The sequence below is a fragment of the Nitrosomonas sp. JL21 genome (genome assembly GCF_009833095.1).
Classification (GTDB): Bacteria; Pseudomonadota; Gammaproteobacteria; order Burkholderiales; family Nitrosomonadaceae; genus Nitrosomonas.
In genome coordinates this window covers 1-57,671 of sequence record NZ_QRCB01000021.1, presented here as the reverse complement: position 1 = coordinate 57,671, position 57,671 = coordinate 1, and the positions used below count along the sequence as shown (strand labels likewise).

Sequence of the window (57,671 nt, the reverse complement as noted above, 5' to 3'; positions counted from 1 at the left end):
CCATGCCATTAATCATTTACTGATGATAGATTATCAAGTAAGTTTAGACTTAAGCATATGACTCATCATTATGAGTTTGAAGAGTTCTTACAACGCACAACTCTATAGGCCATTGACTGATCAATCGCTAATAATTGGTCATCGACCGACGTTCAAAAGTTCAAAGGAAATCCATGGATTACGAAACAGAACAGATTATTCATGCAATACAAAGCCTCAAGCAAGATAGCAATTTTTTAAAGGACTATTTATTCCCGATTCTCAGCGCATTCTTTGCATCTATCCTGGGCGCTGCAGCGGCCTATTTTTCTCTCAAATACCATCAGTATGTTGAAACAGAAAAAGAGAAACTGAATATCACCAATAAATGGCTGCTTCTTGCTGAAGAAGCACGATCCAATCTGATTGCCATCAAACAGAATTATCATGGAACGTTGAATCACCATCCCATACAGAGAATGCTTGCCATACCCACCATTCTTTTCATCTCCGTACCCATTGCCGAAGATTATTCCCGACTTTCCTTCTTGATTCCCAAAGCGCCTTCGAATACCGGTCCAAAGTGGAGCCAGATCTCGCGGATCAGAGCCATGATTCACAACTATAATTATTTATTGAAGCTCTGGCGCAAACGGAATGAAATCGAACAGTCCATTAAAATAGCCATTCTTGATCAATTTCCCGCTGTAACCTATGACGCCCTCGACCCGAATCAAGTGATGGGATATGCCGATAAATCCAGTCTGCTGCTATTGATTGATCTTACTGAACATGTCATCCGACTTACCGATGATTTATTATTCGAATTCAATGATTTTTTATCAAACTTTCCAGACTATGCGAAAACCCTGATCAACTTGAAGCAGCTTGAGCAGTATGGATCCGTGCTCAGCTATTCACATAACGGCAACAAAAAATTGATTGCGATCCATGAAAAATCGCCAGAAGCTGACTACCAGCCTGTTACTGAATTATTCGGAATGACCCTGGAACAGCTCAAACAGCGCCATACCACCGGCTATGAAAATAAGGGTTAATTGTCTGATACTCACCTCATGAACGATCTTCAGGAATAATCTTTGATCATTACCCCGCTATCGGAACACCTCAGCTTTCTGCTCGATCTCTGAAATAGGCTGTTTTCTGCCGCCATTTCGAGACTTGATCCAACTCCATTCAATGATAATGTACGAATAGGCCATTTGATTCAGCATTTGATGAAACTCTGAAAAACGACCGCGCTCGCACGCGGTCAAGTTGCGTTGAAATCAGGCTCAAAATGCTCATTTACACTTTGTAGATCAGGCATATTGAGACCGATAGGTGATACCCGACAGTTCTCGCTAACCTTTTCAGAGCTTCCGTAAAGCAATCATGCACTGCTTTGACTCCTGATGATTCCTTTATCGAAGACAGTGCATTGGGTCAAATGACGAAATTCTGCAGCTGATTCGTTATTTCACTACTTCATCCTATCGTTCATATCATTGGAGACCTTGCATGAAACAACACATGAAATTTTTGCTGGCATCGGCCTGTACTCTCGTTCTACTGGGTAAAGCGAACTTCGCCGCGGCTGACCTTGCAGGGGATACCGAGCGGCTGCTCAACTGGGCAGAAACCACCTTTCCTCAGTATTTTCCCAGTCACCAAGGCACTCAGAGCATTGAACCATGGTTATTCCGCTTTTACCCAGAATCGCAAATCTACGCTGGTGTAAATAAGTCCGATAACAACGTGTATGTGCTTGGCGGCGCTTTTGGCGGCAGCCCGACACAGATTGATTCGCTCGCCAACTTAATGGCGCAGGTGAACAATTCCGGAGGCGGCAGTATTACCGGATGCGATACGTCTACCGTACCTGCCGGTATTTCGTACAGTCAAAGCGGCAATGTCGTCACAGTCACGACGAACGGTCATTGCGTACCGGCACCGGATCTGAGCAACAGCAACCTCTGTAAACCACCGAAACAAACGGCCCCAAGCGGCATTTCGCTGCTGGGAACGAACACGGTATCCAGTTCTCAAATAACAGGCATCAGCGTTACGGGATTTCCGATCGATATCAAACAGATCGTCGATGCAACCGCCAACGTCAAGCACTGCACTAAAAATGCCCCCGTTGAAACTGCGAATATCATCGTAAACTCCGATCTTTGTTTCGATGTCACGACCGCCATCACCAGCGTGATTCCACCCGGCACTCCTGGTATCGTCACGAACCCACCCGTGCTGTACAGCACCAAAGGTACCTTTACCGCTCAAACTGTTGCCGACTGCTTTACTACAGATGCAAGCACGGTAACTGATGCCTTCACGGGAGAATCCTGGTTTAGAAATAAAAATGGCAGTTTTGAAAAACTGTGAAATAACGCCTTTCATGCCGTTCCAACAGTGGCCTTATTCCAGCCAGTAAAAATCCTATTGGTTGGAATACCGTGTTTTCTTTCAAGGTGAAATCATTAGTTCGCCATCATAGTGCGGTATGCCATTATCATCCAGCTTGGCCTTATGAATTTTCCAAGAAATCTGCATATCGGGAGTCACTATTAATTCCAAAGCCCAACCCAATCGTGCATTACTTTCTTTCTCAAAACCATTAAATATAAAATTGCCCAGACTATAAAAAATCGGTTTACCTTTGTACCATTCAATGTTCTGAGTTACATGCGGATGTCCGCCCACGACAGCGCTTGCCCCGGCATCTATCATCAATCGCGCTAGTTTCATTTGACGAGAAGACGCCGATTGTTTCCATTCGATACCCCAATGCGGATAAACAATGACCATATCCGCCTTGAATTCAGTTTTGGCTCGCTGAATGTCATAGATCACATAATCATCATCGCTCCACGCCACGCCGGCGCGGTCATCCAATGCTTCAAAGCTTCTGGGGAGAAACTCGTTAAATCCCAGGAACGCAACTTTCTTTCCTTTGATATCAATGATATAGGGCTGGTGAGCGAATCTAATATCCCGTCCTCCGCCAAAATACGCTACGCCACTCTGCTCCAGTAAATCCAACATGTCAGTAAAAGCCAGCGGCCCATAATCACCGCTATGATTATTAGCCAGCGATACTGCACTGAAATATTTTTTTAATATCGGGATCACTCGAGGATGCGCCCTGAAAGTAAAAGGTTTCTTCTCCGGCACTCCTTGTTCGCTAATGACACACTCCAAATTCCCGACGGTGATATCCGCCTGTTCAAATAATTCATCAAATGCTGCAAAAGGATTCTTACCTTCTCGAATCATTTCTCCCGGCAATTCATCCAGCATCATATCCCCGACAAAAAGCATGCGAATCGTTTGGTCTTGTGAATAAATCGGATTGCTGATAATCATCAGCAAGATAATTGCAGATATTGCTTTGAGCCTCATCAACGGCAAATCGACCGGCATTGAAATAATAATTCCCTTTCCAGGTCCGCGGAATATATTTTATTAAGACCGAACCCATGCTCATATCGCTTACAATCGGTCTCTTCCACACGATACTCTGCAGCATGAATCAAAACATACCTTGCTTTAGCATCATGATAAACAAAGGTTTTTAATTTGTTACTGCCACGTAAGTACTGGGCGTAAAATCTAAAATTTCCCCCTAAATCAGCTCTGCTTTTTTCATACGGATCAAAACTGGCAATAGGAATCACCGAGGTTATTTCGCTGGCATACTCTAGCTCGCAGATCAGATTGATCGCATGAACAATCGTAGGTAACAGGCTGACCAATACAATTAAGATAATTTTGCTCATAAAATTTACTTTGATAAGCGTTATCTCGGCACGGCCACTAAAAACAATCATGGGCTCCACTTATCTCGAGTCTCAAAACTACTCCTTTAGGTAGGTATCAACTATTCAATCAGATCCGCAAGCTCACTTTTCTTTAACTTGATTTGATACAACAATCTATCATAGAAGTGAATACGCATAATCGCACGAACAATTAGATAAATACTCAACCCGACTAGCGCGAGATTCAGTATGCCAAGCGGAATCAAAAAATGCAAAACGTTGACCACATCATATAGACGCGACGTCGCCACCAGTACACTCATCACTGAAAGCGGCAACGCTAAAATGGCAATGCCGGTTCGCAATACCGACAGATAGGTTCGTTTTTCAGCCAGAATAAGCTGAATTTCATCCATCACCACAGTGGAATCAGCCTTATCAATGTCTTCGATCATTACTCAGACCCTTCGATGACAAGCACCGCTTTGCTGAAAATTTTGGCAAGCCATTATCTCAACTCACGAAAAAATTGCGCATCATGCCCATATCCTCGTGTTCCAGATTGTGGCAATGGTAGAGAAACAAGCCTGTGTAATCATTGAAAGGTTTTATGATCTCGACTTCTTCTCCCGGCATTACCAGGACAGTGTCTTTCCAGCCGCTGTCGATGAAACCTTCTTTGACGCTGTCATACCCCTCGTCGCGATTATTCTGCCGGCGTGACACAATCTGAAATTGCTGGCCATGCAAATGAATGGGGTGAGGTTGCGACATCATCATACCCATGCCGCCCATCCCACCGCGCATCCCCCGACCCATGCCCCGATTCTCATGAAAAATCCTGATCCGTTGAATAGTATTAACTGGAATTTTCTCAGCCGCCTGGTAATTCAGCATATCGAATGTTCTGCCGTTCAGTTGGAATGCCATATGTCGCATGCCGATCGCGATCGGAACGATTTTGTCAGGATTGGAAGCATCCTTGCGGGTCAATCTCCGCATCGGAACCAGTTCTGTCGGCAGTTTCGGCGAATCGCCCACTTGCTCGGCGATATGAAAATGGGCAATGGTGAGCGTGTCATCCTGACCCATTCCACCCATTCCGCCGCGCATCCCTCTCATGCCTCGATGCATAGATCCTTGATAGGGCAGGCTCTGCAATATGAGGTCGGAGCCTATCTTTCGGCCGCTGAAATCGACCCATAGTTCAACACGTTCAGCCGGTGCGAGCATGATATACGGCAATGTCTCGGGTCTGTGCAATAATCCGCCATCGGTCCCAATCGCGGTCATCGGGGTGCCATCATTCCAACCCAACTTGTAAATTCTCGCATTCGAACCATTCAGAACACGCACCCGGTAAGCTCTGGATTTGACGGGGATGGTGCTGTTTTCCTGACCATTTACCAGCAGAGTATCGCCCAGAAAACCCGTCATGCGCTGATGCATGCCGAGCACATAACGCAATTGATTGCCATTGGTGAAACTACGATCCTGAATGATCAGAGGAATCTCATATTCCCCACTCGGCAATTCGAGTTTCTGTTCATGCTCGTCGGATATCGTAATAAGGCCTGTCAAGCCCTGATAAACCTGGGTTGCAGTCAATTCATGCGTGTGCGCATGATACCAATTGGTTCCCGCCGGGTTCTTCACCTCAAATTCATAGACATATTGTTCACCCTTGCGAATCGCATACATCGGGTGCCCATCCATGATTTGCGGCACATGCATGCCATGCCAGTGCGTTACACAGGGTTCCGGCAATTCGTTATAGAAAAATATCCGCACTTTCTGTCCCTGCTGGAAATTCAGAATGGGACCCAGATAGCCTGGAATTACAGTCAGTGCTTCTTGCGGCCCTTTCAACAGCTTGCCATGGTATTTGAATACATGCGTATGAGGGCCAGGCCGGATCGACACATCAGCGGCTTGAGCGGTCAGTGCAATTTCAACATCGGCTTTGAATGCCGGATTGGGAATCTGCCGAACCTCGCGGGTATCCGCCCAGATGAAGCCAGGTAATGAAGCAGCGAGCGTGCCAGCCGCTGCATAGTGTAGAAACTGCCGCCTTGAATAATCGAAATGAGTCATGTTGCCCTTTGAGCTAAAACGAATTCTCTCAGAGACTGAGATGAAAGTGTTTTGGATGCCGCTATTGTGCCGAAACACGTGGCCGACAACGCATCGCTTATGATTCAGTGTACCAGCTCAAACTGAATAAGCAATGGGAGGATGATCAATCACAAAAGTTCTGTACAGATTTGCGCCACATCAAAACGCAAGTACATGTTAGAACGAGAATCCGGGTTTTAACTGCAAGTCGACTCGCGGCCAATCAGATTGCTAATCATCTGGCGATGCCAAGTCGATCAACGGCAGTTCCAATCCTTCAATTTCCGGCAGTGCACGGCCTGCGATTCCCTGCAGATCGCCATACATACCCACGGTAGACTCGATCACACCCTGGATTTGCATTTCCCGCTTGGCCCAGAGCCGCGTCATGGTTTTGCGCTCCTTATCGAGATCGGCCTGCATATCGGAAAATTTTTCGACGATCGCTTCAATGCGGTGCTTGAACTTAGGCCCCGTCAGATACTGATAAATCAACTCCATCTTGGTTTCCTGGCCTTCTTTGACCATGCGCGTACTGGCGATATCAATCAGCGACTGCCGCAAGGCAATGGCCAACGGCAAAGCCAAGCGTGATTCCGTCACCCATACGCCATCCAAATGACCGAATGTTTCAATGGTTTTGGGCAAGGCGTTCGATACCAGAATGGCGATATCCGCTTTGGCAGCGCGCTGGTCGCCTCGCAATTTCGCGAGCCACCCATCGCTCCAGTGCTTGGTTCGTTTGGATTCCCATAAAATGGCGCCACACTGCCCCATCGCCCCCATGACTCTGTGCAGCACATCGCCCCCGAGCTCGCCCTTCGCAACAGGCTCGATGCCATCCAACGGAAATTTGTTACGCAGCATGAGTTCCAGTTCAAGTTCAAGAACTTCGCCCTGAAGCTGTTGCGATCCCTGCTCGGCTTTGCGCCGTAGTTCCTCGATCTGACGCTGCATCGAAGCGATCTGTTCTTCTTTCTCGCTCACTTTGAGCTTCAAGCCCTCTTCGGCCTCTTGCCTGGCTTTTTGCCGCACCATTGCAATGGATTCCTGCACCCGCTTTTCGATGGTCAAATCCAGCTCGCGCCTGGCATCATCCAATTCCCGTTGTTTACGCAGCAATTCCGCCTGAGTTTTCTGCGCCGCTTCGAGTTTCTCGGTGCGCTGCTGCAACACAACATGCAGCTCGGCCAGTTCCTTTGATTTTTGTTCCAGGTCGGATGCCGCAGCCTGACGCGCCTTCTTTGCCTCATCGGCGCTGATCGCAATGCGTTCGACTTTCAATCGCTCGGCGACTTGTTCCTCGAGCGTTCTCTGAGCGTCTTCGAGAGCTTTTTGCTGTGCTTTGAGGGTTGCTTCGCGCTGGGAAACATCCTGATCCTTTTGCGCTAAGCGGGCTTCATATTCCTGACGCGTTGCTTTGATCAGAGGCGCAGCCAGCGACTCTGTCAATTTGATTTCTGTCGCACAGTTCGGGCAGGTAATGGTAGGTTCGATCATGACAGGCTCTTGATGGACAATGACATTGATGATTAATAAACCATGAGCAATGAATGCGCTAATCCGATTACCGCGCAGACACTCATTACCGTGACTATGCCCACGCGATATCGGAATAACGCAACAAACGCAGCAACACCAATCAGCGCAGAAAACCACTCAAATGGCCCATCGAAGCCATCTGGCCAAAGCACATGATAAGCAAAAAATACTGCCAGATTAACAATAACACCCACTACTGCAGCGGTAATACCGGTCAATGGCGCCGTATATTTGATGTCATGCCGGGTTGCTTCAACCGCTGGCGCGCCCAACAGAATGAATAAAAAAGAAGGCAAGAAAGTAAACCAAGTCGCGACTAGCGCTCCGGCGATTCCTGCCAGAACCAGCAGCTCCGGCCCGAATACTGCTTTAGTCCATCCACCGACGAACCCGACAAAAGCAACGATCATGATCAGCGGCCCGGGAGTAGTCTCTCCTAAAGCCAATCCATCGATCATCTGCACCGCATCCAGCCACGCATAATGTTCGACGCCCCCTTGATAGACATACGGCAACACCGCGTAAGCGCCGCCGAACGTCATCAATGCGGCTTTAGTGAAAAACCAGCCCATTTGAGTCAACGTTCCGTCCCAACCATACTGCATGGCCAGCAACGACATCACACTTCCCCACATCGATAGCCCGAACACTGCAAATATGATGCATCGACTCCACTGAAAACGGGCATGATCGGGAGCCGGCGTATCATCATCGATCAATGCCGGGCCATAGGTATGATGGGAGTGTATGGAATGCCCGCCCGTTTTGAATTTTTCAGGTAGATACTGCGACCCCACATAACCCACTAGACCCGCAATTAAAACGATGTATGGAAAAGGAATATCAAACACAAACATCGCGACAAATGCCGCAACCGAGATAGCCCGCAACAGATTATTTTTCAATGCCCTGGAACCGATGCGGTAGGCCGCGAATGCGACAATCGCCGTCACTGCCGGCTTGATGCCGTACAAAATACCCGCGACTGCTGGAACTTCGCTGTACACCAGATAAATCCAGGTCAGGGCAATCAGAATAAAAAAAGAAGGCAATACAAACAGCGCGCCCGCTACGATGCCGCCCCAGGTGCCATGCATCAACCAGCCGATATATGTCGCCAATTGCTGCGCCTCCGGCCCCGGCAGCACCATGGTGTAGTTCAGTGCATGCAAGAACCGCTGCTCGGAAATCCAGCGGCGTCTTTCTACTAATTCCTGATGCATCAGGCTGATCTGGCCAGCCGGCCCGCCAAAGCTGATAAAACCGAGCTTGAGCCAATACAGGAAGGCTTCGAAAAACGATACGGGTTCAGGCCGCTTTAACGCGTGCGAGGCTACTGACATGATAGGATCCCTTAGTGTTTCAACCAGTCAATCATATCATTGCCGCAGTTATCAATTCGAGCCGCGTTTGACCATCATCCATTGCTGATGGCCTGCAGCGGCTTTCTGCAACGCCACCTGCCGGTCATCCTTGGAAAGCTTGCTTAATTGAATGACATTCTCAAAAAACCGCACCATGTCATGTCCGTTATGTTCGAGTATGGCCTGGAATGCGGGTACCCATTGGGTATAGATCGACACAGTCGCAAGCCGCGCATTATTCAATGGCTGAGCAAACCACTGATCATAGGCGCCAAAATCTGCTCGCTGTGTTCTCAGATGCAAGAATTCAGCACGCATTTCTTCAAAAATGCGCGCTTTCTGAGCGCGCTTTTCGGCATCGCTGACATTGGAGTGGAATACTGCGCGCAAACGCTCGCGATGCTTGAACACCAGCTCTATGAACAGAGCTTCCCTTTCTTGCCGTGAAGTTAATAATACTTGCTGCGAAGGAGTGCCGCCCTGTTCAAACCAACGTCTAACTCCCTCATGTTCAACCGCTGTCGCAAAGGATTCATTGAACACGCTGTCATCCGGAACGTACACCACTTGATGAGCCAGTTCGTGAAATATCAGTCGGGCAAGATTCATTTCGGAATAACCGATGAAGGTATTCAATACCGGATCGCTAAACCAGCCCAGAGTAGAATATGCACGAATTCCACCGACATGCACGTCGTATCCTTCATTCCTGAGTTCTTCGGCATACTGCTCGGCCTGGGCCTGAGAAAAAAATCCGCGATAGTTGACGCAACCAACCTGGACAAAACACCATTCTTTCAATTTGAGCGATAGTTCCGGCGAAGCAAACACATTCCATACGACATACGGACGCTCCAAGTCAGCGTAGCTGGTATAACTCAAGTTATCGGGCAATTTAAGCTCACGGCTGGCAAATTCGCGCAATTGCATCACCTTGGTCAATGACTGCTTCAACTGAGGATCAACATCGGGATTTGCAATCAGACGCTGAATGGGTTGGGAACGATGCACGACATCAAAATGCCCGCCAATCGCCTGTGCGTAATAGGGCAGATTGGTGCATGCAGCCAGTACCCAGAGCTGGCTGATCAACAGGAACAGTTTAACGATATCCGGCATTCGCACAGTTTTTCCCGATATTAATGAAATGAGTCCGTCAGAAAGCTCTTGAAAAAACCACCGCGCCTGGCTTTACCCGATTGCTCGGCAATCGTTCAGTTTAAAGCGCTTGGTTATGAGTCTATTTATCCTGATTAATTCCATCGTAATTTCTTCATTATAGTTGAACGACTCTCCATTTTTTCGGTGGCAGGCCGATAACAATATCCGTACTTAAACATAAAGATTTTTTGATGATGAGTAATGGGCGTTTTTTCACAAGCCGTGGCTGTCGTGTTTCCCCACACCAATCACCGAGATCCCTGTGGCTTTGCGGCCGCTTGTTTTTCATCGGTAATGATATGCTTCCTGGGCGCTGCAAATATGAAAATTAAATCCGAAGAATGGTTGATTCTGGGTGTTACGCCAGAAGGCCGAACATTCCGCCCCAGCGATTGGGTGGAACGGTTGTGTGGAATACTGGCTCATTATGACCGGACCGGTCGCTGGGTATATTCGGAATACGCTCAACCGGTGATTCATGAAGGCCAGATGGGCATACGCTTACAAGGTGCGTTACAGAATATCGATCCGATCGCTTATCAATTCTTGATGGATTTCGCACTCAATAACCGGCTCAAAATGTCTTCGACGCGAAAAATCATCTATCTGGATGAAATCATCACAGAACATCCGAATATGCCCTTATCCAAAAAATCCAATCAGCGCTATTGATTGATTACTCCAAGTCGTCTAATAACATTCCTGCCACGATCGCTCGCCAGTTTTTATAACGTTTTCAAATACTCCAGCAGATCCCAGCGCTCTTCCTCGGTAAGGGCTGGCAAATAGGTACCATCCAATTGCGGGGAACGCCCCGAAGCATATTCATGACCCGCATTGCCATTTCCCCAAATGCCGGTGCGAAACAAAAAGCCATCGTAATCCTCGGTTCTGAAGCCGACTTTTTTGGGATCAAATTCGCGCGAACCGACCCGGAATTCATCTGGCCGGTATTCGCCTTCGATCGGATCATCTACTCTTTTCTTCGGTAACAACAGGTCATATAACGTAGGCACTGAACCATTATGCAAATAGGGAGCCGTTGCCCAGATCCCATTCAACGGACGCGCCTTGTACGCCTGGATCGAAGCAAAAGGCTCAACCGTTGAGTCAGGGGTATATAGCCCATGCTTGAGCGAAGGTTGCACCTCGTTATCAAAGAAGGTGTGCGCGAAATCAAATGAACGCTCTGCCCAGCGGCGCAGAAACCATTTGTCGCGATCTGGGGTCGTCACAACATTACGGGTAGCCAAAGTCAGCAGGGCCACTGCGGGAGCCTGCTGCTGCAATAATAAATTGCCGACTTGAGTCGCAACGTATTGATTCTGCAAAATACCGCTATGCCCCCAGAACCCTAGACTATTTTCCGCCATTTTAGAATCTGTACCGACCGATGAAACCGAAATCATTTTAGCGACGACTCTGCGATCAGCAGCAGTGCGATTGATCTGCACATGACACGAAGCGCAATATTTCGCGAATATTCGTGTGCCATTCATCAATCTGGTCTTATCTATTTTGGGCAGAATATGTTCCGGCCAAACTGGAGAAGTTAACTGACGCAGGTGTTTTTCCACTCTGCGTAAATTCCGGATATCGATCGACGATTGAAAATCGATGTGCCTGGAACCAAAACCCTGCCCCCCCAGCACGGAGGACAGTGAGATCCCTTGTTTCTCTTGCCAGTCCAACGTCCCGAACACACCGATGACTTGCCCTGCATTGCGCGCCATCGGCCCCAATCCACCGTTGGCAACTCGGCCATTCCATTGAATATAATCATGATAAGGCACATCCCACAGAAAGGGATAACTGACCGGCGCATCTGCTGGATTGAATATTTGATTGCGTAGTCTGATGATCTGCTTGTCGGTAAGATAAACCTGAATCCGCTCCAGAAGATGATCGCGATCCGTGGCATTCAGAATCGGCTCGACGTTCATCATCACGTCAACCAGCTCAGCCGAAGACAACACGTCAATCAACAGCTCACGCATCTGTTTCGCGCTCATGATGTGCTCGAGCACACGATTATAAATACGCCCGAAGGCATCGAGCCGCCCATAGCCATAATGTGTCAGCGGACGTTTGGCATCGCGTGGAAAATTAATAATCGTATAGGCCCGGATCCTTTGCGCATATTTCTTGAGATCTGCCACGACCTCGTTCGCGGTAGCATATTCTCTCCGCTTCAGGACATTGCTAATGAAGCGATTGCGTTTTTCTTCAGTCTCAAGGGTTCGAAACAAAGCCTCAGCCAAATCGATCATGAAATTTTCCATATCCGAATTTGCAGGCCCACCGTCAATGCGAATGCCGGTATGTTCATAGTTGATTTGCGTGGTATGGCAAGCAGCGCAGGTAAACCCCATGAATGCCCTGCCCTGGTATTCATCCTTTACCATCCCGACGGCCAGTCCATCCGGATTAGACTCAGTCGGGCGCTGCGGCAGATAACCATAGCGGTCGATGTTGCGATCATCTCGGAATAAATCCGCCGAATCCGCTTGCTCCAACACTAAGAAAAAACTATACGGAAGCAGGTTGGAACCCTGCGTAGTATTGTAAAACCACAAACTGTCGGAGGCAGACCAACCTTGCTCCAGATAAGCAATACGGGAAAATTGAGTGCCAAACTTATCGACGCTGCTTGGCAACGCGCCTCGATCCGGGTCGTCATCCCGAAATTCGTGCAGGCGCGAAACGATACCGTTAACTGTTCCAATACCGATCAACCCGATGAAACACAACACGCACCATCTGATCAGTCGTATCGAGCACCACTTCATGCTTGACCTCAAGGCGTTTGCTGCCACCAATCTGCAATAATTTTACCCACTGCAGGATTAACCAGATAACCATATGACCGGTGACAATTAAGCCCCGCCTCATTCCGGTAAAAATTATAGATTCCCTCGCAATGGTCAACGATGGTGTCAATGATTCCCAACGTTAACATGGGCGCAAAATCGTCTGCAAAGATTCTGTCCAAGGCCGTCAGATCGCCAACGGAAGAAATGTTTGCCCAGTGCCTGATATTGGTAGGATACCGCAGCATTCCCGTATGCGAATACCCCATCAACTGGCGTTGCACATAATTCATTCCCAACGGACTGCCCATTGTCAGAAACAAATCCACTTTTCCTGGCAACTGTTCCAGATGAGATAACTCCCACAAGGTATCGTAAGCTATGACGGAACCTAGGCTATGACCGATCAGCAGAATTTTGTCCTGGTTTTCGAGCATTGGGCGCAACTCACGTTTCAGCAAGCTACGAATTTCGTAGGCAATATTATTCCTGTTCTCAAAATAGCGTAATGTCTCTTTGGCTGTCGATTGAATGGGTTTTGCTGCCAATCTAAGCAACCAAGGAAAATGATCAACGATCGTATACAGAAGACGATCGATTTGGCGATGCCATGCCTTCGCTTCACGAATATCTTGCTCGGTTGGGCCATGCTGATTGATTAACGCATCAATCCAGGCAAGTTCGCTGCTGATATCCTTATGCTCGGAATAATAAAGGTAGTTCCACGCAATCAATTTAAATTGTTTTGCATGCTGACTTAACTGGCTGACGATATGTGGTTCAGCTCGTCGGACACCTTCCAGCAAAACACGCCACAGCAGCTTTTCATGTTGCTCGACGTGTGGCTTAGGATTTTTTCCGGGAATAAAAACAATCTGTCGCTGGCTCATTCATTTTCCGAGCAAGCTCATAATCGGACAGATTTCCAATAACTCGATTTCCAGTAAGCATTATCCAAACTGGATATAGTGACGCCCTTCTTTTGAGAAGCATGCAGAAATCTATTCTTTTCTAAATAAATCCCTACATGATTCGAAATTTTTCCCGTTCGGAAAAAAATCAGATCTCCCACTCTCAGTTCATCTTTTTTGACTTCATTGCCCAGTCGTGCTTGCATCTCAGACGTTCGAGGCAGACTCAACCCGAGCTTCGATTTGAAGGTTATATGCACAAAACCGGAGCAATCAATTCCGGCCCGAGTCAGCCCACCGGACTGATAACGCACACCCTGCCAGTCATTATATTGAGAGTAAAGCGCTTGCTTGATTTGAGCGGAATTAACGGGCTTGTTGGTATTAAGACTTGCCTTGTATGCGGAATTTTTTTCCTGCAAAGACCCACAGCTCACCAGGAAAGTGATACTAATTAAAAGAATGAATTGAGAAAAATAGCCTTTCATAGATCAGGTATTCGCCTCGCATAATCTGGGAACGAAGATGCGGCAAGTTAAGGAAGTGCTGAAAACCACTGCGCTCGTCCATGCTGTGCTGAATTCCGAGTTCCCCCTAAACTCGATTACTGCGCATTCCCATACTTGATAACTTTGTTAGGACGCTTCTGGCAATATCTTTGAGGGGCACCACTTCATCAACCCCCCCTGCGGCAATGGCTTCCTTGGGCATGCCAAAAACAACACAACTCAGTTCATCCTGCGCAAAATTATAGGCGCCTGCCTTATGCATCTCCAGCATTCCTGCCGCGCCATCCTTGCCCATTCCGGTAAGAATGACGCCAATCGCATTTTTACCGGCACAGTTTGCAGCTGATCGGAATAGTACATCAACCGATGGCCTGTGTCGACTTACGAGCTCACCCTGGTTTAATTCGGTCATGTAGTTGGCCCCACTCCGCTTCAACAGCAAATGGGAATGACCGGGAGCGATAAATGCATGACCGGGCAAAACTCTTTCGCCTCCTTGTGCCTCCATCACAGAAATTCTGCAGAGACTGTTTAAACGATTGGCGAATGATTTAGTAAATCCTTCGGGCATATGCTGAGTAATCAAAATTCCTGGCGAATCTGGAGGCATATGAATTAGAAATTCTTTGATCGCTTCAGTACCTCCGGTTGAGGCTCCTACGATGATCAACTTTTCGGTCGAAGCAATACGATTCGATACTGCGGGTAATATGGCATCCGCCGATGCACTTTTTGTGATTTGCAGTGAAGGTGTTAACCGTTTAATTCGTGCAGACTTGGCAATGCGGATTTTGTTCGTAATTTCCTGGCTATATTCTTTTAATCCTGCGGCAATGTCTATTTTCGGTTTTGACACAAAGTCAACTGCACCCAGCTCAAGCGCTTTCAACGTTACTTCAGAACCTTTATCCGTCAGTGTCGACACCATAATGACCGGCATGGGCCGCAGACGCATCAATTTTTCCAAAAAATCAATACCATCCATTTTCGGCATTTCAATATCCAATGTCAGCACATCGGGATTCATTTCTCGAATCATCTCGCGTGCTGCCAGCGGATCCGCGGCAGTACCGATCACCTGCATATCAGACTGGCTATTGATAATTTCGGTTAATAGCTTACGAATCAAAGCTGAATCGTCGACGACGACAACGGTAGTTTTATTCATTGCAAATACTCGATTAGATTGTCAATCAATCGCATTAGGAAAACAGCTCTACTTCTCCTCCGGCGTCAACTTTATACAGACGCTGCCTGTAATCCCGTTCACGCTGGGAAATGGTCGTATTGTGTTGGTTGCGCAATTTTTTCACCATGACTTTGCTGCTTTTAGGGAAAAAATAGACTTTGCGAGGAAAAATATCGACTAAATCCTGAGCCACTACGCGTATTCTTTCGGTTTGCAAAAATTTCAGCACGAAATCGGCATTTCGCTGCCCGACATTGGCCACAGTCAATCCATCCAGTACATTACCGCCGCCAAATACTTTGGCTTCCAAATTGCTTCGGCGAGCACCCAATTTCAATAGCTGGTTAATTAATATTTCCATCGCATACGTGCCATACCGCGCCGACGCATTCAGGGGGCTCCCTGCTTCCCCCCCATCAGGAAGCATGAAATGGTTCATACCGCCAATTCCGCTGTAACAATCGCGGATACATGCTGCAACGCATGAACCCAACACGGTTACCAACAACAAATCTTTATCGGTCACAAAATATTCACCGGGTAATAGCTTAACAGCATGACAGTCGAAACTCTTATCAAAGTAAAAATTGCTAGCCACTTGCTCATCTTTAATCTCAACCATGCTATTACCTCTGTTTATTGACTAACTCATACACGGTTTTTTCTCGCAACTTGAATAAATCACTTGCATGTTGAAAGCTTTCAGAATGACCTGCGAATAACAATCCATCCGGCGCCAATAAGGGTACAAATTTTTTTAAGATTTTGTATTGAGTAGGTTTATCAAAATATATCATGACATTGCGGCAGAATATGGCATCGAATGGTCCACGGATCGGCCAACTTTCATCCAGTAAATTCAATTGCCGGAATGTAATCATATTTCTCAGCTCTGGGCGCACTCTGGCAGAACCCGATTGCGCCCCCTTACCCTTCAAAAAAAACTGCCGAAGTTTTTCCTTGGGAATTTTTTCCAATTTATCCAGTGGATAAATCCCAAGCTGGGCTTTAGCAAGAACACTGGTATCCAAATCTGTGGCTAAAATATGAACAGGCGGCGTGAATGACTTAAATACTTCTACCATCGCCATGGCCATTGAGTAAGGTTCTTCTCCGGTAGAAGAAGCGCTGCACCAGAGTTGGATTTTGTTCTGATTTTTGCGTTTCTCGATATGCTTTTCGAGGATTGGAAAATGATGCTGCTCCCGAAAGAACGCTGTGAGATTAGTTGTCAATGCATTGGTAAAGGCTTCCCATTCTGCGGGATTTCCCTTTTCCAGGAAATTCAAATAGTCCTGAAAGTTATTAAACCCATTGGCACGTAAGCGTCGAGCAAGACGACTGTACACCATATTTTGCTTACTGGAAGAAAGCGAAATGCCGGCACGCTTGTAGATCAAATTTTTAATACGTTCAAAATCTGCTTGAGTAAAAGCATATTCACGTGTTTTATGTTCGGAAATTCTTTCCAAGTTTGAAATTAATTCCATAATCGCTATCTCGATAGGGTCACAGCATTCATTTATAAATCAGCTATATCATTTCTTGCTGCGAGGCCAGTACTAATGCCGCAGTATCAAGAATGAGCGCTACTTTGCCATCACCCATGATGGTGGCTCCAGAAACTCCTTGCACTCTTCGATAATTACTTTCCAAGCTCTTGATTACAACCTGATGCTGTCCTACCAAGTCATCTACGAACAAGGCAGCTTTGTGACCTTCCGCTTCTAAAATAACCAGAATTCCCTCATGAACTGAAGTGACATTAGGACGCAAATTGAAAATTTCGTGTAAGGCAATGACGGGTAAATATTCGCCGCGAACTTGAACCACGCGGCCATGGCCACTGACCGTTTTGATATCGGCGGCACGCGGCTGCAGTGATTCAACGATATAATTGAGTGGAACAATAAACATCTGATCACCGACCGCTATTGACAAACCATCCAGTATCGCCAATGTTAAGGGCAAACGAATCGAGATGCGCGTGCCTTCGCCAAACACAGATTCGATTTCGATGCGGCCACCCATACCCAGAATATTACGCTTGACGACATCCATGCCTACGCCCCGACCGGACACATCTGTAACCTTCTCAGCAGTTGAGAAACCGGCTTCAAATATCAATAACCAGACTTCTTGATCGGTCATGCCATCATGCACCGGCAATCCGCGTTCTCGAGCTTTCGCAAGAATTTTTCCTCTGTTTAAGCCTGCGCCATCGTCATTGACTTCAATAACAATGCTGCCTCCTTGGTGAAAAGCACGAAGTGTAATAGTGCCGTGCGCTGGTTTACCTGCCGCAAGGCGCTTTTCAGGCACCTCAATGCCGTGATCCAGACTGTTTCGAACCAAATGCGTCAAAGGGTCAGCAATCTTTTCAATCAAGCCTTTATCTAACTCGGTATTCTCCCCCACAGTCTTCAGTTCAACGCGCTTATTGAGCTTGGAGGCAAGATCACGGACAACACGCGGATAACGACTGAATACGAAACTGATCGGCATCATGCGAATCGACATCACTGACTCTTGCAGATCACGCGTATTTCTCTCCAATTGACTCATACCGCTGTGCAATTTCTCGAATAGCACAGGATCGAATTGAGAAGCTGTTTGCGCCAACATTGCTTGAGTGATGACTAATTCACCCACCAGATTGATCATTTGATCGACCTTTTCAATACTTACTCGTATCGATGAAGTTTCGCTGGCCGACACTGCGGCATTATTTTTATTGGAAGATTTGTTCGAAACTGCTGACATGTCTTTAGGAACAGGCGTGATCTCCGGTTGCTGCAAGGATGAATGCTCACTCAATTCGGGATCTTCCGAATCAATCGGGGCAGCCGGTGCTCCTGGGAAGAAACCATAATCGGCAGTTGAAGATGTATTATCTCGACTTGTCGATGGTTCCGCCTGGGCTACAGCCTCACTTGAATTATTTTTCACGCCATCATCCGCTGCGGGAACAATGGTTGACTGATCAATCTCGATTTTTAAATTTTCTGGATTGACCACAAATGCCAGTGTCTCCCAGACATCCTCTTCGCTGTTATTTGTCGTAAGCTTTAGTTTACATAGCTCATTTCCAGTTTCTTCTGAATGATCTGCTAGTGCACCGAGATTCCTTAAATTAAGGAATAAATTCTCCAGAGCTGCATCACTCATACCGCTTTTGGAGAACTCAATGTCATAGGTTTGACCTGCTATTTTTTGGGCTGATTGAGACTGATCCTTGGTAACTGCTGGTATTGGCTCTGAGGGCACCACCTTGGGCTGAGCGGTATCAGCTTGAATATTTTTAACTGACCCTTGCGACTCGTCGCTGAGTCGTTTCAATTCCTCACAGATCGCAACTGCAGCTGCAGGATCGGCTTGTCCTTCTCCGCGATGAGCCGCTAGTTGTTCGCGAATGACATCACCAGCTCTTAAAAAGGCATCGACCATCTCGCTGCGTACCTCGAGCTCCCCTTTTCTTAATTTATCCAGTAATGTTTCTAGCATATGGGTTGCCTCCGTCATATCCGTAAAGCCAAGCGTACCCGCTCCACCTTTGATTGAATGCGCAGCGCGAAAAATAGCGTTCAAATCTTCCAAATCCGGCGAATTCACATCGAGCCTTAACAGACACGCTTCCATATCTGCCAGCAACTCCGAGGATTCTTCAAAAAATATTTCATAAAATTGTTCGAGATCAGTACTCATAAGTCACCTTATTTCATAGTGAGCTGTTAGCCTAGCATTTGAAGTAAACAAACAAATGTAGAAAAAGAGGTAAAATCATTACTCAATCTGAATGCATCAAAAGGTAATGTTCGTGGCGATATTTCTTTTCCGCGGCATATCAATTGATTACTTTAGCAATCACTTCCAGCAAGCGTTTTGGATCAAACGGCTTGACGAGCCAACCGGTAGCACCTGCCGCCCTTCCTTTCGCCTTCATTTCGTCGCCCGATTCGGTCGTCAGCATCAAAATCGGAATGGTTTTATAGTGATTCAACTCGCGCAACAGCTCTAGTAGTTTCAATCCATCCATGCGCGGCATATTGATATCCGTCAGTACGAGATTCACTCGATGATGATTCGCCTTTTCCAAGGCATCTTGACCATCCACTGCTTCAATGACCTCATAACCGGCCCCTTTCAGGGTAAAAGCAACCATTTGCCGAATTGATGTTGAGTCATCGACCGTCAGTATTGTTTTCGCCATTTGCCTTACTCCTCTCACTTACATTGTTAATTTGCTGCTTACACCTGCATCATTTCAATTGAACCCAATCAGAAAAGCTCGATATCTCCCATCTGCATGCCTTGCTGCACCACGGGTTTCTTTTTAGCTCTTGTATTGGCCGCCTTTACTGCGCTTGAGATTCCCTCATGTTTTTCTTGCACAGAAGAGCGCCCATTTTTCCAGTCTGCTTGCCGATCAATGTGCTGCAATTCGATGTTCAAGTTTTCAACTTGCTTGACCGTATGAGCCAGTAATTGTGTGACGAGATCGCCGAATTGTAGTGAAGTCACTGTCATTTCCAATTCTTGTTCAATTTTGTCCGCAATGACCATCTGTTTCTCCAACAACTCAATGATCGGGACACTCTTTTCAGGAACGGCCATTTTTTCAATCGCGAGCACCATGTCATGATGAGTTTTGGTCAACTTACTGATATATCTAAAATTAATTACCAGATTATTCACTGCATCGCTGACTAATCGATCAACCTGGGAGAGGTCTTCTTTGATATTCATGAAATACTCTTCTGCATCAACGTTACAGAGCATTTCATACAAACTGTTGGTAGTCAGCTCATCTGCATTGGGTTTAGCACTTCCATGATCTTCTGATTTTCGATCAGTCACTTTCCTCTCCTTGTCAGTCGGCTTGAAAGTTTTTAATACCGCTGATTGACTCAGCCAATGCATATTCTGTGGAATATTCATCATGGATTTCACATTGGGAAAATTTCGCGCGACTTAATCGATGCAGGGATATTAAGCAGCTGATTTTTGAAGAATCTGTTTCCATGACTCTCGATTCCCATTTGATTTAAAAATCATATTTACTCAACGAGTTAACGTCAGAACATAGAATAACTTTAGTTCTGATGAGCCATAAAATGATTAATTCTTGGGAAAGAAGAAACGCTCAATTTATCAGTGCTGTTAGCTATCTGGTCGAGCACAAACGGACGAATTTCGGTCGTTTATCGAGCGTTACGGCAAAAGAGAATTGATTCAATATCTTGCTTTTTAGGTATTCTCAGAACGATACTCAACTTGTGGCATCGCCAATTCGATTAGCCCAGCCGACTGCTTGTATTTCGATATCCGATAGCTCGGCCAGGTTCAGAAAGCCCAGTTCGTGCAAGAGAGACTGGATCAAAGTGATATCGCCTTTTTCATTGGCTTCAACAAGCTTGAGTTCCTGACCTAAGCGGCCATCGCGAGTTAACAACGCCTGGCTCATATCCTCGGGAATACCCAACTTGTCGATGATTTGCTGCATGTCGATTCCAAGCAACACATCAAGTAAGGAGAGAATACCAACCATAAAGGCTCTTTCATGATGATTCTTATCATGAGGACGTTCAGAGGTGGCGATTAATTCCATCAGCTTCCCTCGTGTCGCCGCCGTTTGCATCAACGCATTCGACATACTATCGTCGGATTGATTGGCGCTATACAGCAACAGTTGTATCCACCGTTGCAATTGTTTGCGGCCTAAAATCATGATTGCATGTTTAATCGAATTAATTTTCTGAGGCACACCGCTGGCAACTGAATTGACCATGCGCATCAAGTTATAGCTCAACCCGGGTTGATGCTTGAATTCTTTTTCGATTTCTTCAATGTCGGTCTCGCCCATTACTAAAGTCAATAGCTTCAATAACGACAATTTTCCTGGATCGGCGCGTTTTACCGTCATAACTTCAGGTTTGGCGAAGTAATAACCCTGAAACATCTGGAATCCCAATTGCATGCAGAGCATTTCTTGCTCACGATTTTCTACTTTCAACGCCAATAAGAGAACAGGCCAACGATTCAATTCATGCACAAGCTTTATCAATTGCTCCTTTTCCAACGCCAGAATGTCAACTTTCGCGACGCTCACGATGGGAAGCAACTGCTCGACTTTGCCATTCATTGCCACAATATTATCCAGAGCAAATTGATAGCCCTTTTGTTTCAATTCATTACAACGTTGAAGGAATTCTGTGCTGATTGTGGATGACTCTCTGATTTCCAGAACAACATGCTTGCTCGGCAGCAAGCTAATGATGTCGCTCATGACCAGATCCGGATCTGCGTTGATAAAACCACGCTGCCGCCCTAATACATTTTGGATGCCTAATTGACCATAGGCATTGACGATGACATTTGCCGATGCGGAAAAATCATTGGTGACGTTTACCGATTCTTCAGTCTCTTCTTGTCTGAAAAGTAATTCAAAAGCAACCAGATTATGATTACGATCTAGAATTGGTTGCCGACCAAGAAAAAAACCTCCCATGACTTCCTCCGCTATAACTTACTCTGTGATGCAAAATGTCCTTATTCATCGACTCAATGAATAATTTCTTAATCAGAATCTGAAAAAATTCAGAACCAGCAAAATTTTCACAACCCTACAATTCACACTTACATACTTACACACTTACGAAAAGGATTGAGAACCAGCAGCTTGAAATAGTTTTACAGGATCGCCTGCTGGCAGCCTATCGTCTTAGAGTTACAGTAATGCAGGAATTGCGCGGTTCTTGCCAGTCCGTTTCGCTTGGTAAAGCGCCTGATCAGCACGACTGATGACTGAATTCTGGTGCTCGCCAAATGAACGCAGCGCCACACCCGCGCTGAATGTTATTGAGCTTAATTGATTATCGATTTGCAGCAAGCTGCTCTTAGTCAGATTATTCTGCAAACGATGGATAATCGTCAACGCTTCTTCTATTTCAACATCAGGCAGTAGAATCACAAATTCCTCACCACCAAAGCGCGCCACGATATCCGTGGGCCGCAAGGTTTCTTTAGCCACGGTCACCAGATTGATCAGCACACTATCACCATAGGGATGACCCAAGTTATCATTGATTTGCTTGAAATTATCCAAATCGACCAACACAACGCCCAGCGATTGCGCATTTCTATCTGCGCGCGCTGCTTCACGTTTGAATACCTCATCCAGGCCGCGGCGATTGAATGCACCGGTCATTTGATCGGTATGCACGAGTCCGCGCAACTGTTCAATTTCGCCTTTCAAGGCTTCGATTTTCAATTCCGCGCGCTTCACCTGTTCCTGAGCGGCAAACACTTCATCGTTGAACCTTAAGCCTCGGGTTTCAGAAAGTACAATATCAAGAATCCTAATCATTTCATCGGCGCTATTGGTTTTGCGGATTTGCTCAGCATAACGCTCGACCTGCTTATAATAGTCATCTGAATCAACCATATTTTTCTGTTCACTTGTAATAGAATCCGATGATTTAACTAATCTCAGCATTCCTTTGCGCCTCGATGTAATAGCCTCTTGCATAATGCCGTCCTCCTCTTGATACATCACAGTGCCCGATTTCAAACAGTTATACCGGTGTGGGGATGATTCGTTGGATTGCGAAGGAGAACCCATACCCGGTATTTACTGCCATGGAAGCAAAGTTAACAGAGCAAAACAGAATTGAATCGAATGAATAAAACGGGAAATCGGTGCTATTTAGCGGAAAACACGGCACATGCCCGACTTAAAAAGATATAGACAGGCTATTCAGATGTAAGTATCTGATTTTTGCCTCCTTTTTTTGCACGATACAATGCTTCGTCAGCCCGTTTAAAAATACTCTCTGGGGATTCGCCCGGTTGAAATTGCGCAACACCTGCACTGAACGTAATCAATAAGCGTTTATTCTCGTGTAAGAAAAATTTCTTGGTCAGATTGCGGCGTATTCGTGACAATATCTGAACAGCTTCCTCTATTGTCGTTTTTGGCAATAAAATGACAAACTCTTCACCGCCATAGCGTGACACGATATCTTCCGGGCGCGTCGTTTCCTTGACTGCGTCCACCAGATAGACCAATGCATCATCGCCTACCGTATGTCCGTAGGCATCATTGAGCTGTTTAAAATTATCAATATCCAGCAACGCATAACACAACGGAATCCTGTGACGCACAGAGCGAGCCGTTTCGCGACCAAATGCCTGATCCAGTCCTCGCCGGTTCAGTACGCCGGTGAGATGATCCTCGTGTACTTTTTCACCAATCTGCTGCAATTCAATTTCTAGCCGATTAATCTTATCCTGCGCCAGATTGACTTCTACCCGAGCCGCCAATAAATCATTCCGATAGTTGAGCGCATTTTTTTGCATTTGCTTGGTTTCCGTCATAATTTCCCCAAGCAGTTGATTAAGCTCGTTGATATCCTCGGTCTTGCTGATCTTTTCGGCATAGGACTCAAGTTTTTCCTGATATCCTCCGGCAGTATCGGATAATTCTTCGATATTTGTGATAATGAAGGTAACCATCTGCTTGAGCGTTCTTTTAGCCTCACTTAAGTTCAGGCCAATTAAATCCTGGCGCGCAGCAATTTCTTTCAAATTCTGTTCAGCTTGCTCAATCACGGACAAATCGAGCGGACGGGAAATCATTTGTCGTAGTTTACCGAACTGTCCTCCAATCCATTGATCCTCTGATAACAGCCCGCCCGTGCTGTCCATCAGCATATTCAAAAGTTTCAGCAACCCTTCTTGCAATTGAGTGTTAGATGTTGGCGGAATCTCTGGCGTTTTTGTATCGTTGCGCGATTTCTTTGCAGAGGCATCCTTTACTGGCTGATCTTCGCGGGATTTCTCTGAAACAGGAGGCGGCGACGCCGCCGAGCTTCCCCAGGAATCGACAAGGGCTCTGAGTTTGAGGTGTAATTGTATGGAGTCCTTGGAAAATTTCGTAAGCACCCGATTAATCCCTTCGCGTTTCTGCGCTATCGTCAACGCACTGTGCTTACTCTCGAGTTGCTTTAACAGAATTTTCAGCGTCTCTCCCCAATTTATTGCATCCTCGGGGTCCTTTTCATGAGACTTTGAGGGATCCATCACCACGGAGGCAATCGAATCCATATTCGGGCTGGATACCCCGGATATTTCATCATAAATCTTATGATAGTTGTCCGGTGTAGGAGGAATCTTGAGTAAGGCCAGTCGCCGCAATGTTTCCCGTGCAAAAACGGTTGGATTGGAGTTACTAATCTGGTTCATAGAAATTAATCAACGAGCTTATTCTTGATGGCATAACGAATTAATTCCGAATTATTTGTCAGCTTGAGTTTTTCGAGTAAACGCGCCCGATAGACACTGACTGTCTTAGGACTCAGAAACATCTCTGCAGATATTTCAGACAATGTTTTACCGGCTGCGATAAAACATAGGGTCTGATATTCGCGATCAGATAACGTGCTATGAAGCGGTTTATCGGCGTCAATATTAATGGTATTGGCGAGTTCCTGCGCAACTGCCGGGCTCACGTATTTATCACCCGCCGATACTTGGCGTATGGCGACAACAAGCTGCGCTGGCGCACTCTGCTTATTAAGATAACCGGCGGCTCCTGCTTTTAAGGCACGAATTGCAAACTCATGTTCATTATGCATACTGAGCATCAGCACTGCGAGGTGAGGCCGATCTTTTTTTATTTGTTTCAATATCTCAATGCCGTTTCTATCGGGCAGGGAAATATCCAGCAACATGACGTCGAAGCTCTGTTGACGCGCAATCTTGACTGCTTGAAATCCAGTTTCGGCTTCACCCGTCACTTTGATATCATCCGTTTCGCTCAGTATCTGTTTCAAGCCCTGGCGCACAATTGCGTGATCATCTGCAATCATTACACTGATCATGCCCATCTCCAGCTATTCAAAACCCCGGAATTTTCTTTTTTTCAACCCATACTCAAACTCTGGCGGTTTGTTAAACTGACTTTCTACCTCAACCAACTGTTCGCTGTGTTGCTCAAGATTGCCGGTCGGTATGAGAATCGTCACTTTGGTGCCTTTCTCGAAGTCGCCAGAAATGTGAAAACTGCCTTTCAGTTGCTGGCACCGTTCACGCATACCGCGGATACCGAAGGAATTCCGTTTTTCCACATCATTCTCAGTAATCCCGCACCCATTATCAGTCACCTCAAGGAGAATCAGATTTTCCAATTCCACCAGCTTGACTTGAACCCGCGAAGCCTGAGCATGCTTTGAAATATTCGTAAGGGTTTCTTGAAAAACGCGGAAAATGGCAATCGCCAGATCCGAATCCAAGGAAACTTCTTCATTTCCACACGCTACCTTACAAGCGATACCGGTGCGGTCGCTAAACTCCTTGGCTTGCCACTGAATAGCAGCGACAATGCCGCAATCCAAAATTCCTGGCCGTAAATCCAAGGAAATACGCCGAGTACTGTCGATCACACGGTCAACCAAGCCTTCAATGGATTTCGCTTTTTGTTGATAGAACTCCGGTTTTCTGGTCGCATCCATCAGCGGAAACAATTCACATTTTATCGCCGTTAATGTTCCGCCAATATCGTCATGAATCTCGCGAGCGATACGGGCGCGCTCCTGCTCCTTAATTTTTTGCAAATAAGACGATAATTCAGCCAATTGCTCACGGGATTGTGCAATTTCCCGTTCAGCCAGCTTATTGCGCGTGATATTGATCATGATGCCATCCCAAATGGTTACATTCTCGGATACTCTCCGGGGTGTCGCCCGCAAGCTGATCCATTTGATATCGCTATCCCCTTTTACCTGAATACAGCCTTCCCAGTTCCAGGTTGACAGTTGTTCAGCAGAGATGGTCATCAATTGATGATACGATTTTCTATCGTCTGGCAGAATTAATTCCGGAAATAGAGTCGGGTGATTCATCAATTTTTGGGGTGATAATCCCAATAACGTCTCGCTGGCATCACTGACATACGGAAAACTGGTTTGATTGTTTGCCAATAGCAGGAATTGAAAGACTACCCCAGGCAGATTGGAAGTTATTGCTTGAAAAAGTGTTTCGCTTTTTTGCAGGGCGAGCTGCGTACTGATGAATTGCTGGTAATTTTCTACTTCATGCAAACTACGCAGTATCGCAGGCACTAACCGGGCAAGATTTCCTTTCATCATGAAATCGTAAGCGCCTAATGCCATGATATGCGCAGCTGCTTCTTCACCGATATGACTCGATATCACAATCAAAGGAATATCCAGATCCTGATCCCTGATTACCTGCAGTACATCCTGCGCACTGAGTTGCGGCAAATCGTAGTCGGACAAAACCACATCCCAGTTATGCGCCACTAACGCATCCTGTAAGGCACTTTCCGTTGTAATCCGCAGATTGTCGACTTGGAACCCACCACGCACCAGCACTTGCAATATCCGATCCGCATCCTCTGCAGAACGCTCGATCATCAATATTCTCAGTTTCTCTTCATTGACCATCTCAGCCCCTTCCAGGTTGAAGCCGATATACAACCGAATTAAACCGAATTGATTCTGCCTAGTTTAAATAACAGATTAATTACCTGAATTAAAAAATTATTTTACAAGACAATCTCATGAAAATGAAACAAATTATTGCATCAACCGATAATTCAAAATTACCTATCTCATTAAAAGCGTGAAATATTAAACCCTAAACTTTTAAAAATGAAATCCGATAACTGGAACAACGGCGGTTACTAACCTTCTCGGATTGCAAGGAAAACCAACGGAACCGGCAATTATGCCAAAACATAAGTAGTATTATAAAGGAGAACCCAAATGCCACAAATTATTAATTCAAATATTGCCTCACTGTCAACACAACGTAATCTGAATAGCTCACAAAGTTCTTTGAACACGTCTTTGGAACGTCTGTCTTCCGGTTTGAGAATCAACAGCGCCAAAGATGATGCTGCCGGTTTGGCCATTTCTGAACGCATGACGTCACAAATTCGTGGTCTGAACCAAGCAATACGCAATGCCAACGACGGCATTTCGCTGTCGCAAACAGCAGAAAGCGCATTGGCTGAAGTTGGTAACAATTTACAGCGCATGCGGGAACTGGCAGTTCAGGCTTCCAACGGCAGCAACACGCAAGAAGATCGCGACGCATTGAATTCTGAATTCACACAGTTGCAAGCAGAAATTCAGCGCGTATCCGAGCAAACCAAGTTTAACGGCACCAATTTATTAGACGGTTCGTTTACTGGCGTAGCCTTCCAAATTGGCGCGAATTCTGGAGAAACCATTACTATTTCCAGCATCGCCAACGCGTCAACTGCAGCGTTAGGGGGCACAATGACTCGCGAAACGGGTAATGTCAACGCTACAGCCATAACAGGCTTTGCTACTGCCATCGCAGCAGGAGATATCACCATTAACGGTACAGATATCGGAGCCATAGCTGGCGCAGCGAATGCACAAGAACGTGCTGGCCAGCTGACTGAAGCCATCAATCGAGTATCGAATACCACAGGCGTCAGCGCCTCTTATGATACGGTAACGGGTGATCTGACACTGACTAGCGATGCTGCAATCACTATTGCCGGTGCGCTTGATGATGCTACAGTGGGCGGTTTTGATAATTCCTTTGCGTCCACCACCACAACCACCACCGGTATTGGTTCTTTGAATGTATCCGGCTTCACTAATGCCCAAATGGCTATTGACCAACTGGACAATGCGTTGAAAGAGATCAATACCAACCGAGCAGATTTAGGTGCGATTCAAAACCGCTTCAGTTCTGTCGTAGCTAATTTACAAACGACCAGTGAAAACCTGTCTGCATCGCGCAGCCGTATTCGCGATACCGACTTCGCTTCTGAGACTGCCAATCTGACTCGTGGACAGATCCTGCAGCAAGCTGGCGTTGCGATGCTCGCTCAGGCCAATGCATTACCTAATAATGTGTTGTCCCTGCTGAGATAAGCGGTTTCAAGGTAAGTCGTTTAAACGTAACAATATCACCAGTTAGTGGTCAATCACGGCAAGGCGGAGCAACACAATAATGCAGCAAACCGCCTTGCCTCTTGATCCACCCCAAGGAGATAGGAGATTAAAATGAATATCAACGCAGTAGCAGCCCAAGGCCCCGTTCAATCGGCGGCTCCTGTAGCTCGGTCTGGCAGTATCGAGACTGTTGCCGCTCCCACGGCTCCGGTTAAACCCGATCGAAGCAAACCTGAACAAGTAAAAGATGCCGCTCAACAAATCGAGCAGTTTACGCAGAACATTGCGCAAAACTTGAAGTTCTCGGTCGATGAAGATACCGGTAAAACGGTAGTCAAGATTGTCGACTCACAAACACAAGAGATAATTCGCCAAATTCCTTCTGAAGAGGCGATTTCGATTGCCCGTACACTGGATAAAGTACAGGGATTATTGCTCAACGGTAAAGCCTGACAAGCAATATTCAATAGACCGAATCAATATAGGATGTGAACCATGGTTTCTTCAGCGGGAATTGGCTCAGGACTGGACATCGACGGAATTATCAGTCAGTTAATGGCAATCGAAAAGCGCCCCCTGACTCAGCTCAATAACAAGAAAGCCGAACAACAGGCACAGCTTTCCGCTTTTGGCAGCCTGAAAAGCTCGTTATCGTCGTTTCAGGATAGCGTCCAGGAACTGGCAAAACCCTCGGTATTCAATGGCTTCAAAGCAACCTTGGTTGATACGGAGATGGCGACAGTAAGCACCTCATCAAGCGCTGCGGCAGGCGCACATGACATCGAAGTGCAATCCATCGCACAATCACAAAAAATAAAATCGGAAGCATTTGCCAGTACAGACACCATCATCGGCAACGGTACATTGACGATCGCCTTCGGGACCTATAATGGTGACGGTACATTTACTGCCAACGCGGAAAAAGCTGCAAAAACGATCACTATCGATCCAGCCAAATCCACTCTGGCTGATATACGCGATACCATCAATGACGCGAATGCCGGAATAACGGCAAGCATCGTCAACGATGGCAGCGGTAACCGACTGGTAATCGCCTCAAAAGATAGCGGACTCGCCAATGCATTAAAGATTACAGTAGACGACGCAGACGGCAATCATACCGATAATGCCGGATTATCAAAGCTCGCTTTTGATGCCTCCACAGGCGGCGTCACCAATATGACCGAGACGGTAGCAGCTAAGAATGCCGTCATGGTGATCGATGGCATTACCGTTCAGAAATCATCCAATACCATCGATGATGCCTTGGAGGGTGTAACGCTCAACCTGCTCAAGGCTGAACCCGGCACGACCTCAACTTTGACGGTCGAGAAAGACAACAGCAGTGTCGAAGCGGCTGTAAAGGCTTTTGTAACCGCCTACAACGGCCTGGAAAAAACCATTACTAACCTTTCTCGCTACGATTCTACAACCGATCAAGCCTCGATTCTGACTGGGGATTCCACCGTGCGCATGGTGCAATTTCGGGTAAGAGCAATGCTGAGCGACAATCAATTAACTGCAGGAGGAATCAACTCTCTGTCAGAGCTGGGTATCAGCTTTCAAAAAGATGGCACACTGGCGCTTGACAGCACGAAGTTGAGTGCAGTCCTGGCCGATCCGGAAAAAAGTGTTTCAGAATTTTTTGGGGATATCCCCGGAGACACCACCTCGACACCTGGATTCATCAGCCGGCTGGATCAATTGATTGAGGGCATGACGAGAAGCGATGGTTTAATTGAAAGTCGAATAGATGGTATCGACAGCGTTATCAAAACGATCGACAAGCGGACCGAGTCGTTAGAGTATCGCCTTGAAGAAATAGAGAAAAATTTACGGACTCAATATACGGCTCTGGACACGATGATCGCCAGCATGACTCAAACCAGCAATTACCTGCAGCAGCAATTGGCAAGTCTGAACATCTAGTGCAAATAATAGTCCAGATTTAACTCCAACGAACAAGGATCCTCTACCATGTATGGCACAGCAAACAACGCAATTTCGGCCTACCAGCGCGTAAGTGTTGAATCAGGCGTAGAATCAGCCACTCCACACAAATTAATCTTAATGCTTTTTGAAGGCGCACACGAGGCGCTTGCTAAAGCAAAAATGCATTTGCAGCATGGTGAAATCGCAGCGAAAGGACAAATGCTGTCCAAAGCGATCATGATCATCGATCACGGCCTGAAAGCGAGTTTAGATATGAATGCAGGCGGTGATTTAGCTATAAAACTACAGTCCCTGTATGACTATATGTCACATCGATTATTTCTGGCTAATATCGAAAATAATGCTGAAATTATCGATGAAGTCCATAAGCTGTTATCTGAATTATACGAAGCCTGGAAAAGCATCAAAGAATTCAGTAACACTACAGTTCCTGCGGAAACAACTGCGATTTAATTCAAAAATACGCTCATTCATAAAAATAACATAGGCAGGAATAAATGGACGGCGCACAAGTAATCTCAATGTATAAGGCTATTTTAGCAATTACTAACAAAATGTTGACAGCAGCACAGAATAGTCAATGGGACGAATTAGTATCTCTAGAGCAAGAGTGTAAGCAATTGACTAAAGCCCTGACAAAAGGAGAATCCGACACGATTCTGGATAACGAGCTGTTACAAAAAAAAATATCCATCATTCACCAGATATTGGATGACGATGCGCAAATTCGAGCAATTACCGAACCCTGGATGAGTCGATTGCAAGAGATGCTCAATACCAACAAGCAAGCCCGCAATCTTCAACACGCTTATCAAACAATCGGCAATAGCCAGTAGTGTATTGCTCATGTACATTCAACATCATTATTTTCGATTACATGAAATAAATAAATGTCGTGATTCCTGTAATAACGAAATATGATCTAATCACTCCGCTTACGCAAATAAAGTCTGTTACTCCGGTAACAGCCATAGCCGATACTCATTTACCTGCTGAATTCGAGTTGGGGCAAAAATATCAGGCTATCGTCGAAGCACGCCTTCCCAATGGAAATTCCAGAGTTCTAGTTGCTGACAAGCTTCTACAAATGAACCTTCCAGAAAAGTTTCAACCTGGTCATAAACTGGAGCTTGTTTTTATTTCCCCCGAATCCGATCCAAAATTTCTCCTTCTTGACGAAGCATCGACAGAAACTCAAGAGAAAAACACCACCTTAAGCATCACGGGCCGATTCTTGGGTCTTTTGATGCAGGAAGGAGCGAAACATGCTTTAGCGAACACCCTCCAATCTCTAACCAGCCCTGTCCCAATTGTAAAAGGAGCATCCATAAATAGTGCGGAATTACCCGTTTTATTACAAAAAGCAATTACGCAAAGCGGATTATTCTATGAATCTCATCAGGCACAATGGTTGAATGGAGAAAATACCCTGGAAAACTTGCAACGAGAACCTCAGAACAAATTAATGTCAACGATGGCTGATATGCCAGCAGCGAGAACAATTGGCTCCTCTTCGTTGAATCCTGAGATGCCGCTCAACGTTCAAAGCATTCCTATGGTAATGCAACAACTGGCCACTTTGGAAACCAATCATCTGTTTTGGCAAGGAGAGATCTGGAAGAATCAGCATATGGAGTGGGACATTCATGAACGGTCAGAAGATGACAAGCATACCGAATTGGAGCCTTCTCAATGGCAGACTCAACTACGCTTATCCATGCCGCAACTTGGAGAAGTTACTGCAAAGATCGCGCTGAATTCGCAGGGCATCCAAATTAGAGTGGACGCATCACATTCCGAAACTGTCAACTTGTTAAAAAAGAATGAATTGTCACTTGCCAAAGATATGCAATCAGTGGGACTGAATATCGTATCCATGGAGGTTCAACAGGATGACCGGAAGTGAATCCCTTCCCACGGCTGTAGCCTTAGCTTATCGTGAGGGCCAGATTGCGCCTAAAGTTGTTGCTAAGGGACGCGGACTCGTTGCCGAAGAGATCATCAAGCGCGCAAAGGAAGCAGGCATCTACGTGCATGAATCAAGTGAGTTGGTTTCCTTACTGATGCAAGTGAATTTGGATGATCGTATTCCCCCGCAATTATATATTGCGGTAGCCGAGCTTTTGGCATGGCTTTATCGCTTGGATCAGAAAGAGGCAAAACCTTTAGCAAGGGAAAATTTTTGACGCAACGGCGCAACCAATCGGAGAGGAATCAATAATGCAAGAGCCTGATCCAAACAGCAATATACTTGAAGTACTGGAACCAACCGAATTTTCGAAAGATGATGCAGAAGAGAATTTCCGCCTTTATTCGGAAGTGGATATTCTGTTCATTCTGCGGGGAATCATGCAAGCACATTCTCTAATCACGTTATATGCAGAACCCGGAAAAAATTTTTTTCTTACTTCCATTCTGAACGTAGATCCTGTTAACAAGGAAATGATAATAGACTACGGTTCCGATGAAAAAATTAGCCAGCAAGCCCTGCATTCAACAAAGCTAACATTTGTTACCACTCAAAATAAAATTAAGATCGAATTCATCTGCAACCGTATCAAAAGCGTCGAATTCGAAGGAAAAAAAGCATTCTCTGTCAATATTCCCGAGTCGGTATTACGTATTCAAAGAAGGGATAATTTTCGGATATCCACGCCGATTACAAAACCTCTCAAATGCATTGTTCCCGTCGTAATCGAAGAAAAATCAATGCAAGCAGAAATAACTTTACTTGACATAAGTTGTGGAGGAATTGGAGCGATCGATCAAAATCCCGTTGTTCATTTCGAGCCTGGAACGGTCTATAACAATTGCCAGATTTCCTTGCCTGATATTGGGACTTTCAATACGACTATCAAAGTGAAAAATATCTATGCTAAGAAATTGCACAACGGAGGAACCTATCAGCGCATTGGATGTGAATTTATCGGCCTAACAGCAAAAACGGAAGCCATGATCCATCGTTATATTATCAAGCAAGAACAAACCCGAAAAATGAAGTAGAGCTGTAAGTATTCACCCTCCTCGAATTCCTTCTTATCGCTTATACTGAAGTTCTGAAAAGAATAACAACGGCGGCAGCGCGAAATCGATTTGGAAAAACACAGTGGTATGTGGGTTCAATGAGTCTGTTAAGCCAGATTTCAACGCAGTATAACCGAATACAGTAGCTTTTAACTTTCACTGTTTCCTTAGGAAGAATGTACTATCGTTCAGTAATCGTTCAGGATGATTCTCTTAAATTCTCGGACAGATCATCTCTCTTTAATCCGAATAATACACACGATCACAAAAACTCCACTATTCAAATTATCCTGAGGTTGCCGAAACTCAGAATTCGTATATTATTGGGAGCTCATTTTTGTGAAAAAGATGTGAAGAACACTTAACTTAAAGATTCTATGCAAATCTCTTCATTAGGGTATTTAATACTTAGCTTAAGCTTTTTGCTTCCAACACTCGCCTTTGCTCAACAAAAAACCAAACTCACTATCGAAGAAGTCCAGCAACTTGGGTTGCAAGCCAATGGGATGGTACTCGCCGCTCATTCACAGGTCGAAATGGCTAAGGCTGGCGTTGTTGCCGCCTCGGCGTTTCTTAATCCTGAAGTACTGATACAGGCTGGCCCGGATGATCGACGTCTTCCTCTTCGAGACACTGGACCAGCGACTATGCAGCGTTCCATTACCGTGAATCAGCCGATCGAAAATCCCTTCATGCGTAGCGCGCGAATCAATGCTTCAGAAGCTGGCGTCGACGCCAGCCGGGCCAACTTTGACCAAGTACGGGCTGATTTGGCAGCACAACTGCGTATACGTGCCTATGAGTTATTATTGCGCCAAGAGCAATTCGGGGTTGAACAAAATATTTACGATCTCGTGGAAAATGTGCGCCAGCGTATCAAAATCAACGTCGAACGCGGCGAAATCGCACGCTTTGAGCTGATTCGGGCCGATACTGAAGTCCAAAACGCCGCCAATCGTAAGGAAGCTGCGCGATTGGGCGTAGAACGAGCACGGATCGCACTGAGGCAATTTACGGCCGGAGCGATTCCTGTTGACTTTGAAATCAAAGCATCGCTGAAGGATCCGGTTAGCTTACCGCCGCTGGAAGAACTGCGTAATCAGATTACCAAGGTGAATCCCGACGTCATTCGATTGCAAGCTGAGCAAGAACGGGCTACTCAACGCATCAGTCAAGAAAAGGCATCGATATTGCCGCAGCTCAACCTGTTATACACGAACTATCAAGATGCACAATTTACGTCGAATATCGCTGGTGTAAGCGTCAGAATCCCGCTGTGGTACCGCCGTCGCGGCGAAATCGATACTGCCATCCACGACTCCGCGCGTATACGTGACACACTCGAGTTCCGTCGCTATGAAATCAGCCAGCTCTTCGAATCTGCATGGCAGGCATTACAAATCGCACAACGCCGTGTAGACATGTTCGAGGGTGGATTAATCAAAGAAGCCGAAAATGCGGTCGAGGTCGCCAGAGCTGCGCACCGGTTTGGCGAACGCGGATTGATCGAATTTTTGGATACGCAGCGCATACTCCGAGGAATTCTGGGCGATTCATTGCTAGCTCGTTTCGACCTGCAATCGGCTGCGGCAGAAATTGATCGTTTACGCGCACATTATCCCAAGGAGTTATCTGTCGAATGAAGTTCAAATTTTCGTTCATATGTTCCATTGCTATTCTTGCATTTCTTTTTGTTGGGTGTGATAAAAAAGCTCCAGAGACACAAACACAATCCTCGTCACCAGAGCCTGAAGAAAAAGATATCAACAGCATTACTGTTCGCCCTGAATTAGCGGCTCGCTTAAAAATTGGGCAACCGACATTCATCGACTTGGCCGATAAAATACTCGTACCAAGTCGAGTTCAAGTCGACGAAGAACGCACCGCACAAATTGGCTCTTATGTCACAGGACGTATCATCAACATGTTCGTGATATTAGGAGATTACGTAAAAGCAGGCGATCGATTAGCGCGAATCACCAGTCCGGATTTGACGCAGGCTCAACTTGCTTATCTTCGCGCGCTGTCGCGTGTCATCGTTACTCAAAAAGCCTCCGACCGCGCACGTCATTTACTTGCTGCTGATGTCATTCCGCTGGCGGAGGTAGAGCGCCGGCAATCAGAACTGGAAATTGCCCAAGCCGAGCTAAGTGCTGCAACAGATCAGCTCAAATTATTTGGAATGGCCGATCAAGAATTGAATGAGCTGAAGAAACAAGGAAAAATTCTGCCATGGATGGATATCAAAGCCACTCGCGAAGGCTATGTAATCGCTCGAAATGTGATCGTAGGCCAAGTAGTTCAACCCTCCGATCCACTATTTCAAGTTGCAGATCTTTCCCATGTCTGGGTCGTCGGGGACGTACCCGAGCAAATTGCCCGTGATGTAAGGCTTGGTCAGCATGTAGAAATAGATGTGCCTGCAATCGGCATCACTAATTTCGACGGTGTCATTATTTTTGTTTCGGATACCATCAATCGCCAAACCCGCACGGTAATGACCCGGGTGTTAGTAGAAAACTCTGAACGTAAGCTCAAGCCCGACATGCTGGCCAATATGCATATCACTGATCCACAGCATAAAAGTTTAGTCGTGCCTGAAGGCGCTGTGGTGCGTGAATTAAATCAGGATTATGTATTCGTTAAAGTCAGTCCGGGTCATTTTCGACGCGTACCTGTAAAACTGGGCCCTGAAGTAGCCAATTTCCGCGCTGTCATCAATGGCCTAACCATTGATCAGCGGATCGTTATGGAAGGTGCTTTTCATCTCGATAGCGAGCGTAAGCTGGCTGAATTGGAGTAACCATGCTCGCTACTATCGTACACACCATGCTCAAGCTACGCTTAGTAGTCGCCGTAGTCGCACTGGCCCTTTGTTTTGCAGGAATATATTCCTTAAAGCATCTTTCAGTGGATGCTTTTCCTGATGTCACGAATATTCAAGTACAAGTGGCTACGGTTGCCATTGGACGCAGTCCGGAAGAAATGGAGCGATTGGTGACTGTACCAGTTGAAATTGCGATGACGGGTCTTCCGGGATTAGTCGAAATGCGCTCTATGAATAAAAGCGGACTGTCTCTGATTACATTGGTTTTTACCGACAAAACAGATGTATTCTTTGCACGCCAGTTAGTGATGGAGCGCATTATTGATGTGACTCCACGATTGATACCCGGCATCACACCAGTACTTGGACCGGTTTCCACGGGTCTGGGCGAAGTCTATCAATATACTATTGAGCATCCTGATGATGGTAAGCGTACGTTGACATTTGAAGAGCTTATGGAACGGCGCACCATACAAGATTGGGTAGTTCGACCCTTATTACGTTCAATTCGAGGTGTAGCAGAAATCAATTCCATTGGAGGGCATGTCAAAGAGTATCAAGTCTATGCCGATCCGAATAAATTACGCCATTATGATCTCACACTGGCAGAAGTGGATCGTGCTCTAGCCAGTAATAACGCTAATGCCAGCGGTAACATCCTAGCTCTCCACTATGAGCAGTACCTGATTCGCGGTGTCGGTTTAATCGCCTCGTTGGATGATATCCGCAATATTGTGCTCAGAGAAATGGATGGCGTGCCGGTTTATGTGCGCGATGTCGCGGAAGTAACCTTTGGTGGTGAAGTTCGGCAGGGTGCCAGTATCAAGAACGGAGATACCGAGTCTGTTGCAGGTATCGTAATGATGTTACGTGGAGGAAATGCCAAGGAAATTGTTGGGCGGATCAAGGAGAAAGTTGCTGAGATCAATGAACGTGGATTATTGCCAGATGGGCTTCAAATTGTACCTTTTTATGATCGTACAGTTATGGTTGATGCCGCCTTGGATTCGGTTTACAAAGTACTCATTGAAGCGCTGGTCTTCGTTATTCTTGTTATGTTTATCTGTTTGGGGCATCTGCGCGTCAGTTTGGTCGTTTGCGCAACGCTTATAATTACGCCGTTGGTTACGTTCATGATTATGAACTATCTGGGCATTCCGGCAAATTTAATGTCGTTAGGAGGATTAACCATTGCCATCGGCTTAATGGTTGATCCTACCGTTGTAGTAGTGGAAAACATCTTTCTGCGGCTGAGTCATGCATCCAGCGATGAGCCTAAAATTATCACAATTGCTAAGGCTGCTGCCGAGGTAGGAGCGCCGGTAATATATGGAATTATTATTATTGTTCTGGTGTTTCTACCGCTGATGACGCTTGAAGGCATGGAAGGCAAGATGTTCAGTCCGCTTGCGGTTACCATTTCCATTGCTTTATTAGTTGCATTGGTCGTTTCGGTAGTATTGTCTCCGGTGCTGTGTGACTATGCTCTGAAAGGAGGAAGCGAAGAGGATACCAAAATCGTCGTTATCCTAAAATCTCTATATTTACGCCTGCTATATTTAGCGCTGGCAAATCCGAAAGCCACGGCACTGGTGTCAGTGGGCTCGCTCGTACTGGCGATTGGTTTATATCCATTGCTCGGCAAATCGTTTATTCCCATCATGAAGGAAGGTTCTATCACGCCGGTAATTATTCGTGCTCCATCGATTTCATTGCAGGAAGCAATTAACTTAGAAACCGAAGCAATGAAGATGATTGCCGCGATTCCTGGTGTTAAATCCGTGGTATCGAAATTAGGACGAGGCGAATCCCCTGCCGATCCGGCCTCTCAGAATGAATCAGACCCTATTGCGGATTTGGATTTAGAAGGATCAGGCCGCTCCCAGGGAGAAATCGAAGAAGATATTCGTAAGGCGCTGGCAGCATTGCCAGGCGTCAATATTGTCATCTCTCAACCGATTGCACAACGGGTCGACGAAATGGTGACCGGGGTACGTTCACAAGTAGCCATAAAAATTTTTGGCGATGATTTGGAAGAACTACGCAAACTCTCGGAGCAAGTCGCACGTATAGTCAAGTCCACACGGGGAGCTCGGGATATCCGAATTGAACGGCTATCAGGACAACAAGAATTGACAATTAATATTGATCGGCGTGCGATCGCGCGTCATGGCATCAACGTATCCGATGTCAATGAACTGATTGCTACTGCCGTAGGGGGCAAAGCGGTTACTCAGGTGTTTGAAGGCGAGCGGCGCTTCACTTTGTTGCTAAGATTTCCCGAACAGTTTCGCTATGATGTTGAGGCAATTAAAGAGCTCTTGCTAAGACCTGCCAGCGGCGCCCCCACTGGAATGGGAAGTGGTGGAAGATTGGTGCCGCTCAGTGCAGTAGCGGATATTCAGGTGATCGATGGTCCGGCAATTATCTCGCGCGAATTTGCAAAACGTCGTGTAGTAGTAGGAGCGAATGTATATGGACGCGACATGGGAAGTTTTGTCGCAGAACTTCAGGAACGCACTGCGAAAGAAATTAAATTACCACCGGGCTATTATTTCTCATGGGGTGGACAATTTGAAAATATGGAACGCGCAATGGCGACACTCGCTGTGATTGTTCCCATCACCTTCACCGCAATCTTTTTCCTGCTGTTTATGTTATTCAATTCAGTCAAGCTTGCATTACTCATTTTTACGGCTCTGCCGTTCGCTTCAGTAGGAGGGGTTATAGGATTATTTATTACTGGTGAATATTTATCGATCCCCGCATCCGTAGGTTTTATTGCAGTCTGGGGTGTATCCATATTGAACGGCGTGGTTTTGGTTTCTTTCATCAAGGAACTTCGTGAACAAGGGCTTAGTGTAGCTGACGCAGTAAAAACCAGTTGCGAAGCTCGCTTCCGTCCTGTATTGATAACCGCAGCTGCTACGATATTAGGGTTAGCGCCATTTTTGATCGCCACCGGTCTCGGTTCCGAAGTACAGAAACCATTGGCTATTGTAGTTATATGCGGCCTCATCACCGCGACGGTAATGACCAAAGTGGTGGTTCCAATGCTCTACCGCTGGTTTGATGACATGCCCGACGAGCCATCCAAACCACAGTCTACTGAAGAAAACCATACAGCTATTGCTTTATCACCAGATTCTTCCTCGACGCCTAAAGCTGTCAAGGAAGTGTAATCACTTACTTGCAAGAACTGATGTGCACTCCCATGTTTTGGGAGTGCAATCCCACATGTCTGGTCAGACGCTCGTCTTCATTTCTTTGCTCATGAGCATCAAAGCACGCGAAATGCGATAATTGCCACCAATGTGGGAGGCAATGCCGCCATCAGTAGACCGAGTGGATGAATGGATTGTTCATCAAACTTACTTTTCAAAATTGAAAAGCCAGCGGGATTGGGTGCATTCGCAATCACAGTCAGTCCCCCTCCAGTCACGGCACCCGCTACGAGGGAAATTTTAAATTCCTCACTCAAACCTTCTACCAAGGAACCCAAATACGTCAATGCGGCGTTATCTGTTACCGCAGTCAACAGCGTTGCTCCGAAATAAACCGTCGTTTCATTCATATCCATCAATAACGGTTGCAGCCACCACTGCTGCTGCCCCCCCAACACCACGAGCCCAGCTAAAAAAAATGCGACTAAAAGAGCCTCACGTAGAATCAATGGATTCTGATATTGATGATATGCAGCCGTAAACCCCAGAAAGAAAAGAAAAATACCCATGAATACCACGGGATGGTGCGCTAGTATCACTACCAGCGCCAGAAAAACCACATGAATTACTACAATCAGCCAGGGCGTTGCGAGTTCCGAAGATTCCCCCGTCTGACTGATCAGCTTCAATTCATGCCGAAATAACCAGGTGACAGTCAGCGCATTCAGTATCACTGCCAACGCAGCCTTCCAACCGAATGTCATCATCATGAAAGCCATATCCCAGTTCCATTTTCCCGCCACCATCAACACCGGCGGTGCTGCAAACGGGGTCAACGTACCACCGATGGATACATTGACAAACAACACGCCGACGGTGGCATATTTCAAGCGGGTGGAAACCTCTTTGCCCAACACGATATCCCGCAACATTATCGCGGCAAGTGTCATCGCGGCAGGTTCAGTAATGAATGAGCCTAATAACGGAACGAATGACAGTAATAAACAATACGTAGCCGTGCCAGTGTTAATCGGCAGCAGATGCGCAATGCGCTGGACCCATGCTGCAGCAAGATCCAGAATCGGTCGTGTTCCAGCTATCACCATGATGACAAACACGAACATCGGTTCCGTAAAATCACGCGATTCGAGATAGCCAATCGCTTCATGCTTACCATCTGATAGGAAGATAAACAATATCAATATCATCGCCCAGAATCCGAAGACTACCTCCACCTCACCCAGCAAATGCCAGATACCGGCGTGCTGCGGCTGGCTATGAGCCAAACGCTCAAAAAATCTGGTTGAAAAAGTATGAACCACTGCGACTGCAAACAATAGCGCAGCGATTAATTGAATAGACGTTGGGTTCATGGTGGAATAAGGTTTTGATCAAGGAATGATGGATTTCCTCAATGATAGCATTTTCACACCGTCTTTCTTGCCACAGTGAAACTGAAGAAAGCCGCCAGGATGATCAGGAAAGAGAACCCAACACGACAGAGCTTGGCTTCACGAATACCAAGCCGTTGTAATCCAGGTTTTCCATCAATTCCAATGCATCAATGGAGAAGAATTAGCAAACATCCTATTGTCATGTGAGACAATTCTCACATGGATCAAAGAAGAACTCTGAAAGCGTTCGCAAGCAACCGTCAAAGATGGCTAAAGTAGATTCGATACACGCAGCAGTTTAATGGAATTAAGCTTAATCGAATGCGAGCACATCGTTTCCAAAGTTCCACTAAAAAACCCGGTTCGATTGGTTGAAGATTCTTCAGCCAAACAAAATAACTAATAACAAGAATCAAATGAATAAATTCTTTTTAACGCCATGTCTTATTACGATCGTAATATGGAGCTGGGCCTGTACAGCAATAGCGCAAAAAACGATCGATATTAGCCAAGAATATTCCGGCACTATGAGTCAATATATTCAGGCATACCGCACGACCGATGCTCCCATCGATTTCTCTACTGCACTTGAAGCCTATCAAAATGGATTGTTCTCATCAATCCATCATTCGATGATCAATTTTGGTATCGATTCAAAACCGGTATGGCTTGCACTGAACGTTAACAACCCCAGCAAAACTGCAATCGATCGCAATTTATTGTTTGAAACTTCATGGCTGGACAAAATCGATATTTATTTTCTCCGACATAATCAGCTCATCAACACTTCTCATCTTGGAGATAGCGAGAAATTCTCACAGCGCTCGTTCAATCATCGATTCTTTGTGACGCGCCACCCATTTGAACCGGGTGAAACCCTCGTTTTGATCCGGATAGCGTCTGTGGATGCCATGGTCTTACCTATCTATTTCATGAGTAACGATGATCTCGACAGTAGGAAAACATTACAAAGTTACAGTTATGGTTTTGTATACGGCGCGATACTGGGGCTAGTCGCTTACAATCTGATGCTGTACCTGGGATTGCGCAGTAGCCTGTACCTGTACTATTCCATTTATTTGCTGTCCTTCTTCGTTCTGAATATCTCTTATACGGGACATGGATATCAATGGGTATGGCCTGAATTGCCGGAATGGCAACAATGGGCAAATCCTCTATTGATCCTCGCATGTTCCATTAGTGGACTGATCTTTGCTGCACACTTTCTGAATATCAAGCAGGCCTTGCCGCGCATGTATGGAATAGTAATCACGGCCTGCATGACTTTTTCTGCGATAATTCTGCTTCTGATACTGATCAGTAACTATGCCTTCGTCCTCCAAGCTTCTCTTGCGTTTGTCTTTTTATCTTCCGCACTCATGATCTTACTTGGCATCATGGCACTGCAAAAAGGCGATAAGCTTGCCCAGTATTATTTAATTGCATCGTCGAGTCCAATCGTGGGCGGGATTATCACGGGATGTGCGATAGGAGAAATCATTCCTTTTAATGTACTGACATATCGTGCTGTTGAGATTGGTATTATGGGCGATGCCATATTGCTGGCGCTTGCCCTCGCAGAACGCTTCAATATCAATCAGAGGGAGAAATTGACTGCCGAGAAAATGGCAGATATCGATTCCTTGACTAATCTCAACAATCGCAGATCCTTTTATAAATTCGTTAAACCTATTTGGTCCCTTAGTCTACGAAATCGTGGTCATGCATCAGTCATCATGGTGGATATCGACGACTTCAAATTGTTCAATGACAATTACGGCCATGCGTTGGGAGATCAGATTCTCATCCGTTTGGCAGAAACTTTGCAGAAAGAAGCGCGTAGCGGTGATATCCTGTCGCGCTGGGGAGGCGAGGAATTCCTCATCTTTCTTCCTGAAACCAAACTGAATGATGCGGTGACTTTCGCAGAACGAGTGCGCCAAAGAATTACCCTGATTGAACTGGCACCCGCCAACCAAGAAAAGTTCACCTTTACAGCCAGCTTTGGGGTAGCTCACAACAACAATATCGTGTCTCTCGATGAATTGATTGCTATTGCTGACCAGCAACTTTATAGTGCGAAAAAACGAGGACGCAATTGTGTTTGCGCACAACACACCTGACACCTGTTAAATAACGCCCTATTTCTAATCCTCAGGAAGGAGAAAAGGTGCGGCGCTGATTATGCCGTTGCTGCTCCAGCTTTAAGCACGTTGTTAAATTGTTCAATCGTCAGCGTCGCTAGATTCATCATTACTCACTTCAAGTTCATCAATCAGTTGAACGATCCGGCTATCAGGACTCATACCATCTGCGAGTACACTATCATCGTCAACATCAGTATCTATCGGATCTGAACTATCACTTAGCTGAGTGGAAAGTTTTTGCGTTGCCATAGCAGCCTCCTTGTGGCATTTATTGCATACCCTGTCAGTAAAACATGCAGTCACGCCGTATGAATCAACGATAAGAAATGATTTTTACTGATAATTCAGATGCCTGATGATGTAGATCCGCAATGTAATTGGATCCTGTTTAATAGAATCGGCAAGAAAGGGATTATTTGATATTTTGCTGAGTTATATGCTTATTTACTACACATCGATATCTCTCAGAAGAAATTGCTATTTCAACTCAAGTCAACCAGCGTGTCCGAACATACTCTCGATTTAAGATCAACCATTGCAAGGCAATGATTGCACTGGCGGAGTTTATTTTGCCGGTCATTAACAAAGTAAGCGCAGAATTAAAGGAAATTACATGAACTTTGATATCTTCATCTTCATCAATAGCGCCATGTAGACCACCCGCATCAGTGGCATCCACTCGACCACAAAATAACGCCAAATGTTCTGTCGTACCACCTGGGCTGACAAAATAATGGTAAAGAGGAATTAAATCAGTAATAACGCAACCTGCTTCTTCAATACTTTCCCGTTTAATGACTTGCTCCGCTGTTTCTGCAGGCTCTATCATTCCGGCAACAATTTCGAGCAACCATGGCCCATCCTTTGCAGATAAGGCACCTGCGCGGAATTGCTCAATCAGGATAATTTCATCTCGGACAGGATCATAAGGCAAAACTGCGGCAGCATGACCGCGCTCAAATAATTCACGAACAATTGGACGACTCCAATCACCATTGAACAATCGATGGCGCAAACAATAGCGCTCGAGGCGAAAAAATCCTTCAAAACAAATCGTCTTTTCGAAAATTTCTACATCAGTTCTCGTCACACCCATGTTCCTCATCATCAAGGAACTCGATATTAACGCAAATTCAACTGCACTTCAGATATAAAAAGAATCGAACCAAAGTAATTGCTAATGTAATCCAAGTGAATCCAGGTCGATGTCGTCGTCTTCCCCATCCTCAAAATCATCTTTCAGTGCTTCAAATTCATCAATGATGCGCGCAAATTGACCCACTGGAATTTTGCTATCAATCAATGCATCATCTTCGCCATCATCATCCAGATAAATTTCTTCATCAAACGAAAGCTCTTTGTTCATAATAATAGTCTCCAAACAATTTTTCATAAGAGAATCTATTGATATCACGACACAATTACAAAAAAATTAAGGATTAAGCACTATTTTTTATTGCATTTCTTAAAATCAAACACAATTACTTACAAAAAACCATGAACTTCGCTGCGCAACCTTATAATTCTCAAAACAAACTCAATAGCTCAAGAAAAAAATTCAATGATCATAATCGATACTTTTTAATAACAAAAGATGACAATGTCAATGATTTATGAGACAACTCAAACAGATGAGCTACAACTCAGTATTCGATAGTATAGATAATGACGACATTCGGATTATTTAGCAATATCCTTCAGCCTCACCTATGAATGCCATACGGATTCACGGTATCCTTATGATTGATGAAATCAAGGATCATACAAAGAACTCAAGTAGCTACTTACTGCCATCCACTGACTTCATACCCTCTTTCCTGCAAACAACGCGTTACAAAATTCGCATATGCCGGATTGGGCTGGGAAGATCTTGAAGACAGCAAAACTCCTCTGAGCAGTCCTGCCACAGCCCCGCTGACGGCACCCACGATAGAGCCTTGCCCGGCTGCTCCATAAATGGCTCCACCCACCGCACCACTGGCAGCCCCGACACCTGCCCCAACCGCGGTACTGGACGCAACATTCCCAGCTTTGCTTGTACTTTCATCAGCACCCGCTGACTCAGCCAACTTCTTACAGGTTTGAATATCCTGTTCGGCAGCATCCTTCCCAACCGATTGCAGATGTGTATTTGGATAGAGAATGGGTTTTGTGGTCGAGCATCCCCACAACCCCACTACCAGGAATGCAATTGGAATCATCATAAATCTCACGATAGTTCCCTCTCAAACGGTCTAATCATCTGATCAATATATCATTAGGCCAAATATCCAAACCTAAGTTAATCAATTGCTGAAAAACTCTATCTATAACTAACGATGCATTACGATCTACAAGAGCTGATCTCGAACAATATGTTTTTCATACACGAGACTGCAATTCTTCATTTTCTCGATCAGCTCCTGTGATGTTTTACTCCTTGCCCTTGCTCGTCAGTGATCCGAGGAATGCTTTCACATCTGCAATGAATCCTGGGCCTACTTCACGACCAAGCTGGTGTTCTGCCATTTCCTCGATTGCATCGTCCAAGGTTGCGACTGAACCATCATGAAAATAAGGCCCTGTCTTGGTGACATTTCTAAGGCTCGGCACTTTGAACACCTTTTTATCGATTTCCAGGCCAGTGATGACGAATCTTCCCTCATCAGCAGTTTTATACGGCTCGACCATGCCAAGCTTTTTATACATGTTTCCACCAAGGGCTACACCATTGTGGCACATTGCACAACCCATTTTCACAAATTTCTGTAGACCGCGCTTTTCGGTTTCATTCAAGGCATTCTCATCGCCATTGAGGAAATCATCAAACCGCGAAGGTGTCAAAAGAGTACGTTCAAAAGCACCAATTGCTTTCGCAATATTTTTTGGTTGAATGGGCTCTTTCTCACCTTTGAAAACCTCTGTAAACAACACATTATACTCATCTATCTTTCTGAGTTTATTGACTATCGCAGCTTCGTTCGGCATGCCCATTTCAACCGGATTCAATATGGGACCCAACGATTGTTCTTCAACATCCTTCGCGCGGCCATCCCAGAACTGGGCGATATGAAGGGCTGCATTCATAGTGGTCGGTGAATTTCTGCCGCCGCGTTTTCCATCGTGACCAGGCGATGTGACTTGACTATCCACGCCAAAATTATCCAAGCGATGGCACGAATTACAGGAAATCGTATCATTGATGGAAAGCCGAGGCTCCAAGTAGAGCTTTTTGCCCAGTGCAATCAGCGCGGCATTCTTCTTTTCATCGATAATGGATGCTGGCAAAGGCTCAAAAAATTGCTTCAAAGTCACTTTATCAAGCTTGTGATGGCCGCCATGCATCCCTTCCATGTGACCGTGATGATGACCCTTGTGCATGTCATGAGTATGCTCATCGGTGTGAGATTTTTGCTGTGAATCAGGTTCGCTTTGAGCGAAGCCTGGGAAACTCATTATGAGCGCCAAGAAAAATAATACTTTCATACAACCTCCGAAAATTAAATATCGGAACTTCAATTAACTTCACCGACAGGAAAATAAAAAAACTTAAGTAAGAAACCATAAGATTGTATTTAACTTGAGGCTCGCGCTGAAGTCCGCAGAATTCATTCTATATCAAACTGCCCACTTACGACTCATCACGAAAAATGAAAGATCGGATTTCACTATTTATTAGGTATTAGAAATCGTGATATGCAGTCGAGTAGCAAAATTACTAGCGCCAGATAATCACAGAACATTGGATAATGTCGACTTGTTTTCAATAGACCCAGCCTGATCCACATGAGAATTTCCGGTTACTGGGTTTAGAGGATTATTTTTGTTTTGGTCAGTTTAGCGATACTATCGTGATCAATAAAAACCCTCTGAGATCCGCTATGTACCTTTCAGTCATTATTCCCGCCTTCAATGAAGAACAATTAATTCTTGATTGCCTGAACTCGGTTGCTCATTCATTGACAGCCCATCAGAAATCCGGCTTCAGGCATGAAGTCATCGTCGTCGATAATAATTCCACAGATAACACAGCAAAACTTGCGAAGAAAGCGGGTGCAAAAGTAGTGTTTGAACCCATCAATCAGATTGGCCGCGCGCGCAACACCGGCGCTGCAGCTGCGACGGGCGATTGGTTGTTATTTGTTGATGCGGATAGTTTGCTCAATGCTGGGATGATGTCGGATATTTTCAACATGATCGAATCGAATGAATATGTGGGTTGCGGCAGCGTCATGCACATGCCCAATTTACCCTGGTGGGGCGCTGTTGCAATGCACTTATGGACAACGACCTCGGTGCTGTGCCGCTGGGCCTCTGGCGCGTTGGTGGTATGCCGCACCGATGCTTTTAGAGAAGTCGGAGGATTCAATCAGGAAATGTTCGCAGCCGACGAAATCGACCTGAGCCGCCTGTTAAAACGATGGGGGCGCCAGCACAACCTGAAATTTACCATTCTCACTCAGCACCCACTGGTAACTTCCCCACGAAAAGTTCAACTCTATTCGGGCCGGGAAATAGCGCAACAAATCTTGAGTGTCATGCTCAGTCCTCGCAAGGTACTGCACGATAAGAAGAAACTCCCGATCTGGTATGATGGACGACGATAACAGTTAAGCAATCAACCCTAATTGCTCAGCATCACGCAGCATCAGCGCTACTGCGAGCAATCACGTATTTCTCCAACTCTACGGCTAAGAACACGATCAGCCCGAATGCAACAATGCGCCCCCAGGCAGCCACAGTCAGGTCAGTCGTTCCAAATAACTGCTGCATGACCGGTAAATAAGTAAATGCCAACTGAACAATCACTAACAAGCCAATCGAAACCAGAATATAGCGATTACCCAGCAATCCCTCGCGCGACAAGACGGGAGCCAGCAAATAGCGGCAATTGTACAGATATACAATTTGACCCATCACCAGCACATTCACCACCACTGTCCGGCTGAATTCGATGCTGAAACCTTGCATGATCTCGAGAAAATATAACGCAAAGCCGCCGCCAATCATCAGCAATGCCACAAAAACGATACGCCATATCAGGAAACCCGACAAAATAGGAGCATGGGGATCTTGAGGCGGACGGGACATGACACCTGTCTCGGGGCGCTCAAAGGATAATGAAATAGCCAGGGTGACTGTCGTTACCATATTGATCCATAGAATCTGCACCGGCGTGATCGGCAACGCCATGCCCAGAAGCACCGCAAGCATTAAAATGCCAGCCCCACCGCAACTGGTCGGCAGAATATAAACCAAGGTCTTGCGTATATTGTCGTAGACCGTCCGACCTTCTTCCACGGCATATGCAATCGAAGCAAAATTATCATCCATCAGCACCATTTCGGCGGCCTCTTTCGCCACTTCAGTCCCTTTCTGCCCCATCGCCACGCCAATATCTGCCCGTTTCAATGCTGGAGCATCGTTCACACCATCGCCCGTCATTGCGACGATATCGCCATTTTCTTGCAGCGCTCTGACCAGTCGCAATTTATGTTCGGGGTTGGCCCGAGCGAAAATATCCATATCCGCAGCTATTCTGCGTAACTTAGTATCATCCATTTCATCCAGTTCACTCCCCGCGACTACATGCAATCCATCTCCAATGCCCAGTTGAGCTCCGATGGCGCAAGCCGTCGCGCGATGATCACCCGTGATCATTTTGACGCGAATGCCGGCAGCATGGCATTTGCGCACAGCAGCAATCGCTTCTTCTCTGGGTGGGTCGATCATTCCTACCAACCCAAGCAGCGTAGCCCCCGCTTCTCTGACATCAGCGAATGCCAATGTCTGCAACTTGGCACGCGGCACCCAACAGGCGATCGCCAATAACCGTTGCCCGGCGGCGCTTTCTTGCTGAATTTTGCTATGCCAGAAATCCTGATCAATCAACTGATCCTCACTTGAACTACGTTGATGACTGCACATCGACAGCACTTCTTCCGGCGCACCCTTGATGTAAACGACAGATTGTCCGGCTGAATCATCGTGCAGCGTCGCCATGAATCGATGCTCCGATTCAAAAGGGATCACATCGGCCCGAGGCAGGGCTGCACGCTCATTGACAGGATCCAGCTTGGCTTTCATCGCCAAGGTGATCAATGCAACTTCGGTCGGATCTCCTTGGTTGACCCACGAATCGTCGTGCTGCTGAAGTACCGCATCATTGCACAATAGTCCAGCGCGACACAAAGTCAACAAATCGGCATGATCAGCCATCTGCAACTCCTTTCCCTGCCTGCTGAAACCGCCGCTGGGCGCATACCCCACGCCACTGACTAATAATTGATGATCCACAGTAATCACTGTTCGCACGGTCATTTCATTGCGCGTCAACGTACCGGTCTTATCCGTGCAGATCACCGTCACCGCGCCGAGTGACTCGACCGCCGGCAATCTGCGCACGATGGCATGATGGCGCGCCATGTTCTGCACGCCCAGCGCCAACGAAATCGTCATGATCGCAGGCAATCCTTCCGGAATTGCGGCAATCGCCATGCTGATCGCGGCCATCAACATTTCCTGTACCGGATAATCGTGCAGCAGCAGCCCGTACATGAAAATTGCCGTAGCGAGCAGCACAATCGCCAGCGTCAACCAACGCCCAAAGATCGCCATTTGCCTCAACAATGGCGAAGCCAGTCTATCCACCTTGGCGATCATCTGGCTGATGCGGCCAATTTCAGTATGCTGACCCGTTGCGATCACTACACCTGTTCCTTGACCGTATACAACCAATGTGCCGGAGTAGGCGATACATGAACGATCGGCAATTACCGTTCTTGAATCGACCGCGTGAATGGATTTGTCCACAGCTTCCGATTCACCCGTCAACACTGCCTCTTCAATCCGCATATTCTTACAACGGATCAACCGAATATCGGCAGGTACCTTATCTCCAGACTGCAGCAACACGATATCTCCAGGCACCAATTGTTCAGCAGCAATAGAATGGGATGCGTTTTCGCGCATTACTACCGCATTCAATGACAGCATATGCCGAATGGCATTCAAGGCTTTTTCGGCTTTACCTTCTTGAATAAAACCAATCAAGGCATTAATCACGACTACGCCGATAATGACTGCACTATCGATCCAATGCGCCCAAAAAGCCGTCATGACCGCCGCGGCGATCAAAATATAGATCAGCACATTATGAAATTGCTGCAGAAAGCGGAGCATCGCATTTTTCTGCTGAGGTGGTGGCAGAGAATTAGCGCCATACTGTTCGAAGCGCCGCTGCGCTTCCTGTCGCGACAATCCAGCAAGCGTCGAGCGCAGAAGTTCAATCGCCTGCTGCGGCGAATGACTATGCCATGCAAAGTCAGATTCTGGTAACGCCGATGCTTGTGGTTGTTTATCCGCCATACAATCATCCTTGATGCAGCAATATCGAATGCTACTTTTCTGATGTGAATCCCGTTTCAATAATTTGTATTAACCAATTCACTGCAGCTACAATGAACAGCAATCAAACCAATCTCTCACACAACATAGCCCCTGGAGCCTACATGAAATACCTTATCACACTGATGACGCTCTTCACCATTTTCCTTACACTACCACTGCACGCATCCGGCCGGGTACCTTTCGGCCATCAGCTTATTCCGGTTCAAAATTACAGCCGCGCAACCGAGCAAATTGCGATTTCTGGCCTTATCGGCGATGGCGGGGTACAGGCATTGGTTGCCACCGGATTCAAAACCGTAATCGATTTACGCACTGCAAATGAAGGCACAGCCGATGAGAAAGCATTAGTGGAACGAGCCGGTTTGACTTACTTCAATATACCGATGACCGTTGCCGGAATCAGCGAGGAACAACTGGCGGCATTCACTCAAGCCATCGAATCAGCGCAGATGCCTACGCTCATCCATTGTGGATCGGGTAATCGCGCCGGTGCAATGTGGGCAAGTTATCAAATCAAGAAAGGCATGGATCCCGAAGCAGCGCTGGAAGCTGGCCGGAAAGCAGGCATGCGCCCCCCCATGGAAGAGAAAGTCCGTGAGTCCTTCATCCGCTGATAATGACTCATTTCTTTTAAAGAAGGACTGAAATCCCACGAATGATCATCGCAACGGCTACCCCTATCGCCACTATCGCAAAACCTTGTTGCAATCGAGCGTCAGTGAAGCGGAAGGCGAAAATACGCCCGATCAGCATACCTGCGAAGGTTCCGCCAGTAAATGCCAATGCGATAGGCCAGTTCAATTTGTTCATTGCTGTGGCAGAGATCACGCCTATGGCTGAAATGACTGCAATCACCGCCAGGGAGGTTGCAACAATGGATTGCATAGGCAAGTTGGAAACTTTTTTTAAGGCTGGAACAATTACGAATCCTCCACCTACACCTAACAATCCTGATAAGAACCCCATTACGGCTCCTGCCAGAGCCAATGCACGGGCGCACGACCATGTCCACATCAAGCGGACGCCATTATACTCAAGCTGACAGGGTTGGAGAGAGGCATCGGCTTGGAGTTGCGATTCACGCTGTACCGCAGCCTTTGCAATTACTCCTGGCTGTTTTTCAGCGTGGCGCCACATATCTATCGCAACGACAATTAACACGGATGCGAATAGAAGGGTTAAGGGTGCATTTGGTAGTCTATGAGCAAGCCACAAACCCATGGGGGCAGCAATCACGCCTGTCCCAGCAATGAATCCCGCAGCCCGGTAGCGCACATTTCCCTGCAGATGAGCATGCACTGCCGCAATTGTCGAGGCCATGCATACAGCCAACAGCGCAATAGGCGCGGCTTCAGCGACGTCAAGATGGAACGCGAATACCAATAAAGGAACCGCAAGAATGGTCGCCCCTGCACCCGTCAATGCGAGTATGACGCCGATGAGAAAACCAAGCACCACACTGATGAATACAATTTCCACGCGCTCGGAGCACCATCCACAATATCAATTGCCCCATGATACTTGATAGCAGAAGGTTATGCGAAACCTTGCTGTTAATTAGGCAAATTGATCGTTGTTGGAAAAACTTTGGAAAGGATCAGAGGCAATCATCGGGTAAGGCAAAATCAGATGAAATCACAGTCTACGTCGATAGCTGAGCATTTTGATGCAGGATTAAACACAGGAATTTCCAGAGTCACTCAGCACAGATGGTTCTTGCAATACAAATTAAATAAAGTTTCCATGATCTTGATGGCTTCCGAACTTGCCAGGCTATAGTAGATATATTTACCTCTGCGTTCTGTTGCGACCAGATTTTCTTCGCGCAAGACAGTCAATTGCTGAGAAAGCGTTGGCTGATGAATACCCAGCAAATCTTCAAGTTCTCCGACATTTCGAGTGCCCTGACTGAGTTCACATACAATAAGCAGTCGATCTTCGTTAGCCAGCACCTTTAATAAAGCACAAGCTTCTGAAGCAGACGAACGTAACGCTGCAATGTTATGGACAGCCGCATCAGTTTTCATAATTTAACATGAGAACGTATGAATAAAGATGTCGATATAATAAATCAATTATTACCGTCCATACTATTATTCTAGTAATTTTTTTCCAAAACTTTTCCTGCAAGCGATTGATGTACCTCTGGATTGTAGGAAAAATCTGAAAGACTCCTGCGTTCGGCTATGCTGTGGTGTTCGTTAGTAATAATAGGTCAAAAATGGATAAAACTGACAATGATTTTTCCGGCGGCGCTGTGTTGAGATTAAGCTCAGTATGCTTATCTTCGTTAGTATATTGAGTTTTTTTATCAGCTTTTATTCTGCCTGATCGTTACTTCCCCTTTCTCAAAATTTTCTAGGCTTCTGCTCTGATGAAATTCCCCCGTTGATGCTCGAATTTCACAGCGATAAAACGTGATCCTACCGAAATCTCTCTATCATTCGCTTGTAGATGCGTTACTTCACCAATAGCCTGGAAATTGGGGGCATCAATTTTGATGATTTCATGCAAATCAATAGATTGTTCCGTTATGAACCGTACACCGGCAGGTGACAAATCCTGGAATATTCCCTGATAGGGTTTGCTTGGCCAGAATGGATAGAATTCGCATTCACCGCGGATATTGATGCGCATCAGGGTACGACGCGAGGTTTCAGCAAAATCGTCCAGTAGAGTGAACAATGGACTTGCGCATTCTAAACAGCGATCGGTCTGATATCTATTTAGTTCTGGGAAATAGGGCGTTTTGCAGAAACGACAATAATGAGAAATTACCGCTTGATAAGATTCAATCGATGATTGCGGGGTAACGTCCAGATGTTCATTGTGCTGCGAGTCGCCATATTTGCCCGGAGATTCCTCTTGAGTAGCGCTCACAGGATGAGAAGCCAGTAACACATCATATCGTTGTCGGGTTTCAGGATTGGATAATACACGATAGGCTTCTTCTAATAACGCTTGATCAATAGAAGCATTCTTCTTCAGCGCCCGATAACTTACTGCTATGGCAGTAACGGGAGCATCGGATTGAATTTGTAGCACGCGATAAAAATTATATTCATTCCAATTGGTCGTGTATGCGTAGCCATGTTGATTCAACTCAGGGTTCGAATTTGAACCAAATGCTCCTTGGCTGAGTGTGTGGATATGGTAATGCTTCAATAGTTCACGATCATATACTGCTCGTCTTACCGGATCTCCAAGCGTATCGTATGCGTGATCAAGTAATTCTTCGTTCCAATTTGAATCACTTAAATCAGGTCGCATTTTGAGTCTTTGCACCAATATTCGGTAGTTCTCCCGAATCACTGCCATCGATGCATCAGGCTGAACATAAAGAATTCGATAAAAATTTCGCCGTTCGATCATGAGAAAACTGAAGAATCATTCCAAATTGAGATTATCCGCTTTAGCGCGATAGCTTGCCCTATTACACAAGAAAATGTGCTTTCCAACGTATTACGGATAATTATTACTGAATCGGAATGATATCTTACACTCACTGTAGCAGGGTCATTCACCATTTTTTATGATGGGCTTGCAATTCATTAAAAATCACATATAATGAGAACAATTCTCATTACGATATCTCTATACAAAATTATGGATACTCTAACTATTTCCCCAACAGTCGTCAGAAATCTCTATGAATCCGAAAGAAAAAAATTCGAAACATCAATTGATAGCAATACGCTCTTCAAAGATACGGACGTGGTCTTTATTATGCACAAAGGCGAGCAGTATTCTCTGCGCCGCACACGTAACGGGAAATTGATACTAAACAAATAGTGGCCTTAGGATATATATCATGTATATTTGTACGTGCAAGCTAACACGGAATAATCCACGATGGAACAGGAAATAAGGTTGGTTACAAGTAAGATAGTGAACAACTTCTCTGAGTGGGATTAATCACGTACAAAAATACCTGTCTAAGGAGATAAAAATGAAAGGCAATGCCGATATTATCCGCTGGCTGAATCAACAATTACAGCATGAATTGACTGCTATTAATCAATATTTTCTGCATGCTCGCATGTACAAAAACTGGGGATTCAATGATCTCGGAAAGCATGAATTCGATGAATCCTGTGAAGAAATGAAACATGCCGACCTTTTGATTGAGCGAATTTTGTTATTAGAAGGCTTACCCAATTTACAAGATCTCGGTAAGCTCATGATTGGTGAAACTGCTGAAGAGTGTGTTGCTTGTGATTTAAAGCTTGAGTACATTTCACGCGAGACATTACTCGCAGCTATTGCGGCATGTGAAACAGCTCATGATTTCGTATCTCGTGAAATTTTTGAACATATTCTTGAGGATACTGAGAAGCACATCGACTGGTTAGAAACGCAACTCAGCCTCATACAGAAAGTCGGTGTCCATAATTGGTTGCAAAGCCAGATGTAAGGTAGCTCTGAAAAAGAATTAATTGACGATCAGGCATCGTTGAGTCAGATAAAAATGCATTGATAGCAATAAAAACGAGCATTGAAAGTCTGATTTGAAAGTAATATCGCTAAACGCAACAGTTTTTCAGAACTTCCATAACTTTTTCCTTGGCCGCTGGAGTTATTCCTCCTTCTTCAGCGGCACTTTAGCCAGCCAACCTGTAACCCTCAGGTCAGCCAGCCATTTTTTTAGTTGCTGATGACTTGTGGGAGAAGCAATAATGAAATTTCTTCAAAAAAAACTGGCTTTAGCTGACAATGCCGCGCCTGATACTAACGATCAGTATCACTCCTCTGACATCTATGATCTCTGCAGCACTTTGTCCTTCTGGTTACGTAAACTCGACAAAATATGCCGCAGTCTCGATCCGTATTCCTCAGTCCGCACCTCAACTTACTTTTCAGATCAGGAAATTAATCATCCAGAAAAGAAAACAACGTCCTTCTTGCCCGCAACGGATACATCAAGCTCTGTTAATTGGGCACCACTGATCAAATCTAAGCCATCACGGACCACTTCTTCCATAAAGCCGCAAAAGATTGGAAATTGCGCACCTATATTAACAGGACAAACGGTGTTGTGCATTGGCGGCCGCAGCCGGTTATATCCTATTTATAGCCGACTCACAGAACATATAGGCGGACGTTTAATGACATTTCATGGCGATCCCAACGATCAGTTGAAAGACTTACCTCGACTTTTGGAAAAAACGGATATGATCATCTGCTCCATCGACTGCGTGAATCATGAAGCCTATTTCATGGTGCAATTCTATTGCAGATTTACCGGCAAGCCATGCGTACTGCTCGAGCGCTCAGAATCCACTTCATTCCAGCATGGAATCAGCGTCTTATCTAAAATATTCTCAGAAAAAGACCGCTCCCTCGCGAAGTATTCCGATCACTGAATTTTTCGAAAAAATTCGGAAGAAATTAACGAGCGATCATCAGATAAGGCAAAATCCGTGGAAAACGCAGTTTATTAGGCGTCAATGAGCATTTTGGATTTGATTTCAATAAAGCAGAAAATATTAGTTCTCAATCTTGCTGGGGCTACAACTGATAAGCCGGTCTCCCAACGCCAAGAATACCCGGTTACGTCCCGCGTTCTTGGCAGCATAGAGCGCCTTATCAGCGGCATTTACCAGATGATCCTCACTTTTCATATTCGCTTCTTTTAATGCTACGCCAATACTGATGGATACTTGGATGTGCGCTTCATCAATCTTGATCTGCTGAGCATACACATGCTGACGAATCCGTTCGGCAAATAAAATGACCGATTTCGCATCGGTATTGCCATTATGGCAAACAATCAAAAACTCTTCGCCACCCATCCGGCAGAAACTGTCTCCCTTTCGTGCCGAATTCCGCATCGAAGCAGCCACTTCCTTCAAAACCTTGTCACCAATCGCATGGCCATAGGTATCATTGATTTGCTTGAAGTGATCAATATCGATCAGCATCACAGCCATCAACTGGCTCGACCGATGCGCCACACTCCATACATCCGTCAAAGTATCCATTCCGGCTCGACGGTTCGGTAATTCCGTCAACACATCAGTTAACGCATAATGCTCGAGCTTGCGATTCGTCACCGCCAGTTCTGCTGCAAAGCGCTTCAACTGTTCCCGATCGCGCTCCCAGGATTCCTGCAATTTCCGGTAGTGCCAGGCTGCCCGCAATCGTGCCCTGAATGACCGCACATTGATCGGCTTGGTCACGTAATCATCAACACCGGCATCAAATGCCTTGATGACTTCCTCTTCGTCCTCGATGCTGGTCAACATGATGATGTACAGATTCTGGCCCCATTCGGTGGCCCGTAAAGCGACCGTTAATTCAAAGCCATTCATGACCGGCATCAGCCAGTCCGTAATCACGATATGCGGCGAAATTTCCATCGCCAGTGACAATGCCTCCTGACCATCCTTAGCTGTAAACAGCGTATGGCCCCGCACATTGGCAAGGAGTCCCTGGATGAAAACCAAACTGGATGGATCATCTTCAACCAGAAGTATGCGAAGCGGCGCAGCATCCGTTTCGTTCTCAGGTCGGGGAGCTGCCGCATTCATCATTTTCTGGAAGGGCGGCAACAACTCGGCCGCAGAGATTTTGAGCATCCTTCCCCACGACTGCCATTCCTTCATTACCTGATCGATTAGAGCTCCGAACAATTCGGTATCCAAACCGATCTTTCCGCCCAACAGAATCAACTCAGAAATGCGATTGTTACGCTGGCATTCCTCCGCCAAGCCGAAATTCGCAATCTGTTTTCCCAAGTACAGCAAATGTACGATATGAAATGGGCGGGATCCTTCTGAGAAACCAGATTCATCCGGAACCTCATGGTAATAGATTGATTCGACGAAGATCTTCGGGACACCAAAATTGAGTAGCATGGCGGCGGTTAATTCATTATGATCGGTCTTCAGATATTGCCGCTCCATCTCGACCACAGATTGATCAGATGTCTTTTTCTCCATCAAATCGCTGTACTTTTCCGGATATATCGTCGCCAATGCCAAATTGCCAATTTGCGCCATCAATCCACAGGCAAACAGTTCATCGGGAGCGCAGACACGAGTCAATTTAGCCAATTCCTGCATGGTGATCGCCATAAGTAGCGAATGCGACCAAAATTCTTGATAGTTAAATCCTATACATGCGCCTTTTTGGTATTGATCGATCAGCGAAAATCCCATCGCTAACTGTTTGACCGTTGTTAAACCGACATGCGAAATGGCATCGCTCACAGACGTGATCGGCCGGGTAGCCTGATTGGATGAATTAGCGCGCTGAATCAAACGGCCCGCCAATGCTGGATCGGTTTGAACTAATCTGGCAATTTCATGAATGGTGATATCTTCCCGTCTGCACGCTTCCATCAAGGCCAACGCCACACCTTTGGGACTGGGTAATAACGTGCTGATTTTTAGCTCATTCAGGTCAGCTATTTTCATCATCTATTCCTGTAAGCAGATTGGAAGAATGATTCATCATGTATCGAAATAAAGC

Annotated in this window: 52 protein-coding genes; 20 read left to right on the top strand and 32 right to left on the bottom strand. The window is 45.9% G+C overall.

All coding sequences use genetic code 11. The features are described 5' to 3' along the window. Positions 1–173: 173 nt before the first annotated feature. Both ABF87_RS07450 and ABF87_RS07445 read left to right on the top strand, forming a co-directional pair. Positions 174–1,037 carry a hypothetical protein gene (locus ABF87_RS07450; protein WP_160828512.1) on the top strand — a complete coding sequence of 288 codons (864 nt, stop codon included), beginning with the start codon at positions 174–176 and terminating at the stop codon, positions 1,035–1,037. 463 nt (positions 1,038–1,500) lie between these two features. Continuing rightward, complete coding sequence (locus ABF87_RS07445) at positions 1,501–2,367, top strand: hypothetical protein (RefSeq protein ID WP_160828511.1); 867 nt, start codon at positions 1,501–1,503, stop codon at positions 2,365–2,367. Between the two features lie 81 nt (positions 2,368–2,448). Here ABF87_RS07445 and ABF87_RS07440 read toward each other — a convergent pair whose 3' ends face one another. The 7 genes from ABF87_RS07440 to ABF87_RS07410 all read right to left on the bottom strand — a co-directional run bounded on the left by ABF87_RS07440 (position 2,449) and on the right by ABF87_RS07410 (position 9,883). Then, positions 2,449–3,405 carry a CapA family protein gene (locus ABF87_RS07440; protein ID WP_205012674.1) on the bottom strand — a complete coding sequence of 319 codons (957 nt, stop codon included), beginning with the start codon at positions 3,403–3,405 and terminating at the stop codon, positions 2,449–2,451. Further along, on the bottom strand, positions 3,384–3,812 hold the full coding sequence (locus ABF87_RS07435; RefSeq protein WP_160828510.1) for a hypothetical protein: 429 nt from the start codon (positions 3,810–3,812) through the stop codon (positions 3,384–3,386). Before ABF87_RS07435 ends, ABF87_RS07440 begins: the two co-directional genes overlap by 22 nt. Positions 3,813–3,862: 50 nt before the next feature. Continuing rightward, entirely contained in the window at positions 3,863–4,198 is a 336-nt protein-coding gene (locus ABF87_RS07430; protein ID WP_160828509.1) for a hypothetical protein, read from the bottom strand. Between the two features lie 58 nt (positions 4,199–4,256). Continuing rightward, the gene (locus tag ABF87_RS07425; protein WP_160828508.1) at positions 4,257–5,837 is read right to left on the bottom strand and encodes a multicopper oxidase domain-containing protein; all 1,581 of its coding nucleotides are present in this window, start codon (positions 5,835–5,837) and stop codon (positions 4,257–4,259) included. Between the two features lie 252 nt (positions 5,838–6,089). Then, positions 6,090–7,358, bottom strand: a complete 1,269-nt coding sequence (locus ABF87_RS07420) for a DUF2130 domain-containing protein (RefSeq protein WP_160828507.1) — start codon at positions 7,356–7,358, stop codon at positions 6,090–6,092. Between the two features lie 32 nt (positions 7,359–7,390). Beyond that, positions 7,391–8,743 carry a chromate efflux transporter gene (gene chrA / locus ABF87_RS07415; RefSeq protein ID WP_160828506.1) on the bottom strand — a complete coding sequence of 451 codons (1,353 nt, stop codon included), beginning with the start codon at positions 8,741–8,743 and terminating at the stop codon, positions 7,391–7,393. A 51-nt stretch (positions 8,744–8,794) separates the two neighbouring features. Beyond that, positions 8,795–9,883, bottom strand: a complete 1,089-nt coding sequence (locus tag ABF87_RS07410) for an aminopeptidase (protein WP_164503181.1) — start codon at positions 9,881–9,883, stop codon at positions 8,795–8,797. Between the two features lie 243 nt (positions 9,884–10,126). Here ABF87_RS07410 and ABF87_RS07405 point away from each other — a divergent pair, with 243 nt between their 5' ends. Continuing rightward, positions 10,127–10,597 (top strand): DUF3579 domain-containing protein, encoded by a 471-nt coding sequence (locus ABF87_RS07405; RefSeq protein WP_240143581.1) that lies wholly within the window; start codon positions 10,127–10,129, stop codon positions 10,595–10,597. Between the two features lie 53 nt (positions 10,598–10,650). On the opposite strand, the gene ABF87_RS07400 is transcribed toward ABF87_RS07405, so the two are convergent. The 14 genes from ABF87_RS07400 to ABF87_RS07335 form a co-directional block, all read right to left on the bottom strand. Continuing rightward, complete coding sequence (locus ABF87_RS07400) at positions 10,651–12,714, bottom strand: di-heme-cytochrome C peroxidase (RefSeq protein ID WP_160828504.1); 2,064 nt, start codon at positions 12,712–12,714, stop codon at positions 10,651–10,653. 8 nt (positions 12,715–12,722) lie between these two features. After that, positions 12,723–13,625: a lipase family protein gene (locus ABF87_RS07395; RefSeq protein ID WP_160828503.1), complete on the bottom strand. Its 903-nt coding sequence runs from the start codon at positions 13,623–13,625 to the stop codon at positions 12,723–12,725. Between the two features lie 17 nt (positions 13,626–13,642). Then, the gene (locus ABF87_RS07390) at positions 13,643–14,134 is read right to left on the bottom strand and encodes an NlpC/P60 family protein (protein ID WP_160828502.1); all 492 of its coding nucleotides are present in this window, start codon (positions 14,132–14,134) and stop codon (positions 13,643–13,645) included. A 106-nt stretch (positions 14,135–14,240) separates the two neighbouring features. Next, a complete protein-coding gene (locus ABF87_RS07385) occupies positions 14,241–15,323 on the bottom strand; it encodes a chemotaxis response regulator protein-glutamate methylesterase (protein ID WP_160828501.1) in 1,083 nt (360 codons plus the stop codon). Between the two features lie 34 nt (positions 15,324–15,357). Continuing rightward, positions 15,358–15,966, bottom strand: coding sequence for a chemoreceptor glutamine deamidase CheD (cheD, locus tag ABF87_RS07380; RefSeq protein WP_160828500.1), 609 nt, complete (start codon positions 15,964–15,966; stop codon positions 15,358–15,360). A 4-nt stretch (positions 15,967–15,970) separates the two neighbouring features. Continuing rightward, positions 15,971–16,834, bottom strand: a complete 864-nt coding sequence (locus ABF87_RS07375; protein WP_160828499.1) for a CheR family methyltransferase — start codon at positions 16,832–16,834, stop codon at positions 15,971–15,973. 43 nt (positions 16,835–16,877) lie between these two features. Continuing rightward, positions 16,878–19,049, bottom strand: a complete 2,172-nt coding sequence (gene cheA, locus ABF87_RS07370) for a chemotaxis protein CheA (RefSeq protein ID WP_160828498.1) — start codon at positions 19,047–19,049, stop codon at positions 16,878–16,880. 139 nt (positions 19,050–19,188) lie between these two features. Further along, positions 19,189–19,554: a response regulator gene (locus tag ABF87_RS07365; RefSeq protein ID WP_160828497.1), complete on the bottom strand. Its 366-nt coding sequence runs from the start codon at positions 19,552–19,554 to the stop codon at positions 19,189–19,191. Positions 19,555–19,622: 68 nt separating this feature from the next. Further along, positions 19,623–20,201 (bottom strand): hypothetical protein, encoded by a 579-nt coding sequence (locus ABF87_RS07360; protein ID WP_193568000.1) that lies wholly within the window; start codon positions 20,199–20,201, stop codon positions 19,623–19,625. Positions 20,202–20,613: 412 nt separating this feature from the next. Continuing rightward, entirely contained in the window at positions 20,614–21,852 is a 1,239-nt protein-coding gene (locus ABF87_RS07355; RefSeq protein ID WP_160828496.1) for an HDOD domain-containing protein, read from the bottom strand. 219 nt (positions 21,853–22,071) lie between these two features. Then, a complete protein-coding gene (locus tag ABF87_RS07350) occupies positions 22,072–22,788 on the bottom strand; it encodes a GGDEF domain-containing protein (RefSeq protein ID WP_240143580.1) in 717 nt (238 codons plus the stop codon). Positions 22,789–23,096: 308 nt separating this feature from the next. Further along, positions 23,097–24,587: a GGDEF domain-containing protein gene (locus ABF87_RS07345; protein WP_160828494.1), complete on the bottom strand. Its 1,491-nt coding sequence runs from the start codon at positions 24,585–24,587 to the stop codon at positions 23,097–23,099. A gap of 5 nt (positions 24,588–24,592) precedes the next feature. Then, positions 24,593–25,225 carry a response regulator transcription factor gene (locus ABF87_RS07340; protein WP_160828493.1) on the bottom strand — a complete coding sequence of 211 codons (633 nt, stop codon included), beginning with the start codon at positions 25,223–25,225 and terminating at the stop codon, positions 24,593–24,595. A 12-nt stretch (positions 25,226–25,237) separates the two neighbouring features. Then, positions 25,238–26,779, bottom strand: a complete 1,542-nt coding sequence (locus ABF87_RS07335) for a histidine kinase (RefSeq protein ID WP_240143579.1) — start codon at positions 26,777–26,779, stop codon at positions 25,238–25,240. Between the two features lie 351 nt (positions 26,780–27,130). On the opposite strand from ABF87_RS07335, the gene ABF87_RS07330 reads away from it, so the two are divergent. The 11 genes from ABF87_RS07330 (at position 27,131) to ABF87_RS07280 (ending at position 39,286) form a co-directional block, all read left to right on the top strand. Continuing rightward, the gene (locus tag ABF87_RS07330) at positions 27,131–28,279 is read left to right on the top strand and encodes a flagellin (protein WP_160828491.1); all 1,149 of its coding nucleotides are present in this window, start codon (positions 27,131–27,133) and stop codon (positions 28,277–28,279) included. A 132-nt stretch (positions 28,280–28,411) separates the two neighbouring features. Then, positions 28,412–28,753: a flagellar protein FlaG gene (locus tag ABF87_RS07325; protein WP_160828490.1), complete on the top strand. Its 342-nt coding sequence runs from the start codon at positions 28,412–28,414 to the stop codon at positions 28,751–28,753. A 42-nt stretch (positions 28,754–28,795) separates the two neighbouring features. Next, positions 28,796–30,229 carry a flagellar filament capping protein FliD gene (gene fliD / locus ABF87_RS07320; RefSeq protein ID WP_160828489.1) on the top strand — a complete coding sequence of 478 codons (1,434 nt, stop codon included), beginning with the start codon at positions 28,796–28,798 and terminating at the stop codon, positions 30,227–30,229. A gap of 48 nt (positions 30,230–30,277) precedes the next feature. Continuing rightward, positions 30,278–30,706 carry a flagellar export chaperone FliS gene (gene fliS / locus ABF87_RS07315; RefSeq protein WP_160828488.1) on the top strand — a complete coding sequence of 143 codons (429 nt, stop codon included), beginning with the start codon at positions 30,278–30,280 and terminating at the stop codon, positions 30,704–30,706. A 44-nt stretch (positions 30,707–30,750) separates the two neighbouring features. Next, on the top strand, positions 30,751–31,089 hold the full coding sequence (locus tag ABF87_RS07310; protein WP_160828487.1) for a flagellar protein FliT: 339 nt from the start codon (positions 30,751–30,753) through the stop codon (positions 31,087–31,089). Between the two features lie 59 nt (positions 31,090–31,148). Continuing rightward, on the top strand, positions 31,149–32,159 hold the full coding sequence (locus ABF87_RS15400) for a flagellar hook-length control protein FliK (RefSeq protein WP_160828486.1): 1,011 nt from the start codon (positions 31,149–31,151) through the stop codon (positions 32,157–32,159). Continuing rightward, entirely contained in the window at positions 32,146–32,439 is a 294-nt protein-coding gene (locus ABF87_RS07300; RefSeq protein ID WP_160828485.1) for an EscU/YscU/HrcU family type III secretion system export apparatus switch protein, read from the top strand. The genes ABF87_RS15400 and ABF87_RS07300 overlap by 14 nt, the downstream gene beginning before the upstream one ends. Before the next feature lie 34 nt (positions 32,440–32,473). Further along, positions 32,474–33,256, top strand: a complete 783-nt coding sequence (locus ABF87_RS07295) for a flagellar brake protein (protein ID WP_160828484.1) — start codon at positions 32,474–32,476, stop codon at positions 33,254–33,256. Positions 33,257–33,699: 443 nt separating this feature from the next. Further along, entirely contained in the window at positions 33,700–34,920 is a 1,221-nt protein-coding gene (locus tag ABF87_RS07290; RefSeq protein ID WP_345789891.1) for a TolC family protein, read from the top strand. After that, entirely contained in the window at positions 34,917–36,080 is a 1,164-nt protein-coding gene (locus ABF87_RS07285) for an efflux RND transporter periplasmic adaptor subunit (protein WP_160828482.1), read from the top strand. The genes ABF87_RS07290 and ABF87_RS07285 overlap by 4 nt, the downstream gene beginning before the upstream one ends. Before the next feature lie 2 nt (positions 36,081–36,082). Continuing rightward, a complete protein-coding gene (locus ABF87_RS07280; protein ID WP_160828481.1) occupies positions 36,083–39,286 on the top strand; it encodes a CusA/CzcA family heavy metal efflux RND transporter in 3,204 nt (1,067 codons plus the stop codon). A 98-nt stretch (positions 39,287–39,384) separates the two neighbouring features. On the opposite strand, the gene ABF87_RS07275 is transcribed toward ABF87_RS07280, so the two are convergent. Further along, the gene (locus tag ABF87_RS07275; protein ID WP_160828480.1) at positions 39,385–40,641 is read right to left on the bottom strand and encodes a putative Na+/H+ antiporter; all 1,257 of its coding nucleotides are present in this window, start codon (positions 40,639–40,641) and stop codon (positions 39,385–39,387) included. 548 nt (positions 40,642–41,189) lie between these two features. Between ABF87_RS07275 and ABF87_RS07270 the strand changes: the two genes are divergently transcribed. Further along, positions 41,190–42,785 carry a diguanylate cyclase gene (locus ABF87_RS07270; RefSeq protein WP_240143578.1) on the top strand — a complete coding sequence of 532 codons (1,596 nt, stop codon included), beginning with the start codon at positions 41,190–41,192 and terminating at the stop codon, positions 42,783–42,785. A gap of 102 nt (positions 42,786–42,887) precedes the next feature. Here ABF87_RS07270 and ABF87_RS07265 read toward each other — a convergent pair whose 3' ends face one another. The 5 genes from ABF87_RS07265 to ABF87_RS07245 all read right to left on the bottom strand — a co-directional run bounded on the left by ABF87_RS07265 (position 42,888) and on the right by ABF87_RS07245 (position 46,274). After that, on the bottom strand, positions 42,888–43,058 hold the full coding sequence (locus ABF87_RS07265; protein ID WP_160828478.1) for a hypothetical protein: 171 nt from the start codon (positions 43,056–43,058) through the stop codon (positions 42,888–42,890). Between the two features lie 238 nt (positions 43,059–43,296). Beyond that, positions 43,297–43,899 carry an ADP-ribose diphosphatase gene (nudF, locus tag ABF87_RS07260; RefSeq protein ID WP_345789890.1) on the bottom strand — a complete coding sequence of 201 codons (603 nt, stop codon included), beginning with the start codon at positions 43,897–43,899 and terminating at the stop codon, positions 43,297–43,299. An 87-nt stretch (positions 43,900–43,986) separates the two neighbouring features. Beyond that, positions 43,987–44,175 carry a hypothetical protein gene (locus ABF87_RS07255; RefSeq protein ID WP_160828476.1) on the bottom strand — a complete coding sequence of 63 codons (189 nt, stop codon included), beginning with the start codon at positions 44,173–44,175 and terminating at the stop codon, positions 43,987–43,989. Between the two features lie 418 nt (positions 44,176–44,593). Next, a complete protein-coding gene (locus ABF87_RS07250) occupies positions 44,594–45,013 on the bottom strand; it encodes a glycine zipper family protein (protein WP_160828475.1) in 420 nt (139 codons plus the stop codon). Between the two features lie 208 nt (positions 45,014–45,221). Continuing rightward, positions 45,222–46,274 (bottom strand): cytochrome c peroxidase, encoded by a 1,053-nt coding sequence (locus tag ABF87_RS07245; RefSeq protein ID WP_160828474.1) that lies wholly within the window; start codon positions 46,272–46,274, stop codon positions 45,222–45,224. Positions 46,275–46,669: 395 nt separating this feature from the next. On the opposite strand from ABF87_RS07245, the gene ABF87_RS07240 reads away from it, so the two are divergent. Continuing rightward, positions 46,670–47,395 (top strand): glycosyltransferase, encoded by a 726-nt coding sequence (locus tag ABF87_RS07240; protein ID WP_160828473.1) that lies wholly within the window; start codon positions 46,670–46,672, stop codon positions 47,393–47,395. A gap of 31 nt (positions 47,396–47,426) precedes the next feature. Here ABF87_RS07240 and ABF87_RS07235 read toward each other — a convergent pair whose 3' ends face one another. Next, positions 47,427–50,156 carry a cation-transporting P-type ATPase gene (locus ABF87_RS07235; RefSeq protein WP_160828472.1) on the bottom strand — a complete coding sequence of 910 codons (2,730 nt, stop codon included), beginning with the start codon at positions 50,154–50,156 and terminating at the stop codon, positions 47,427–47,429. Between the two features lie 143 nt (positions 50,157–50,299). Between ABF87_RS07235 and ABF87_RS07230 the strand changes: the two genes are divergently transcribed. Further along, a complete protein-coding gene (locus ABF87_RS07230; RefSeq protein WP_160828471.1) occupies positions 50,300–50,812 on the top strand; it encodes a protein tyrosine phosphatase family protein in 513 nt (170 codons plus the stop codon). A 16-nt stretch (positions 50,813–50,828) separates the two neighbouring features. Here the strand turns inward: ABF87_RS07230 and ABF87_RS07225 are convergent, their stop codons facing one another. The 3 genes from ABF87_RS07225 to ABF87_RS07215 all read right to left on the bottom strand — a co-directional run bounded on the left by ABF87_RS07225 (position 50,829) and on the right by ABF87_RS07215 (position 53,570). Beyond that, positions 50,829–51,677 (bottom strand): sulfite exporter TauE/SafE family protein, encoded by an 849-nt coding sequence (locus tag ABF87_RS07225; protein ID WP_160828470.1) that lies wholly within the window; start codon positions 51,675–51,677, stop codon positions 50,829–50,831. A gap of 221 nt (positions 51,678–51,898) precedes the next feature. Further along, positions 51,899–52,225, bottom strand: coding sequence for a metalloregulator ArsR/SmtB family transcription factor (locus ABF87_RS07220; protein WP_160828469.1), 327 nt, complete (start codon positions 52,223–52,225; stop codon positions 51,899–51,901). A 331-nt stretch (positions 52,226–52,556) separates the two neighbouring features. Continuing rightward, positions 52,557–53,570, bottom strand: a complete 1,014-nt coding sequence (locus ABF87_RS07215) for a DnaJ domain-containing protein (protein WP_160828468.1) — start codon at positions 53,568–53,570, stop codon at positions 52,557–52,559. A gap of 195 nt (positions 53,571–53,765) precedes the next feature. On the opposite strand from ABF87_RS07215, the gene hemP reads away from it, so the two are divergent. From hemP to ABF87_RS07200, 3 genes are all read left to right on the top strand, one after another. Beyond that, positions 53,766–53,990, top strand: a complete 225-nt coding sequence (gene hemP, locus ABF87_RS15260) for a hemin uptake protein HemP (protein ID WP_345789889.1) — start codon at positions 53,766–53,768, stop codon at positions 53,988–53,990. Positions 53,991–54,147: 157 nt separating this feature from the next. Next, positions 54,148–54,612: a bacterioferritin gene (bfr, locus tag ABF87_RS07205; protein WP_160828466.1), complete on the top strand. Its 465-nt coding sequence runs from the start codon at positions 54,148–54,150 to the stop codon at positions 54,610–54,612. 262 nt (positions 54,613–54,874) lie between these two features. Further along, positions 54,875–55,561 (top strand): DUF2325 domain-containing protein, encoded by a 687-nt coding sequence (locus tag ABF87_RS07200; protein ID WP_160828465.1) that lies wholly within the window; start codon positions 54,875–54,877, stop codon positions 55,559–55,561. A gap of 123 nt (positions 55,562–55,684) precedes the next feature. Here ABF87_RS07200 and ABF87_RS07195 read toward each other — a convergent pair whose 3' ends face one another. Beyond that, positions 55,685–57,619, bottom strand: coding sequence for a diguanylate cyclase (locus ABF87_RS07195; protein ID WP_240143576.1), 1,935 nt, complete (start codon positions 57,617–57,619; stop codon positions 55,685–55,687). Positions 57,620–57,671: the final 52 nt, after the last annotated feature.

Coding starts and splice junctions, on each gene's coding strand:
- ABF87_RS07410 (WP_164503181.1), bottom strand. CDS start 9,883: ATGCCGGATATCGTTAAACTGTTCCTGTTGATCAGCCAGCTCTGGGTA.
- ABF87_RS07325 (WP_160828490.1), top strand. CDS start 28,412: ATGAATATCAACGCAGTAGCAGCCCAAGGCCCCGTTCAATCGGCGGCT.
- ABF87_RS07375 (WP_160828499.1), bottom strand. CDS start 16,834: ATGGAATTAATTTCAAACTTGGAAAGAATTTCCGAACATAAAACACGT.
- ABF87_RS07385 (WP_160828501.1), bottom strand. CDS start 15,323: ATGAATAAAACTACCGTTGTCGTCGTCGACGATTCAGCTTTGATTCGT.
- chrA (WP_160828506.1), bottom strand. CDS start 8,743: ATGTCAGTAGCCTCGCACGCGTTAAAGCGGCCTGAACCCGTATCGTTT.
- ABF87_RS07425 (WP_160828508.1), bottom strand. CDS start 5,837: ATGACTCATTTCGATTATTCAAGGCGGCAGTTTCTACACTATGCAGCG.
- hemP (WP_345789889.1), top strand. CDS start 53,766: ATGAGAACAATTCTCATTACGATATCTCTATACAAAATTATGGATACT.
- ABF87_RS07340 (WP_160828493.1), bottom strand. CDS start 25,225: ATGATCAGTGTAATGATTGCAGATGATCACGCAATTGTGCGCCAGGGC.
- fliS (WP_160828488.1), top strand. CDS start 30,278: ATGTATGGCACAGCAAACAACGCAATTTCGGCCTACCAGCGCGTAAGT.
- bfr (WP_160828466.1), top strand. CDS start 54,148: ATGAAAGGCAATGCCGATATTATCCGCTGGCTGAATCAACAATTACAG.
- ABF87_RS07275 (WP_160828480.1), bottom strand. CDS start 40,641: ATGAACCCAACGTCTATTCAATTAATCGCTGCGCTATTGTTTGCAGTC.
- fliD (WP_160828489.1), top strand. CDS start 28,796: ATGGTTTCTTCAGCGGGAATTGGCTCAGGACTGGACATCGACGGAATT.
- ABF87_RS07250 (WP_160828475.1), bottom strand. CDS start 45,013: ATGATGATTCCAATTGCATTCCTGGTAGTGGGGTTGTGGGGATGCTCG.
- ABF87_RS07390 (WP_160828502.1), bottom strand. CDS start 14,134: ATGAAAGGCTATTTTTCTCAATTCATTCTTTTAATTAGTATCACTTTC.
- ABF87_RS07230 (WP_160828471.1), top strand. CDS start 50,300: ATGAAATACCTTATCACACTGATGACGCTCTTCACCATTTTCCTTACA.
- ABF87_RS07245 (WP_160828474.1), bottom strand. CDS start 46,274: ATGAAAGTATTATTTTTCTTGGCGCTCATAATGAGTTTCCCAGGCTTC.
- ABF87_RS07400 (WP_160828504.1), bottom strand. CDS start 12,714: ATGAAGTGGTGCTCGATACGACTGATCAGATGGTGCGTGTTGTGTTTC.
- ABF87_RS07330 (WP_160828491.1), top strand. CDS start 27,131: ATGCCACAAATTATTAATTCAAATATTGCCTCACTGTCAACACAACGT.
- ABF87_RS07395 (WP_160828503.1), bottom strand. CDS start 13,625: ATGAGCCAGCGACAGATTGTTTTTATTCCCGGAAAAAATCCTAAGCCA.
- cheD (WP_160828500.1), bottom strand. CDS start 15,966: ATGGTTGAGATTAAAGATGAGCAAGTGGCTAGCAATTTTTACTTTGAT.
- ABF87_RS07430 (WP_160828509.1), bottom strand. CDS start 4,198: ATGATCGAAGACATTGATAAGGCTGATTCCACTGTGGTGATGGATGAA.
- ABF87_RS07345 (WP_160828494.1), bottom strand. CDS start 24,587: ATGAACCAGATTAGTAACTCCAATCCAACCGTTTTTGCACGGGAAACA.
- ABF87_RS07255 (WP_160828476.1), bottom strand. CDS start 44,175: ATGAACAAAGAGCTTTCGTTTGATGAAGAAATTTATCTGGATGATGAT.
- ABF87_RS07265 (WP_160828478.1), bottom strand. CDS start 43,058: ATGGCAACGCAAAAACTTTCCACTCAGCTAAGTGATAGTTCAGATCCG.
- ABF87_RS07440 (WP_205012674.1), bottom strand. CDS start 3,405: ATGCCGGTCGATTTGCCGTTGATGAGGCTCAAAGCAATATCTGCAATT.
- ABF87_RS07270 (WP_240143578.1), top strand. CDS start 41,190: ATGAGTCAATATATTCAGGCATACCGCACGACCGATGCTCCCATCGAT.
- ABF87_RS07215 (WP_160828468.1), bottom strand. CDS start 53,570: ATGATCGAACGGCGAAATTTTTATCGAATTCTTTATGTTCAGCCTGAT.
- ABF87_RS07450 (WP_160828512.1), top strand. CDS start 174: ATGGATTACGAAACAGAACAGATTATTCATGCAATACAAAGCCTCAAG.
- ABF87_RS07200 (WP_160828465.1), top strand. CDS start 54,875: ATGAAATTTCTTCAAAAAAAACTGGCTTTAGCTGACAATGCCGCGCCT.
- ABF87_RS07350 (WP_240143580.1), bottom strand. CDS start 22,788: ATGGTTGATTCAGATGACTATTATAAGCAGGTCGAGCGTTATGCTGAG.
- ABF87_RS07220 (WP_160828469.1), bottom strand. CDS start 52,225: ATGAAAACTGATGCGGCTGTCCATAACATTGCAGCGTTACGTTCGTCT.
- ABF87_RS07365 (WP_160828497.1), bottom strand. CDS start 19,554: ATGGCGAAAACAATACTGACGGTCGATGACTCAACATCAATTCGGCAA.
- ABF87_RS07310 (WP_160828487.1), top strand. CDS start 30,751: ATGGACGGCGCACAAGTAATCTCAATGTATAAGGCTATTTTAGCAATT.
- ABF87_RS07435 (WP_160828510.1), bottom strand. CDS start 3,812: ATGATTGTTTTTAGTGGCCGTGCCGAGATAACGCTTATCAAAGTAAAT.
- ABF87_RS07420 (WP_160828507.1), bottom strand. CDS start 7,358: ATGATCGAACCTACCATTACCTGCCCGAACTGTGCGACAGAAATCAAA.
- ABF87_RS07405 (WP_240143581.1), top strand. CDS start 10,127: ATGGGCGTTTTTTCACAAGCCGTGGCTGTCGTGTTTCCCCACACCAAT.
- ABF87_RS07280 (WP_160828481.1), top strand. CDS start 36,083: ATGCTCGCTACTATCGTACACACCATGCTCAAGCTACGCTTAGTAGTC.
- cheA (WP_160828498.1), bottom strand. CDS start 19,049: ATGAGTACTGATCTCGAACAATTTTATGAAATATTTTTTGAAGAATCC.
- ABF87_RS07335 (WP_240143579.1), bottom strand. CDS start 26,779: ATGATCGAGCGTTCTGCAGAGGATGCGGATCGGATATTGCAAGTGCTG.
- ABF87_RS07285 (WP_160828482.1), top strand. CDS start 34,917: ATGAAGTTCAAATTTTCGTTCATATGTTCCATTGCTATTCTTGCATTT.
- ABF87_RS07235 (WP_160828472.1), bottom strand. CDS start 50,156: ATGGCGGATAAACAACCACAAGCATCGGCGTTACCAGAATCTGACTTT.
- ABF87_RS07295 (WP_160828484.1), top strand. CDS start 32,474: ATGCAAGAGCCTGATCCAAACAGCAATATACTTGAAGTACTGGAACCA.
- ABF87_RS07195 (WP_240143576.1), bottom strand. CDS start 57,619: ATGATGAAAATAGCTGACCTGAATGAGCTAAAAATCAGCACGTTATTA.
- ABF87_RS07300 (WP_160828485.1), top strand. CDS start 32,146: ATGACCGGAAGTGAATCCCTTCCCACGGCTGTAGCCTTAGCTTATCGT.
- ABF87_RS07240 (WP_160828473.1), top strand. CDS start 46,670: ATGTACCTTTCAGTCATTATTCCCGCCTTCAATGAAGAACAATTAATT.
- ABF87_RS07355 (WP_160828496.1), bottom strand. CDS start 21,852: ATGGGAGGTTTTTTTCTTGGTCGGCAACCAATTCTAGATCGTAATCAT.
- ABF87_RS07445 (WP_160828511.1), top strand. CDS start 1,501: ATGAAACAACACATGAAATTTTTGCTGGCATCGGCCTGTACTCTCGTT.